62 protein-coding genes (2 of these 62 only partly in view) are annotated in these 55810 nt (G+C 62.7%); 52 read left to right on the forward strand and 10 right to left on the reverse strand.

The features are described from left to right. The 11 genes from NKH29_RS15230 to NKH29_RS15280 all read left to right on the forward strand — a co-directional run. Positions 1-927 carry the 3' portion of a hypothetical protein gene (locus NKH29_RS15230; RefSeq protein ID WP_023718156.1) on the forward strand. Its footprint begins 63 nt before the window's first position, so 927 of the gene's 990 nt are visible here — the last part of the coding sequence; its start codon lies off the left edge, out of view; its stop codon occupies positions 925-927. A 213-nt stretch (positions 928-1140) separates the two neighbouring features. Next, positions 1141-1386 (forward strand): hypothetical protein, encoded by a 246-nt coding sequence (locus NKH29_RS15235; RefSeq protein ID WP_023718157.1) that lies wholly within the window; start codon positions 1141-1143, stop codon positions 1384-1386. 287 nt (positions 1387-1673) lie between these two features. After that, positions 1674-2276, forward strand: coding sequence for a phage connector family protein (locus tag NKH29_RS15240; protein WP_352851174.1), 603 nt, complete (start codon positions 1674-1676; stop codon positions 2274-2276). After that, complete coding sequence (locus NKH29_RS15245; protein ID WP_353000023.1) at positions 2273-2902, forward strand: phage tail protein; 630 nt, start codon at positions 2273-2275, stop codon at positions 2900-2902. The genes NKH29_RS15240 and NKH29_RS15245 overlap by 4 nt, the downstream gene beginning before the upstream one ends. Next, complete coding sequence (locus NKH29_RS15250; RefSeq protein WP_353000024.1) at positions 2893-4728, forward strand: phage tail protein; 1836 nt, start codon at positions 2893-2895, stop codon at positions 4726-4728. The genes NKH29_RS15245 and NKH29_RS15250 overlap by 10 nt, the downstream gene beginning before the upstream one ends. A 244-nt stretch (positions 4729-4972) precedes the next feature. Next, positions 4973-5638, forward strand: a complete 666-nt coding sequence (locus NKH29_RS15255; protein ID WP_353000026.1) for a hypothetical protein — start codon at positions 4973-4975, stop codon at positions 5636-5638. Between the two features lie 2 nt (positions 5639-5640). Next, positions 5641-6132 carry a hypothetical protein gene (locus NKH29_RS15260; protein WP_352589734.1) on the forward strand — a complete coding sequence of 164 codons (492 nt, stop codon included), beginning with the start codon at positions 5641-5643 and terminating at the stop codon, positions 6130-6132. Then, a complete protein-coding gene (locus tag NKH29_RS15265) occupies positions 6132-8468 on the forward strand; it encodes a hypothetical protein (RefSeq protein WP_353000028.1) in 2337 nt (778 codons plus the stop codon). The genes NKH29_RS15260 and NKH29_RS15265 overlap by 1 nt, the downstream gene beginning before the upstream one ends. 789 nt (positions 8469-9257) lie before the next feature. Then, a complete protein-coding gene (locus NKH29_RS15270; RefSeq protein ID WP_353000030.1) occupies positions 9258-9524 on the forward strand; it encodes a hypothetical protein in 267 nt (88 codons plus the stop codon). A 160-nt stretch (positions 9525-9684) separates the two neighbouring features. After that, the gene (locus NKH29_RS15275) at positions 9685-12897 is read left to right on the forward strand and encodes an SGNH/GDSL hydrolase family protein (RefSeq protein WP_353000031.1); all 3213 of its coding nucleotides are present in this window, start codon (positions 9685-9687) and stop codon (positions 12895-12897) included. A gap of 64 nt (positions 12898-12961) precedes the next feature. Further along, entirely contained in the window at positions 12962-13675 is a 714-nt protein-coding gene (locus NKH29_RS15280) for a class I SAM-dependent methyltransferase (RefSeq protein ID WP_352964444.1), read from the forward strand. Here NKH29_RS15280 and NKH29_RS15285 read toward each other — a convergent pair. The 4 genes from NKH29_RS15285 to NKH29_RS15300 form a co-directional block, all read right to left on the reverse strand. Next, on the reverse strand, positions 13658-14212 hold the full coding sequence (locus NKH29_RS15285; protein WP_352788671.1) for an acyltransferase: 555 nt from the start codon (positions 14210-14212) through the stop codon (positions 13658-13660). The genes NKH29_RS15280 and NKH29_RS15285 overlap by 18 nt on opposite strands. 179 nt (positions 14213-14391) lie before the next feature. Beyond that, a complete protein-coding gene (locus NKH29_RS15290; RefSeq protein ID WP_352788670.1) occupies positions 14392-14565 on the reverse strand; it encodes a hypothetical protein in 174 nt (57 codons plus the stop codon). 159 nt (positions 14566-14724) lie between these two features. After that, positions 14725-14892: a hypothetical protein gene (locus tag NKH29_RS15295; RefSeq protein ID WP_352589751.1), complete on the reverse strand. Its 168-nt coding sequence runs from the start codon at positions 14890-14892 to the stop codon at positions 14725-14727. 497 nt (positions 14893-15389) lie between these two features. Beyond that, on the reverse strand, positions 15390-15575 hold the full coding sequence (locus tag NKH29_RS15300) for a hypothetical protein (RefSeq protein WP_023723040.1): 186 nt from the start codon (positions 15573-15575) through the stop codon (positions 15390-15392). 150 nt (positions 15576-15725) lie between these two features. Here NKH29_RS15300 and NKH29_RS15305 point away from each other — a divergent pair, with 150 nt between their 5' ends. The 6 genes from NKH29_RS15305 (at position 15726) to NKH29_RS15330 (ending at position 17988) form a co-directional block, all read left to right on the forward strand. Beyond that, on the forward strand, positions 15726-16523 hold the full coding sequence (locus NKH29_RS15305) for an N-acetylmuramidase family protein (protein WP_352788668.1): 798 nt from the start codon (positions 15726-15728) through the stop codon (positions 16521-16523). Position 16524: 1 nt separating this feature from the next. Next, the gene (locus tag NKH29_RS15310; protein ID WP_352788666.1) at positions 16525-16737 is read left to right on the forward strand and encodes a hypothetical protein; all 213 of its coding nucleotides are present in this window, start codon (positions 16525-16527) and stop codon (positions 16735-16737) included. Continuing rightward, positions 16737-17006, forward strand: a complete 270-nt coding sequence (locus NKH29_RS15315) for a hypothetical protein (protein WP_023723037.1) — start codon at positions 16737-16739, stop codon at positions 17004-17006. Before NKH29_RS15310 ends, NKH29_RS15315 begins: the two co-directional genes overlap by 1 nt. Continuing rightward, positions 16991-17194: a hypothetical protein gene (locus tag NKH29_RS15320; protein WP_352589760.1), complete on the forward strand. Its 204-nt coding sequence runs from the start codon at positions 16991-16993 to the stop codon at positions 17192-17194. The genes NKH29_RS15315 and NKH29_RS15320 overlap by 16 nt, the downstream gene beginning before the upstream one ends. Next, on the forward strand, positions 17194-17517 hold the full coding sequence (locus NKH29_RS15325) for a hypothetical protein (protein ID WP_036245970.1): 324 nt from the start codon (positions 17194-17196) through the stop codon (positions 17515-17517). The genes NKH29_RS15320 and NKH29_RS15325 overlap by 1 nt, the downstream gene beginning before the upstream one ends. Positions 17518-17688: 171 nt before the next feature. Next, positions 17689-17988, forward strand: coding sequence for a hypothetical protein (locus tag NKH29_RS15330; RefSeq protein WP_353000034.1), 300 nt, complete (start codon positions 17689-17691; stop codon positions 17986-17988). Between the two features lie 63 nt (positions 17989-18051). Here the strand turns inward: NKH29_RS15330 and NKH29_RS15335 are convergent, their stop codons facing one another. Further along, positions 18052-18327, reverse strand: coding sequence for a hypothetical protein (locus tag NKH29_RS15335; RefSeq protein ID WP_023723033.1), 276 nt, complete (start codon positions 18325-18327; stop codon positions 18052-18054). A 171-nt stretch (positions 18328-18498) separates the two neighbouring features. Here NKH29_RS15335 and NKH29_RS15340 point away from each other — a divergent pair, with 171 nt between their 5' ends. The 4 genes from NKH29_RS15340 (at position 18499) to NKH29_RS15355 (ending at position 20129) form a co-directional block, all read left to right on the forward strand. Beyond that, positions 18499-18795 carry a hypothetical protein gene (locus tag NKH29_RS15340; protein ID WP_353000036.1) on the forward strand — a complete coding sequence of 99 codons (297 nt, stop codon included), beginning with the start codon at positions 18499-18501 and terminating at the stop codon, positions 18793-18795. 378 nt (positions 18796-19173) lie between these two features. Beyond that, positions 19174-19479, forward strand: coding sequence for a DUF1236 domain-containing protein (locus NKH29_RS15345; RefSeq protein ID WP_031195423.1), 306 nt, complete (start codon positions 19174-19176; stop codon positions 19477-19479). Positions 19480-19602: 123 nt separating this feature from the next. Beyond that, positions 19603-19815, forward strand: a complete 213-nt coding sequence (locus NKH29_RS15350) for a hypothetical protein (protein WP_352524156.1) — start codon at positions 19603-19605, stop codon at positions 19813-19815. A gap of 83 nt (positions 19816-19898) precedes the next feature. After that, positions 19899-20129 (forward strand): DUF2934 domain-containing protein, encoded by a 231-nt coding sequence (locus NKH29_RS15355; RefSeq protein ID WP_352546988.1) that lies wholly within the window; start codon positions 19899-19901, stop codon positions 20127-20129. A 128-nt stretch (positions 20130-20257) separates the two neighbouring features. On the opposite strand, the gene NKH29_RS15360 is transcribed toward NKH29_RS15355, so the two are convergent. Beyond that, positions 20258-20500, reverse strand: a complete 243-nt coding sequence (locus NKH29_RS15360) for a hypothetical protein (protein ID WP_353000038.1) — start codon at positions 20498-20500, stop codon at positions 20258-20260. A gap of 509 nt (positions 20501-21009) precedes the next feature. On the opposite strand from NKH29_RS15360, the gene NKH29_RS15365 reads away from it, so the two are divergent. Then, positions 21010-21711: a hypothetical protein gene (locus tag NKH29_RS15365; RefSeq protein ID WP_353000039.1), complete on the forward strand. Its 702-nt coding sequence runs from the start codon at positions 21010-21012 to the stop codon at positions 21709-21711. 143 nt (positions 21712-21854) lie between these two features. On the opposite strand, the gene NKH29_RS15370 is transcribed toward NKH29_RS15365, so the two are convergent. After that, entirely contained in the window at positions 21855-22256 is a 402-nt protein-coding gene (locus NKH29_RS15370) for a hypothetical protein (protein WP_353000040.1), read from the reverse strand. Positions 22257-22460: 204 nt separating this feature from the next. Between NKH29_RS15370 and NKH29_RS15375 the strand changes: the two genes are divergently transcribed. From NKH29_RS15375 to NKH29_RS15420, 10 genes are all read left to right on the forward strand, one after another. Further along, the gene (locus tag NKH29_RS15375) at positions 22461-22715 is read left to right on the forward strand and encodes a hypothetical protein (RefSeq protein WP_023721298.1); all 255 of its coding nucleotides are present in this window, start codon (positions 22461-22463) and stop codon (positions 22713-22715) included. Between the two features lie 166 nt (positions 22716-22881). Further along, positions 22882-23607 carry a GntR family transcriptional regulator gene (locus NKH29_RS15380; protein WP_023721297.1) on the forward strand — a complete coding sequence of 242 codons (726 nt, stop codon included), beginning with the start codon at positions 22882-22884 and terminating at the stop codon, positions 23605-23607. A 3-nt stretch (positions 23608-23610) separates the two neighbouring features. Continuing rightward, positions 23611-24651 (forward strand): ADP-ribosylglycohydrolase family protein, encoded by a 1041-nt coding sequence (locus NKH29_RS15385; protein ID WP_023721296.1) that lies wholly within the window; start codon positions 23611-23613, stop codon positions 24649-24651. Further along, the gene (locus tag NKH29_RS15390; protein ID WP_352481613.1) at positions 24648-25622 is read left to right on the forward strand and encodes a PfkB family carbohydrate kinase; all 975 of its coding nucleotides are present in this window, start codon (positions 24648-24650) and stop codon (positions 25620-25622) included. Before NKH29_RS15385 ends, NKH29_RS15390 begins: the two co-directional genes overlap by 4 nt. A 53-nt stretch (positions 25623-25675) precedes the next feature. After that, positions 25676-26737, forward strand: coding sequence for an ABC transporter substrate-binding protein (locus NKH29_RS15395; RefSeq protein WP_352481612.1), 1062 nt, complete (start codon positions 25676-25678; stop codon positions 26735-26737). Between the two features lie 66 nt (positions 26738-26803). Further along, the gene (locus NKH29_RS15400) at positions 26804-27673 is read left to right on the forward strand and encodes an ABC transporter permease (protein WP_352481611.1); all 870 of its coding nucleotides are present in this window, start codon (positions 26804-26806) and stop codon (positions 27671-27673) included. Continuing rightward, the gene (locus tag NKH29_RS15405) at positions 27673-28461 is read left to right on the forward strand and encodes an ABC transporter permease (protein WP_031194613.1); all 789 of its coding nucleotides are present in this window, start codon (positions 27673-27675) and stop codon (positions 28459-28461) included. Before NKH29_RS15400 ends, NKH29_RS15405 begins: the two co-directional genes overlap by 1 nt. Continuing rightward, positions 28461-29528, forward strand: coding sequence for an ABC transporter ATP-binding protein (locus NKH29_RS15410; RefSeq protein WP_352481610.1), 1068 nt, complete (start codon positions 28461-28463; stop codon positions 29526-29528). The genes NKH29_RS15405 and NKH29_RS15410 overlap by 1 nt, the downstream gene beginning before the upstream one ends. A gap of 80 nt (positions 29529-29608) precedes the next feature. Next, on the forward strand, positions 29609-30856 hold the full coding sequence (locus tag NKH29_RS15415; RefSeq protein WP_352496039.1) for an aconitase X: 1248 nt from the start codon (positions 29609-29611) through the stop codon (positions 30854-30856). Further along, positions 30853-31275 (forward strand): aconitase X swivel domain-containing protein, encoded by a 423-nt coding sequence (locus tag NKH29_RS15420; RefSeq protein WP_023721289.1) that lies wholly within the window; start codon positions 30853-30855, stop codon positions 31273-31275. Before NKH29_RS15415 ends, NKH29_RS15420 begins: the two co-directional genes overlap by 4 nt. On the opposite strand, the gene NKH29_RS15425 is transcribed toward NKH29_RS15420, so the two are convergent. Together NKH29_RS15425 and NKH29_RS15430 are read right to left on the reverse strand one after the other, a co-directional pair. Continuing rightward, on the reverse strand, positions 31272-32354 hold the full coding sequence (locus NKH29_RS15425; RefSeq protein ID WP_352496041.1) for an SIP domain-containing protein: 1083 nt from the start codon (positions 32352-32354) through the stop codon (positions 31272-31274). The genes NKH29_RS15420 and NKH29_RS15425 overlap by 4 nt on opposite strands. A gap of 2 nt (positions 32355-32356) precedes the next feature. Then, positions 32357-34489 (reverse strand): TonB-dependent hemoglobin/transferrin/lactoferrin family receptor, encoded by a 2133-nt coding sequence (locus tag NKH29_RS15430; RefSeq protein WP_353000043.1) that lies wholly within the window; start codon positions 34487-34489, stop codon positions 32357-32359. A 252-nt stretch (positions 34490-34741) separates the two neighbouring features. Between NKH29_RS15430 and NKH29_RS15435 the strand changes: the two genes are divergently transcribed. Together NKH29_RS15435 and NKH29_RS15440 are read left to right on the forward strand one after the other, a co-directional pair. Then, the gene (locus NKH29_RS15435; protein WP_352589782.1) at positions 34742-35365 is read left to right on the forward strand and encodes a heme/hemin ABC transporter substrate-binding protein; all 624 of its coding nucleotides are present in this window, start codon (positions 34742-34744) and stop codon (positions 35363-35365) included. Then, on the forward strand, positions 35356-35625 hold the full coding sequence (locus NKH29_RS15440) for a hypothetical protein (protein WP_353000045.1): 270 nt from the start codon (positions 35356-35358) through the stop codon (positions 35623-35625). Before NKH29_RS15435 ends, NKH29_RS15440 begins: the two co-directional genes overlap by 10 nt. Positions 35626-35688: 63 nt before the next feature. Here NKH29_RS15440 and NKH29_RS15445 read toward each other — a convergent pair whose 3' ends face one another. Beyond that, on the reverse strand, positions 35689-36720 hold the full coding sequence (locus NKH29_RS15445) for a LacI family DNA-binding transcriptional regulator (RefSeq protein WP_023721287.1): 1032 nt from the start codon (positions 36718-36720) through the stop codon (positions 35689-35691). A gap of 373 nt (positions 36721-37093) precedes the next feature. On the opposite strand from NKH29_RS15445, the gene NKH29_RS15450 reads away from it, so the two are divergent. The 18 genes from NKH29_RS15450 to NKH29_RS15535 all read left to right on the forward strand — a co-directional run. Then, on the forward strand, positions 37094-38707 hold the full coding sequence (locus NKH29_RS15450; RefSeq protein WP_352481602.1) for an extracellular solute-binding protein: 1614 nt from the start codon (positions 37094-37096) through the stop codon (positions 38705-38707). Between the two features lie 77 nt (positions 38708-38784). Then, the gene (locus NKH29_RS15455) at positions 38785-39645 is read left to right on the forward strand and encodes a carbohydrate ABC transporter permease (protein ID WP_023721285.1); all 861 of its coding nucleotides are present in this window, start codon (positions 38785-38787) and stop codon (positions 39643-39645) included. After that, positions 39642-40601, forward strand: coding sequence for a carbohydrate ABC transporter permease (locus tag NKH29_RS15460; RefSeq protein WP_023721284.1), 960 nt, complete (start codon positions 39642-39644; stop codon positions 40599-40601). Before NKH29_RS15455 ends, NKH29_RS15460 begins: the two co-directional genes overlap by 4 nt. Further along, complete coding sequence (locus NKH29_RS15465; RefSeq protein WP_352788637.1) at positions 40598-41689, forward strand: ABC transporter ATP-binding protein; 1092 nt, start codon at positions 40598-40600, stop codon at positions 41687-41689. Before NKH29_RS15460 ends, NKH29_RS15465 begins: the two co-directional genes overlap by 4 nt. A gap of 1 nt (position 41690) precedes the next feature. After that, positions 41691-42764 (forward strand): ABC transporter ATP-binding protein, encoded by a 1074-nt coding sequence (locus NKH29_RS15470; protein WP_353000047.1) that lies wholly within the window; start codon positions 41691-41693, stop codon positions 42762-42764. A gap of 35 nt (positions 42765-42799) precedes the next feature. Continuing rightward, positions 42800-43888: a Gfo/Idh/MocA family protein gene (locus NKH29_RS15475; RefSeq protein WP_353000049.1), complete on the forward strand. Its 1089-nt coding sequence runs from the start codon at positions 42800-42802 to the stop codon at positions 43886-43888. A gap of 26 nt (positions 43889-43914) precedes the next feature. Continuing rightward, positions 43915-44829 (forward strand): sugar phosphate isomerase/epimerase family protein, encoded by a 915-nt coding sequence (locus NKH29_RS15480; RefSeq protein WP_023721280.1) that lies wholly within the window; start codon positions 43915-43917, stop codon positions 44827-44829. Positions 44830-44866: 37 nt separating this feature from the next. Beyond that, on the forward strand, positions 44867-45808 hold the full coding sequence (locus NKH29_RS15485; protein WP_353000051.1) for a sugar ABC transporter substrate-binding protein: 942 nt from the start codon (positions 44867-44869) through the stop codon (positions 45806-45808). 61 nt (positions 45809-45869) lie between these two features. Beyond that, positions 45870-46874 (forward strand): ABC transporter permease, encoded by a 1005-nt coding sequence (locus NKH29_RS15490; protein ID WP_245278679.1) that lies wholly within the window; start codon positions 45870-45872, stop codon positions 46872-46874. Beyond that, positions 46871-47653: an ATP-binding cassette domain-containing protein gene (locus NKH29_RS15495; RefSeq protein ID WP_352481708.1), complete on the forward strand. Its 783-nt coding sequence runs from the start codon at positions 46871-46873 to the stop codon at positions 47651-47653. Before NKH29_RS15490 ends, NKH29_RS15495 begins: the two co-directional genes overlap by 4 nt. A gap of 34 nt (positions 47654-47687) precedes the next feature. Beyond that, positions 47688-48869: an aldose 1-epimerase family protein gene (locus NKH29_RS15500; protein WP_023721276.1), complete on the forward strand. Its 1182-nt coding sequence runs from the start codon at positions 47688-47690 to the stop codon at positions 48867-48869. 91 nt (positions 48870-48960) lie between these two features. Further along, a complete protein-coding gene (locus tag NKH29_RS15505) occupies positions 48961-50049 on the forward strand; it encodes a fatty acid desaturase family protein (protein WP_353000053.1) in 1089 nt (362 codons plus the stop codon). A gap of 42 nt (positions 50050-50091) precedes the next feature. Then, positions 50092-50406, forward strand: coding sequence for a MocE family 2Fe-2S type ferredoxin (locus tag NKH29_RS15510; protein WP_352481591.1), 315 nt, complete (start codon positions 50092-50094; stop codon positions 50404-50406). 37 nt (positions 50407-50443) lie between these two features. Then, positions 50444-51244, forward strand: a complete 801-nt coding sequence (locus tag NKH29_RS15515) for a 3-methyl-2-oxobutanoate hydroxymethyltransferase (protein ID WP_353000055.1) — start codon at positions 50444-50446, stop codon at positions 51242-51244. 228 nt (positions 51245-51472) lie between these two features. Then, complete coding sequence (locus tag NKH29_RS15520; RefSeq protein WP_352547003.1) at positions 51473-52915, forward strand: DHA2 family efflux MFS transporter permease subunit; 1443 nt, start codon at positions 51473-51475, stop codon at positions 52913-52915. 279 nt (positions 52916-53194) lie between these two features. Next, positions 53195-54181 carry an ABC transporter permease gene (locus NKH29_RS15525; RefSeq protein ID WP_023721272.1) on the forward strand — a complete coding sequence of 329 codons (987 nt, stop codon included), beginning with the start codon at positions 53195-53197 and terminating at the stop codon, positions 54179-54181. 59 nt (positions 54182-54240) lie between these two features. Beyond that, complete coding sequence (locus NKH29_RS15530) at positions 54241-55266, forward strand: sugar ABC transporter substrate-binding protein (RefSeq protein ID WP_353000057.1); 1026 nt, start codon at positions 54241-54243, stop codon at positions 55264-55266. Positions 55267-55349: 83 nt separating this feature from the next. Next, on the forward strand, positions 55350-55810 hold the 5' end (the start) of the coding sequence (locus NKH29_RS15535; protein ID WP_353000059.1) for an ABC transporter permease. It continues 1663 nt past the right edge of the window; only the first 461 of its 2124 coding nucleotides appear in the window; the start codon lies at positions 55350-55352; its stop codon lies beyond the right edge, outside the window.

Consider the following 55810-nt stretch of genomic DNA (forward strand, 5'->3'; position numbering starts at 1 on the left):
TTCGAAGAGCATGTCCAGTCGCTCGACATCTACCAGGCCGGGATCCTGTTTTCCGACCCGGCCATCGCCTCGAAGCTCTCCATGGGCGGGCGTTCCGTCGACATGCCCGGCTGGAAGGATCTCGGCAACGATCCCTCGGAGCCGGTCAATGACGACCCGGCCGACTCGATCGAGATGAAGAAGATCGGTGCGCGCCGTGAAGTCGCGGCCCGCAATGTGCGTGCGCAGGCCTGGGGCATCCCGGACCTGACTTCGATCCTTGCCGGCGACGATCCGCAGAAGCTCATCGTGCGTCGCCAGACCGACTACTGGCAGCGCGCCAACAAGCTGACGCTGCTCGGCATCCTGAAAGGCGTGCTGGCCGACAACATCGCCAATGACGGCAGCGATCTGGTGCGCGTTACCGGTGCTTCCATCGTCGACACCGACATCATCGAGGCCGCCTATCTGATGGGCGACCGCGCCGACAAGTTCAAGACGATCTGGATGCATTCGAAACAGATGAAGGCGCTGAAGCTCGCCGACCTCATCGACTATGTGCCGTCGTCCGAGCAGGGCGGGCCGCTGATCCCCTACTACATGGGGCTCAGGGCCGTCGTCGATGACGATATTCCGGTCGCCGGCGGCGTCTACACCGCCTTCATGTTCAAGGACAAGGCGATCCTGTGGAACGAGCTGCCGGTCAACACCGAAGGCGGCCCGCTCGAGTTCGACCGCAAGCCGCGGCAGGGCCATGGCGGCGGCGTCACCGAAATGGTCGGCCGCCGGCATTTCGTGCCGCATGTGCCGGGCACCCGCTTCCTCGACGCTTCCTCGGCCGGCGAATTCGCCACCGATGCCGAGCTGGCACTGGCGGCAAACTGGGACCGCACGGCGTCGAGCGTCAAGCACATGACGTTCATCGCGCTGAAAACGATGGAGGCCTGATCCGGCCGGAAGGGGCGGGCATCAGACGTCCCGCCCCTTCTGGACACCAGGTCGGCCGGTGTGGCGAATCCCAAGTTCACCCGCTGCGCCGCGCCGGAGTGATGCGAATTTTGCGGTTCGCCACAACGTTCATGTTGCTCGTTTGGCCAATCGACGGCACCAAACAGTTACAAGAAAGGGCGATGCTGCCTTGTCTGAGCAAGGGAGGTAACTATGAACGTGAAGTACAAAACAGTTCAGGAAGTGCTCCGAAAAGCGGGCATTGTCATGAGCAAGAAGGGGGAAGTTCATCGCATAAACTTCTTCAGCGGTCTGGAGGACACCGCCTACTACACACCAAGTCTTCAAGATGCCCTGGACAAGGGCTTGGCTATGGCGGGAGGTATCGGAAGGGTGAAAGCAAGCGTCTTTGCCAAGTCAGCCGAAACAGGGATCTCGACCAGCGCACGCATCGGCTGACTCAATCCAGGCAAGACATCGCCGCATTGTGCGGCGGTGTCGTGAAACCGCAATAACCGAAGCATTGCCGTCTTCCTTGCTCGAATGGAAAAAAGACGGATCACGCAGCACGTGCCACCCATTCCCTGACGGGCGGCTGGCATCGTGACGGCTCCCTGCACGAGACGTGCAACGTTCTGCCCAAGCCACAATCACAAGAAATCCCCAGCCGCCTTGAAGCGGCTTTTTGCCGTGGAGGCACCATGCCCCGTTTTCCCCGACCAACCACACAGACAGAGGCCTGAGCCATGGCCATCACCCCGCTCGACATCGCCAACATGGCGCTCGCCGTGCTCGACGAGGCGCCGATCGACAGCCTCGACCAGGACGCCAAGGCGGCGCGTCTGCTCAATCTGCACTTCGACCTGACCCGCGAGGCCGAATTGACCAAGCACGCCTATGTCTTCGCTATCCTGGCGGCCTCGGTCGCCGGCTTCGACACCGGCAGCGGCGCTGGCACGCTGAACTTTGCCTATGAACTTCCCGCCGACTGCCTGCGGCCCTTGCCGCTGACCCATAATGGCGAGCCGGACGGCGTGCCGCTCTCATGGCGGCAGGAGGCCGGGTTGGTCTATTCCGATCAGGCCGGGCCGCGCATCATCCGCTATATCGCCAACCTGACCGACCCCAACGACTGGGACGCGCTGTTCACCGAGGTGCTGATTGCGGCGCTCGCCATCAAGATCGCGCATCCCTTGACCCACAAGTCCGGCATGATCGACGTCGCCCGCAGCGCCTATGACAGGGCGCTGGATGCCGCCTACTCGGCCAATGCCATCCAGCGCGGCGGCAGATTTTCCAATATGTCCTGGGCTTTCCAACGCGGCGACAACAGGTTCGCCGGCCGATGACCACGCTCTATCCGGTCCAGGACGCATTCATCCGCGGCGAGATTTCTCCCCGCTTGCACGCTCGCGCCTCGCTCGAGCTCTACCGGGCGGCGCTGTCCAAATGCACGAACTTCGTCACGCTGCCGCATGGCGGCATCAGAAAGCGTGGCGGAACGTATTTTTGCGCGGAGGTGAACAACTCGTCGAAGGCGACACGGCTGATCCCGTTCATCTTCTCGGCCGATCAGGCCTATGCGCTCGAATTCGGCGATCTTTACATCCGCGTCTACGCCTATGGCGCCCGCGTCGGTACGGTCGAGGTGGCGGCCCCTTATCTCGAGGCCGATCTCTTCGACCTGCAATTCGTCCAGTCGGCAGACCAGATGTGGATCACCCACAAGGATTATCCGGTCAAGGTGCTGACGCGCACCGCGCACACGACTTGGACGCTCGCCGATTTTGTCTTTCTCGACGGTCCATACGACAAGATCAACACCACCGCCACGACCTTGACGCCGGCCGCAACCGGCAACGCCATGCCGGTTATGGCCTCGAATACGCTGCCAAGCGGCACGGTCAGCAACAGCAACGGCTCATCCGACGTGTGGCAGGCTTTCGGCGGCGACAAGCAGGAGGGGTGGACATAGCGGGATTTCCGAGCGGGTATCTGCGCTACCAGTTCGGCGGCGACGAGGCCAGGGCAGTCGACGCCTACTGGATTACCGCGACGAATGATCACTCAGACACTGTCTCGCCGACCCAGTGGCAGTTCCAGGCCTCGCACAACGGCACCGACTGGACGACGCTCGACAGCCGGGACGGAGAGACCGGCTGGTCCAAATCGGAAACCCGCTTCTTCGACGGCTTCAACAACACGGTTGCCTACGAATTTTATCAGCTGCTGTTTTCGGGCGGCGACAGCGACGGAACCGCTATCGCCGAACTGGCCCTGCACGAATACGCGCCGTCGCAAACGCCGTTTGATCTCTCGGCCTCCTCGGCCGTCGGTATCAATGACGGCACTGGTTTCCAGACGAGCGATGTCGGCCGCGCCATTCGTCTGCTTGGCGCGGATGGTTTCTGGCGCTGGGCCAAGGTCACTGCCCGCACCAGCATGACGGTGGTCACGGTCCAGTTGTATGGACATGCTCTGCCCGATCTCAGCCCGATCATCCGCTGGCGTCTCGGCACGTTCGTGCCCGGCAAGTACGTGCAGAGCGGTTCGCTTTACGAGGAGCGCCTGGCGTTCAGCCGAAAATTCTCGGTCTATGCCTCGCAAACCGGCGATTTCGACAACTTCGCCACCGGCGAGAAAGACACCGACGCGCTGGAATTCGTGCAGGCCGGCGGCGGTCAGGCCAATGACATCACGTGGGTGGCGGAATCGGACGGTGCGCTGATCATCGGAACGCTTGGCGGGGTGAGGGCGCTGTCCGGCTCCGGTATCGACGAGGCGCTGACACCGTCCTCGTTCAAGAACCGCCGGTCGCGGACCTTCGGCTGTGCTCCGCTGCGTCCCGTCGATGCGGGGCAGTCGTTCCTCTATGTCACCCGCTCCCGCAAATCGATCGCCGAGCTGACGCAAAACGCCACCGGCCGCTTCACCTCCGACGACGTCGGTCAAATATCGGAGCACATTCCGAAGAAAGGCGTCGTCGAACTCGCCTTTCAGACCGACCCCGACCCGCTGCTCTGGTTCCCGCTCGGGAATGGCGAACTCGGCGGCTACACGCACCAGCCGTCGCAAGACGTGCGCGGCATGCATATCCACCAGATCGCCGGAAGTTTCGCCGGATCGAACTGGGCCGTTGTCGAAAGCGCCGTGGTGACGCCCGGCCAGGACGGCAATGACGACCTGTGGCTGATCGTCAAGCGCACGATCGGCGGCGTGACCAGGCGCTATATCGAAATAAAGACCGTGCCGTTCGAATATGCGGCAATCGAGGACGCTTTCGAGGTCGACTGCGGGCTGACCTATTCGGGTGCTGCCGTCAATGTCGTCTCCGGCCTCGATCATCTCGAAGGCCAGGCGGTCGACGTGCTGGCCGGCGGCAAGGTCTACAAAGGGCTCACGGTCGCTTCCGGCCAGGTGATGCTGCCCGGCGGCGCCACCGCCGCCAAATGGCAGGTCGGGCTCGGCTACCAGTCCGAGGCCAACACGCTGGAGCTCGACGTCGGCGGCCGCGACGGCTCGATCGTCGGTCGGCGCAAGAAGGTCGCTAAGCTCATTCTTTCGCTGCTGGAAACCGACATCGCCGGGCTTCAGGTCCAGTCGTTCATCCGCGGCCGATGGGAGCAGGTTCGCATCCCGTCCGTGGTTGCTCCGGGTGCCATGGCGAAATTGTTCACCGGCAATGTCGAGGTGCCGATCGACGACAGCTGGGAAGGGCAGGGGCGGGTGAAGATCCGCCACGTCAATCCGACGCCCTGCACGATCAGGGCGATGACACCGGTGTTCGACGCCGAGCCTTAGACGCATTGCAGGTTGGCGAAACTCTTGACGACGGCCGATCTCCCCCCTCGTGGGGGAGATGTCCGGCAGGACAGAGAGGGGCGCTGTCCCGCCGACCAATCGTAATTACGTCCTTATCCATTCTGGCCTGACCGCAGTTAGCTAAAGCCGCGATCCTTCGCGCCCCCCTCTGCCCTGCCGCGCATCTCCCCCACAAGGGGGGAGATTGGCAGCTGCGATGTCCTCCCTCAAGAAGGAACCACCCGTGACCCAACTCCCCCATGCCGAAGACCTCGGCAGGGCGCGGACGGCTGCCGATTTTGCCGCCGTCATCGCCTTGCTCGACACCGACCTCAACAATGCGATCGCCCGCAAGGGCGAGCTGGAAACGGAAAAGTTTCACGCGATCTTCGGCGCCGGCAATTTGACGGCGGCGCGTGCCGCATTGGACGACTGCACCGCTGAAATTGCGCTGATCGAGAAAACCATCGAGGACGCGGACGAGCGCCGCGTTGGCGCCCCCCTGGACGAACCCCCCGCCGAACCCTGCGCTGACACGCCGCCGCCGGGCGACGAGGTCAGGACAAACGCCGAGGCGCTCGGCGAGCGCTGGCGCACGGTCCACTGGCTGATCGAGCAACTGCGCCAGGAGCTGTTCGCGGCCGATGCCTTGAGCCGCGCCGTCACCGCCGCCAACGGCGTGTCCGACGGCGCCGCCGGGGTCAAAGTCAACCTGACCACCATCCGGCGCACGGCCATGGCCGGCCCGCGGGCCACAGCACCCACGCGGCTCAGCCGCCCGGCGATCCAGGCCGACCGGCTGCTTTTGTCCTTCCTCAGCCCCGGCGGCGTGCTCGACCGGCGGCCTTCGATCGGCGCGCCGGTCAACGGCATCAAAAGCAAATTCATTCCCGCCGGCGAACGAGGCTGACCATGTGCACACTAGCTCTTATCGGCACGGCGCTTTCCGTCGGCGGCGCGCTGGCGGAAGGCCAGCAGTCCAGGCAGATGGCCGACTACCAGGCCAAAGCCTATGAACAGCAGGCGCGGGCCGACGCTCAAAGCTCGGCCTTCGAGCAGGGCCAGGAGCGCCATAAGCAGGACCTGCTGCAGGCGCAGGCGCGTGCCCAGGCCGGCGCTTCGGGCGTCGCCATGGCGGGATCGCCGACCGAGGTGCTGGCCGCCAATGCCAGGCAGGGCCAGCTCGACCTCAAGGCGATCCAGTACGGCTCGCAGCTGCGCCAGAACGGTCTCGGCACGCAGGCGGCGATCGCGCGCTTTTCCGGCAGGCAGGCGGTGGGCGCCTCGATCTTCAAGGCCGGCGGCAATCTCGTGTCGGGCATCTCCGGCCTCTACGACCCGGCCAAGGCGGTGACGTTCGGCAGAAGCGCCTTCCCGCCGGCGCCTGGCGGAGGCCTCTACTGATGGCCACCATCCCGCTCCAGCTTGCCCAGCGCCGGCTCGATACCGGCACTGTGGCCTCCTATCCCAACGGCTCGCCGGTGGGCGCGGCCATGCAAGGCTTTGGCGACGAGCTCTCGGCGGTGGCCGAGCGCTTTCGGCAGCAGAAGCAGCAGCAGGATGCGTTCGACGCCGACATTATCGGCCGCGAGCTGAACGCACGCATCGCGCACGCCGAGGCCGTGGCGGTGCAGACCGCGCCGGCCGACGGCGGCGGCCTGCACGACTTCATGTATGGCCAGCTCGATCCGCGCAGCGACGGCGTCGTCAAGCCCGGCCTGTTCGACCAGATCTTCGACGACACCGCGGCGAAAGTGCCGGAGGGCGAACGCGCCAATTTCCTCGCACAAAAGCAGGCGTTGCGGCTCGCCGGCTCGGCGCGCATGGCCGCGCAGCAGCACGCGCGGCGCCAGAACTACGAGCAGGCCGAGTGGACCAAGGTCGAGGACGGCTACACAAGCGCCATCGCGCAGGGCGACCCGGACGATAGCGACACGTTCGAGGCGATCAGGCAGAGCGGGCTCGAACTGATCGGCAAGATGGGCAACCCGGCGGCCCGGCAGGCGGCCGAGGCTGCCTGGCGCAGCAACACGGCAAAGGCGCTTGCCCAGGCGATGATCGCCCAGGATCCGAAGCGCGCTGCCGAGATGCTGGGGGCGGTGTTGGCCGCAACGGACGGCAAGACCAAGGACGATACCGTCGAGGCTGTGAGTGGGCCTCCGGCGGATGGAACTGCCGCACCGGCTTCGCTCCGTGACCGGGTAGGCAAGCTTACGCCGGACGAAAGGTCGGCGCAGGCCTTTGGGGACGACATTGCCCCCGAAGAGCGGCCAGGGTTGGTCCAGCAGGCCCGAGCCGCCGACGCGATGCGGCAAGTCGAAAAACGCACAAACATTATCCTGGCCGAGCAGAATGCGCCGGCCGACATCAGGGACAGTGGAACCTATTCCGGCCCGATCCCAACGCCGGAACAATTCGTCGCTCTCTATGGCGCTACCGAAGGCGCCGGGCGCTTCGAGGCGTTCAACAGGACCGTTGAGGTTAATCGCCAATTCCACGGCATGCGCGACCTGTCGAATAACGCCGTGCGGGCCATGGTCAAGGACGCCGACCCCACCGCAGATAGTTCAACGCCGGAAGTGGACAAGGCACGCCATGACGCTATCGCCGCCGCCGCGGACCTGACGTTCAAGGCCAGGCAGGCCGATCCGGGCGGCTATGTCCGCGAGGCATTCGCGAACCTTGATGCGGCCTGGAGCAACCTGTCGAAGCCGGGAGACTATCGGGCGGCGATCATTGGCTCCATCGCCGCCCAGCAACAGTTGGGTTTTGAGACCGCCCAGCCGCTACCCAACTCTGTCGCTGAGGACATTGTCGGCAGACTCAAGGCCCAGCCGCAACACCAGACCGCAGAGCTGCGCAATGTGTTCGCCGCGCTACCGAATCAAGCCGCGCGCGAAGCGGTGCTGAGCCACCTGTTTCAGACCAGCGCGTCCCAAACGGACAACAGCATCGCGGACAGGTCGGTCCGGGCAGCTGTAGTCGACCCGATGATGCTGCTCGATTTAGCCAACACTGTCGAGCCAGGACGATCGGTATCAAACGCGGAACTCACCAACTACTTACCGACGAATCAAGAGTGGCTCGGGAGATTGATAGCCGGCGACAGTGAGCGGGGGAGCCTATGGCGTCTTCTCGCGCAAAAACTCGTGGGCTCCGATGGGCTTGGCGAAGACAGCATCTCGGTGGCCGACTTCACGCCGTTGGGGACGTCATTTGCACTGGAGAAGGCTGGAAATGCAGCGCTGGAAGGCAACTACGACCAAACACTGCTCAATGCCGCGGGCGCAATTCCTGGCGATAGGTTGGCGGTGGTGGCCCTGGAACGCGCCGCGGCGAAGATTGCCAAGCCCTGGGTAGAGAAACTCTCAATATTTTCGAGGCGGCCGACTGACCTAGTCGAAGGCGGCGAGGCACTTGTTCGTGGGGTCGATGCCGAAACCCTTAGGCACCAGCAAGCGCTTGCGCGCTCGGTCTCGCCACCAATCCCACGCCGGAAGACGCGAGCCGGTGAAATGTCCGATAGTGCCTTTGATACCGCGTTACTAGGTGCGATGCTTGCTAGGGATACGTCCAAAGTTAAACATGCCGGGGCGAAGGTTGGGTGGGCTCCATCCAAGGACTATCGAAAAACCTTTTTCGACGCGAATCCTAGTCTCAACAAAAGCGACTATATAGTGCATCATGGCGTCGAGCAGGGAGTTTTTAAAAGGTATCCCGGGCTTTTTGCCGTCGGCTGACAAAAGCACAGGCGATGAAGAGCTTGATGCTGCACGTCTGGAAGCCCGAAAATATCTTGAGTTTTGTGACTGGTTTCAGACATCAAGGGAGAATATCTTGGGTATGGGGCCGACGGCATAATATATATTTTCCTTTTCGAGATTGTACCTGGCAGGCCGGAAGTGGATCCGTGAGTATGGGTGATCGTAGGCGATGTGCCTCCGACATACCTGACTTGTGAGGACGCCAAGACTCCATACGAGGCGCTGGATGGATATGTCGGCGCCATGGAAGAGTGGGTCGAAGCTGCGCGACGGGGGGACCCGGTGGCGGATCTAATCCCGGTCGATGTGCCGGCTAGCCCAGCCAACGCCGAAATGTGGGTAGCCGTCTCAAGTTCCTTGATGAGAATGTGCTTCCGTTACTTCCGAAGTGATGTATCGGCGCTTCTCTGCAAGCGCCGTCAGCTAGCTAAAGGTTCTACCGTGCGGTGATCATCGGCAAGCCCCGAACTCGAGCAGCAAGCAGGCGCATTGCCCAGACTTCGATCGCAAAGAGCCGCGGCAAAGCAGCTTGGTTCAACCAGCTATACTAATCTTTTAGTGCTTTCACGATGCTGGCTTATGGCCCGCTAACCGCCGGGCGGTCAGTTTGGCGGTGCCTTTTGGATCGCCTCCTGTTTCAGATGAAGGATTGACCTGTTGCGCACCGACTCTTTTGCGACCATGGCAAGGATCGCTTTTTTGCTTACCTTGGCCGCTGTTCTCCTGCTCGCGCTTTCGCCGGTGCGGTTCCTGCAGGAGTTGGACATGGGCTTCACCTTCCACCATGACAAGCTCAACCACGCCGCGGCGTTCGCCGCGCTGGCGGCGCTCGGAAGCCTCGGCTGGCCGGAACACAAGACGAGGCTGGTCGTGCTCCTCGCCATTACCGGCGCGGCGATCGAGCTTCTTCAGGGCGCGCAGCTGATCGCGCGCGATATGGATATCCTCGACTGGGTCGCCGACTGCGCCGGCATGGCCTGCGGGCTGGCGGCGATCGGCGGCACAAGAAGGCTCATTGGCGGATCGCTATAGCCCTGGACCGCGTTGCTCGCTGTCCGCAAATTGTCCGTGAATACATCGGCCGCGCCGGATAACGCGGTGTCCGGCCGCGCAGCTTAGATTTCCCACCGCCAGCACCGAACCCCCTTCCAGCCTCGCTCATGCGGGGCTTTTGTTTATGGAGCAAGCCCTCATGTCCCGACCTGCAACTGCCGCCGTTCGTCTCCTGACCGGCGAACGCGAACCCGTGCGCCTCGCAACCACGGCCGACATCCTCCTGCACGGCCTGCAGGCCATCGACGGCGTGCCGGCCGAAATCGGCGACCGCGTGCTGGTCAAGGACCAGGCCGACCCGACGCAGAACGGCATCTACACGGCGAGCGCAGGCGAATGGTTCCGTGCCGCCGACGCCCGCACGACGCGCACCCTGCAGAAGGGCACGACCGTTCACACCCAGATCGGGTCGGTCAATGCCGACCGCGTGTTCGAATTCACGGCCGACGAGCCGGCCGTCGGCGCCGATGCCATCACCATCGCCGCATCCGTTCCGCCCGACATCGCCGACGTGGTCGAAGAGGTCGAAGCGCTGCGCGATGAAACCCAGGCCTTGAAGGATGCTGCGGAAACCAGCGCCGGCCAGGCATCGGCCAGCGCAGCCGCTTCCGCCGCGAATGCCAGCCAAACCACGGCCGACCGGGCTGCCACCAATTCCGATGCAGTCGCCGCGGCGGCCGCAGTCATCAGCGCCCAGGCCGCACGCGACGCTTCGCTCTACGGCAAGGGCATTTTCCCGACGACTGCGGCGGCAATCGGCTTCGGCGTCGTCGGCAATGGCGCAATCACGGCGGGCTCGGGCGGCGCCAATGGCACGTTCGACCTGGCGTTTGCCGGCGGCACAGGTTCGGGCGCGGCCGGCCGCTTCGTGGTGGCGGGCGGGGCGCTGACGCAGATACTGATCACGGCGCCGGGCTCCTACACGGTGGCGCCGACGTTCAGCTTCGGGGCGTCGGCGGGGCTGGCCGGCGCCGCGGCGGTGGCGGTAATGGGCAGGAATGTCGATGTCGGCGAGTATTTCTGGACGGAGGTCAGCGCCGGCATTGTGGGGCTGTACAGCGTCGGGGCAGGCCCGATTGCCGTCGACACCGGCATTCGCGCGTCACCGGCGGAAATTGCCCTGATCAGCTCACGGACTGTGGGGCCAGTCCCAATCACTGGTTCTGTCGGCGGCACGGTCGTTGCCAACGACAACGTCTTTTTCTGGCCAGGGTCGCTGTCGGCTGTCGATGAATATCTGTCGACGCTGGAGCTTGGATTTGGCGCCGTGCCGGGGACAGCACATATCGTCTTAGCCCACGTTGAGGCCGACGGGACGCTTAGCCTGGTTTCCGAGCAGACGATATCCGCTCCAGCCGGCCCGTCGTCAGTTGTTTCGGGGCTCGCGATCCTGAAGCCTGCCGGCAGTGTCATGGGCGTCCAACGCACTGGTGCTGGCAGCTGGTACTACACTGCCGGGGCAATTCCGAACGGCGAAGTCGAGTGGTTCACAGGGGCAATTCCTGGGTCGCACATGGTCAAGACTATAAGCGCGATAAATGGTCCACAATGGAGGGCAACCTTTAGCGGCGAAGTAGCCGGCAAAGCACGCGCGGCTGCGGCGGCACTTGCCGGCATTAATCAGGCGATCGGCACCACGCAGATGATCGGATGGCCAACGCTGGTCAACACGGGGACGGATACACCGGCTAGCTACAGCGTCATCCCTGAAATCCCGTCTTCAGTCAGTGGCTACATCACTGAAGTTAATGTCGGAGCCGCAGCCAACGGCGCTGCCAAGATCCACGTTGTTGATATTGCGGCTGGCCCCACCGTCAATGTGATTAGCACCACGCCCGTCGACTTGTTGAATGGCGTCGCCAAGCTATCGCTCGGCATTCCGATTGCGGTCGGGCAATATCCAGCGATCAGTGGTGGCGGCTACAAATATCAGGCGAACAGTAATCCGCTCGGCATTCGAGCGTGGGTGAAATCGGGAGCACTGTCGAATGGCGCAGCCGTCATCGAGCAAGGGGCGCACCGTTTCGAGGTTTCATTCACGATCAAGACTGGCATCATCGCCGATGTCTCGCGCGCCTTAAATCCGCCAACGACCAATGGGGCGGCGGCCGCCGGCATCGGCTTGTTGAAGGATGCCGATCACACCGGCGTCTCTGACGCCACCGCAATTTTTGCGGCCGCCGCGGCGCAGCATCCGCAACCCTATGTCGATCACGGCAGTTTCGCGCTGACTGCAATGCCCGCAACCGGCGATGGATTTTGGGGACCCGGAAAGCCATCTGTCGGCGGGCGCCGGTTCTTCATCCCAAGTCGGCCGTCGCTGCAGAATCTGTACGATGGCTTTCGGGCGAAGATGGCGGAACACATCGCCAACAATGACGTGCTTTGTCTGATCGCGGACAGCATCGGTCTTTGGGCGCTTGCCAGCGATGGGCCGAAGCACTGGTTCAACCATGTCACCAGTTTCGCCAACATCGGCATCGCTGCCGACGAGCCGGGCATGACCGCTTTGCGGCCCTCTTCCAGCTATACGCCGGCTTTCTATGGCGTCACGGCTGCTGGAACCGTCTCGACCGGAACGCGCGGGCCGATCGGCGAAAGCATCATCTTGGCGGCCGGCGCGTCTCTCACGTTCACCGGCGCCTATGAACAGGTCGACGTGCACTATACTCAGGACGCCGGCCAGGGCTCGCTTGCCTTCGCCTTTAACGGTGGCGCGGCCTACAAGACGGTCAATGCTGCCGGGGCTCTGGTGCTTGACCAGTTTTCTGGACCGTCGCTTACCGGGCAGGCCGCGAGTGGCAATTACACTCTTACAACGGTTGGCGGGCCGGTCGAGATCACCGGGCTTATCCGGCTTGGCATAAAGGCAACTGCTTCGCGCGCACGTTTGCGCACGCTGCGCGCGGCACATGGGAGCTTTACCTTCTCGTCCTACAATACGGCGCGTCTTACCTCTGCCATTGTTCAATGTGGTTATGCCGGTGGCAAGATCGTGCCGGTTCTGGCGCTCGGCATCAACGATAGCTTTGGCACTGCGCCATCGTCCATTTCGTCCACCATCGCGACGATCCTCAACACGCTGGAAGCGGCCTTGGCTCCCCGCATCATCGTGATGCCGCCCACGCGGCCATCGGCGGCATGGGATGCAAGCTACACGTCAGGCCGTACCTACGATGCCGCCCTCGGCGCAATCCGTCAGGCCTATAGGTCCCGCAATGTGCTGAGCATCCCGATTGATGGGTTCGACTATATTAGCTCGGGCAACTACCAAGAGGGTTTGCATTTCAACGATGCCGGCCATGACGGCAACGCGCAGCGCTTCATCGAACACGTCGCGGAAAGGGGATAACTAGTCGACACTGGACGCGGTTCGTGGGTTATGGCAGGGTTTCCCCGAAGGGGAGCCCAGTGCCATGGCCAACGCCGACAGCATTATTGCGATATACGACGACTACTATGCCGGCGACAAGGTGCACGCGAAACGCGAGATTGCTTCTGTTCAGTCAGTCGACCACGTCGAAGACTTTGTCCAAGGCGAAATCTTCGACACGATACTCGATATCGGCGGCGGCGAAGGCGCCGTGCTGGACAAACTCAACAAGCGTGGGATCGGAAAGACCTTGGCGGTGGTCGAGATTTCTTCTTCGGGTATCGAGGCGATCAACTCGCGGAAAATTCCCAATCTCAAAAGCGTCTTGCGTTTTGACGGATATCACATCCCCCATCCCGACAAGTCCTTCGACCTGGGATTGGCAATCCACGTGGTCGAGCATGTCGAGCACGAACGGATGTTTCTGAGGGAGGCGGCTCGGGTTTGCAAGAAGCTCTATATCGAAGTGCCTTTGGAACATACGCGAGATCTTAGCAAAGCCATTCGGATGTCGGGGCCGTTTGGGCATATCAACTTCTACACGATCCAGACGTTTGAAAACCTTCTCAAAACATCCGGGCTAAAGGTCGAACGGCTAAAGGCTTTTGGCCAAAGCTTGCCCTATGAGCAGTATCTGGCGGGCCGCTCAAAAGGTTGGCTAAAGCACCAAATCCGAACGGGGTCGTTGAAAATCGCACCCAAAACCGCGATGCGCAGCATGGCCTACATGGCTGGGGCACTATGCTCGACCAGCTGATGGATTTTTCGCGCCAATAGGTTTTGCTGGATTGCCCCCGACCATAGTCAAGGGGGGCACGTCTTTGGTCACTACAGATCCCGCACCGACGACAGCCCCTCTGCCGATCGTCACACCTTTGAGAATGATAACATTGAAGCCGATGAAGACGTTGTCTTCAATTTTCACCGGCGCCATTGTGATATTCGTCCAGTCCTTCTTGCCCTGATGCCAGTCAGCGACGTCAGCCGTCCGATTTTGCCATGCTGTTGCATGGGCGTTGTGGTCAACAATCGTTGTCCCCCAACTTATGATCACGTCATTCCCGATCTCGATGCGGTCTGCTGCCACTAGATGGCTCTTGCCGATGTAGGTTCCATTTCCGATAACGATCTGCGCGTCAGGCCGGTCGAACGAAAAATACGAGCTTAAGATGCAACGTTCGCCGATGGAGTGACGGCCGCGCCGAGCGGTGTGTACGCTGCGCAGGTCCATCTTCGTGCCGGCACCGGCCTTGATGCCGGCTAAGCGCTGCAAGAACGGTGGCACGAAACGCATTTATTGGTTTTGCCCGAAACGAGATAGCGATGTGCGACCGGTCTGGATTATCTAAATCGCGCTGTCAACCAATGAGCACTGTCAAGCGAGAGTGCAAGCATCCAGCGCAGCGGGAAAGTAGCGAGTTCACAAGGCAAGATCTTCGCCGTCACCGAAACTGCGTCCGCCGCCGCCAGCGGCTAGCGCCTGCTGTCCTGCGGCTTCTCGTGAGATTCCTGGCCTTTCGACCACCAGACAAAATACAGCGAGCCCATCTTCATCACAGGCACGCGGCGGTCGCGTTCCCGGGCCCGCAACTCACGATAGGTCTTCATCTTCAGAGTGCCGCCCGGCAATCTGATACGCACTGCCATCGGTCCAACTCCCGTTGTGCAACGCAGCAATTGTGTGCAATGCGGTAAGTAGAGACCTTCCGTTACGGAAGAGTCAACAGCGGCATCATCAACTTATTTTGCGCGCTGGCCGGCGGAGGCTTCGCGGTGCCGGGCGGGCAGGCCTGGACGAAAGGAGCTTCATCCTGGCGACTGATCGTCAATCAGGCGCTGGCGGTTCGACCACCAGGTGAAATAGACCCGGCCGAGCCTGACGACGGGTATGCGGCGGGCGCGTTCGCGATCGCGCAATTCGCGGTATACTTTCACCTTCAGCGTGCCGCCAGGCATCCTGATACGCACCGCCATCGATTCTGCCGCCCCATTGTGCAAAGCAGCACAAGAGACCTTCCGTCACGGAAGAGTCAACGCCCGCCCGCTGACTATTTTTGGGATTTGGCGAGCGGTCTTCGGAGGTTTGGCGCGCGGCGGTTCCTGATCCCGCACGGAGGCGCCAGTGCCCGGTCGGGGATCGTCGGTGCGCGGGCTATTTCCTGGGCGAGGATTTTCTGGGCGAGGATGGGCGATCGGACATGCCGCTCGGCCACCAGATGACGAAGTAATTGCCGACCTGCCAAACCGGCACCTCGCGATTCTGCTCGCGGCGCCGCAGCTCGTCCCTTTTCTTGATCTTCAAAGTCCCGCCTGGGAGTCTGATTCTTATCGTCACGTGTCCTCCCGCACCCCCTACAGGTACGAACGACATACGCGAACAGTTTCATCCCGGCTAAGCAATTTCATCCAGGCCGAGCAATTTCGGGGCCGATACAGCGCGCCGGACCGGCGCGAGATCGCCGGAACCGGCTCTATTTGAAGAAATCCGCAATGCCGTTGATGGCCAGCACCGCATAGACGATCGGTCCGGCGATAAACGCACAATAAAGGCAGAGGATCGCTGCCAGCACCGCGAGCAGCGGCTTGTCGCGACCGACGGCGCGGAGCTCGGACCTCACCGACCAGCGCGCCGCAGCGGTTTGTTCATCATCAGGCATGTGCACCATCCCGCGCCCATTTCACACGGCGGGTCGAAAACATCAACCTTCCTTGCCACATCGGCACGCGCTGCCGCCCAATTCTGCTTTGCCGCCACGCATCCGTTTTTCAACCTCAAAACCTGCCCACAAGGGCGGAAAGGACTGCCCATGGACCTTTCATTCAAGGGCGCCGCGAGGCGCCTCGATGACATAGACTTGCCGAAACTCGGCGCCCGGATCGGCGTCGGCGAGGACGAGATCCACGCGTTCCTCGATGTTGAAACCAGCGGGCACGGCTTCGACGCCGTTGGCCGGCCGGTCATCCTGTTCGAACCGCACGTCTTCTACCGCAACCTGTCGGGTGCCAAGCGGGCACAAGCGGTAGCCGCCGGTCTCGCCTATCCGAAGTGGGGCGAGAAGCCCTATCCCAGGGATAGCTACCCACGGCTCAGGGCAGCTTGTGCGATCGACGAAACCGCGGCGCTCAAATCGGCCTCATGGGGCTGGGGCCAGGTTCTCGGCGAGAATTTCAAGGCGGCCGGCTTTCTTACCGTGCAGGCGATGGCCGAGGCTATGATGGCGGACGAGGCACTGCAACTCGGCGCGGCGATCGATTTCATCGTCGAGAAGCGGCTCGACGACAATTTGCGCAATCACGACTGGGCGGGATTCGCCAAGGGCTACAACGGCCCTGGCTATCGCAAGAGCTCCTACGATACCAGGCTTGCCGAGGCCTATCGCAAATGGTCGCGCATCAAGGACACGCCGTGGCCGTCTGCCGGTCCGGTGTCATCGGCGGTCGTCCCCGCAGCTCCGCCAGAGTCAGCAAAACCGATTGCCGTTCTACCGCCGGCCGCCGCGCCCTCTGCGCCTCCTGTGGCTGTCGCCAAGCCCGGCTTCTGGGCAGCGCTGATCGCCGCCGTCCTGAAACTATCAGCCATCCTCAAACTGTTTGGAAGGAAATGACATGTGGACCCGGATCAAGAGCTTTTTCTGCGACAGCGAGACAATATTCTGGGCGCGGTTTCAGGCGGCCATCGGCGTCATCGCGAGCATCGTCACCTATGTCGACCCGCAGGTTCTTTCGCCGATCATTCCGGGGGAATGGTTCCCCTGGTTTCTTGTGGTCAACGGCGTTTTGACCGAGTTCCTGCGCCGCCGCCGCGCGGAGGATTTGTGATGGCCGCACTCCTCGCCATTCTCGGCGCCATCATCGGCAACAAGCTCGTCATGACGATATTCGCTGCTGTGGCCGGCGGTATCGGCCTTTATGTTGCCGGTGGCATCAACCGGGCGAAGAAAGAAGCGGCCAAACAGGCCGAGGCAAAAGTCGCGGCCGGAGAAGATCGCCTCGAAATGAACCGCGAGGCCGCCGCAGAAGAGCGCAAGGCCGCCGGCATGACCGATGCGGCAGCACGAGCGGAGGCTGGGAAATGGGCAAAGCGCTGATCCTCTGCCTGGTGCTCGCCGGCTGCACGACAACCGCGCCGGCCGGCAATCCGCGCCAGGTCTGGTGCGACCACAACCAGCCGCGCCGGCCATCGGCGGCCGTCGTCGCCGCCGTGACCCGGCCCGAGCTCGACGAGATGAACGCCTTCAACGGGCAGGGTGCCAGATGGTGCGGGTGGACGCCATGATGCATGAGCTGCTCGACGTTCTGGGCATCAAGGCGCCGGTGTTGGTCGCCGGCCTTTCCGGCGGCATTTTGCGGGCCTTGTCGCGTCACCGCTACAAGGTCCGCGAAATGGTGGCCTCGCCGATCTGCGGCGCGCTGGCGGCGGCCTATCTGACGCTGCCGGTCGTGCATTATTTCCGCGCCGCCGGCCTGCCCATTCCTTCTCCGGACGACGACACCACGACGCTCGCCGCCGCGTTCCTCATCGGCGTCTCGGCGATGTGGATCTCGGATATCGTCTTCGAGGTGATCGTGCGCCGGTTCGGGCCGGTGAAGGAGGAGTAAGCCGCCCAAGCTGACAAAAGAGTGACGTTCAGTTGAAGCCCGCGGCGCCGAAAGGTGCGGCGGGCTTTTGCATTTTCCCTGGCAATCTGTACGATCTTTTCTCTGCGAGGGCGGCTCGATCCGGCGCTTGCGAAACCAAGATACGCTTTAGGCCTCACGGGAGATGGTGTCATGCTTGCCAGAGTCCTGACACAAGCGGCAGTCCTGACAGCCGGGGCGCTTCTGTTTGCCGCGACGGCCCATGCCCGGCCGGACAGCCGCGCGATGACGTGCGAACAGACACAGCTTCTGATCCAGAGGCACCGCTCGGTGGTGCTGACCACCGGACAGAACACCTACGACCGATACGTGCGCCAATTCGGCAATGAATGCGACTGGCCGCAGATGCCGCGCGTCGCTTATATCAAGACGCGTGACGGTCAATGTCTGGTCTATCGCTGCCAGGAGCCGGTCTTCGACCTCCCGAATTGAAAGCAGGGGCTTTTTCATCCGGCCGCCGACGCGGACAGCGAGGGCAGTGCGAAAGGCGGTGGCTCATTCTTCGTCGAAAGGACCACCTTCGCGTGCGAGATCGCGTGAAATAACGCGTTCATCGGTATCGTCCGGCAACGCCTCGTCGCTTTCCTGGTAAGCGTTATCGTCATCCTCCTCCGGCAGTTCGCCGTCTTTCTCGACGTCGTAACGGATGTCGCCGTTTTGCGGCACGCCGTCTGGGAGAATTCTCCCGCTCCGGATGGCGTCCCAGTCCTGCTGCTGGATCGTCGGGCTCTCGGTCTCGTCGTCGGTTCGTTCTTTCCTGCGCGGTTCCATCGCTGGTTCTCCATAATGTCGGTGGCACCTGAACTGGCTCAATGGTTGAACTCATAAGTCTGGTGGCCGGTTCCCGGCCCACTGCGGTCCGGGCGCATTGCCGCACGACGGAACCAATCGCGCCTGCCTGCCTTCACAAGTCAGACGATCCTGGCGCGAAAGGAGCTCGACATGAGACCGCTCATTTTCTTGCCGTACATGCTAGGCGCGCTGGTGCTGGCGGTGCCGGCGTCCGCGCAGCCGGGCGAACAGTCGCAATTCGACCGCTGCAAGGTCGAGCCGCCGGACAAGAACAGCCAGCAGCAGCAGCCGGCCGGCAACAATTTGTCCGATATGCTCGAGCCATGCGGTGGGGTGCTGAAGCCGCCGCCAACGGGCGATCAGGGCATGGCGGCGCCACCGCCGGATGAGGGCAGGACCCCGGTGATCAAGCCCGGCGAGGTGCCGCCACAGCCGCCCAAGCAGTAGCCGCTTCATTTGCTGCCACAGGGGCTGCCCACGGGGCTGCGACGGGGGGTAACGCCGCGCCGTTCGAGCCGGCAGGTTTGTTGCAGTCGCCTAGGAACATTAGCTTGTCCTAAATGTTGTTTTAGACGCAGCCGATATCACCCCCTCCGGTATCGCTGCTGATCGGGAAACCGATCGGCCCGCGTCTTGCGACGCGGGCCACCGCAGTTCATCCGCAGTCCATTCGCCGCACCGCACGGGGCACTTCACCGCTATTCGATTAGCCGCCACTTACGGAACAACAAGGTGGCCTGGGCGTTTGCCCAGAGGGTTCGCCGCTTCGACCGGAATGCCGCGTCGCAACCGTAAAGGCGAGGCCCGTAACAACAGGAGTAGACGATGAAAATCCACCTTGTTCCTGCTGCGGCGGGATTGGTGTTGCTCGCCGGCGTCGGCGTGGCCACCGCAGACCAGGTGATTGTCACGCCCGAACAGCAGACGGTCATCCGCGAATACGTCCACAAGCACCCGTTGGCGTCGATCAATCTTCTGGGGGTGGAGCTCAATATCGGTTCCACGTTGCCCGATACGGTCGAGCTGCAACCGATCGATGTTCCCGACGTGCAATACAGATACGTCGTCGTCGACGGTCGCACCGTGCTCGTCGACCCCGGCACGCGCAGGATCGTGCACGTCATCGAGTGACCGGCGTTCCCAAACCGCGAACCGGATTTGGAAAGGTCACGGTCTAAATTATCAAAAGAGCTCCATCCCGAAGGATCGGGATGGAGCCGCTGTCGTCTCGAAACAAGGAAAGGAGCCATTCCCATGCTGCCGCATGTCGAGCCGACCAACGTGGCCGCAGCCGTCGACAAATTGCTTGCTGAACGAGGCGATGGCCTGCTGTCGATGAAGGCAGCGATTGCGCTGTTGCGCGAACGCACCGGAACGGAGCGCTCGGACGCCGATCTTGAAGGGCTGATCATCAAGAAGGCGGCGCTCCTCGGCGTTGCTGTCCTGTGTGACAGAGAGGCTCAATAACGGTGCCTGCCGCTCAAGACGCGGGTCGAAATTTCAGCTAGAACAAAGTTGCTTACGCATGAACCGAGCCGACGGAGGCAACAGTGACGGACAGGCAGGAACGGATTCGCCAGCGGGCACACGCGATCTGGGAACAGGCAGGCAGGCCCGACGGGTCGCATCAGCAGCATTGGGATCAGGCTACCGCCGAGATCGACGCAGAAACCGCCGCGCAGGAGACCGCCAGCCGGCCGAAGCCGAAAGCACGCCAGCCTAAGCCGACGCCGGCCGCCAAGGAGGGAACTAAACCCAAGGCGCGACCGCGCAAAGCGTGAACTCGAGCCGATTTGATTGCATCGCTGGATCTCGCGGTTCGGTTGGGCCATCGTAAAGCGGGACCAGTCCTAACCGGTCCCGCTGCCGTAAGCCCACCCGCGATGGCAAGCCGGATTGTCGTGGCTTACTACTTACCGCAATTGTTGTCGTTGACAGTCGGGGAAACCGTCCCGGCAGGCTTGTTGGACGCATCGGGTTGGGCACCTTGCGGGGTTGCAGGGCAGTTTTGATCCGCATTGGAGTTCATGGCACCCGTCGTGCCCATCGTGCTGCTGGTCGTGCCAGGGTCGATGCCATTCGGCTTGGGCTGGACGAGGATGCTCTTCTCACTGCCAGGCGCATTGTTGTCCAAGCCGGCATTCTGGGCCACGCCGCGGTCGCCAGACCGGCTGCAAGTATGGAGGCTGTCAGGATTTTCGTAAGCATGTTGATCTCCATTATTCGGTTGTCATCGCATGGCGACTAGAGAGAAAACAACGCGGGCGACGGAAAGGTTCCGGCAACAATGGCACAGCACGGCGAAGCAAACACGCGCATGGCGGACCTTCTCGGCTCGTTTTCTATTGCCTCGGACCGGATTGATGTAGTCGTTTGCAGATTTAAGAATTCGCCTTATTTTGATCGCCGACCGTTGCGGCGACGTTCGTCTATCGCGGCGCCCATCAGTTGACGCTCGCATTGCTTCAACCGGCAGAGGACCTTCCCGAAGTAAAACTTTCGGAAAATTTCACTACAAACTTCACTCGGCTGTTGTGTGAACAGATACCATGAGGCCAGTAAGTTGATCGGCAAAGAAACCGATCATCTTCTTGCAAATTAGTAGGTATGCAACCGGCGATGTCGCGGGCTGTTCAGCGCAACTATAGCAAGGAGAGTGTTATGACCACCATAATCAAAACAATCACCGATGCGGTGGCGGGCAGCGCAGTTGTTTTCATGCTCTCGATGCCCGTGAATGCTGCGGACGGAATTGCCGTTGGTGTTGGAACATCCATCGGCGGCAACGGCGGCATCAAAGCCGGCCTCGGCGCGACGGTTGGTGGCCGCCAGGGCATCAACGCTGGTGCCGGCGCAACGGTTGGGGGCAGCGGCGGCATCAAGGCCGGCCTCGGTGCGTCGCTGGGCGGCAGTCGCGGCATCAACGCCGGCGCCGGCGCAACGGTTGGCGGTTCCAGCGGCATTGCCGCGGGCGCCGGCGCGTCGGTCGGGGGCAGAAGCGGCATCAACGCCGGTGCCGGCGCCACGATCGGCGGTTCCGGTGGCATTGCCGCCGGCGCGGGGGTAGGTGTCGCCAGCGGCGTCAGGGCCGGCGCGGGGGTCGGGATCGGCAGCGGCATCAATGTCGGCGCCGGTGTCGGGATCGGCGGTGGTGCCAATTCGAGCAATCCGTCCAACCCGGGCAGCCCGTCCAATCCCAACAATCCCAACAATCCCAGCAATCCCAACTTACCCCAGGTCGTCGCCGACATGTCGAGCGACAAGTTGGCCAGGATGAAGAGGCGCTGCGTCGACGTGCTCAGCAGCGAAGGCACTTATGACAGCGATTTGCGCCAGTTGTGCCTGCTGATCGCGCGCCGCTAGGGCGAATACATCGGAATGAAATGTCGGACCGGCCGAGAGGCCTTCGTCCACCAAACCTCCATCAGTCCAAAGCCCGCCATTATGGCGGGCTTTTTGCCGAGCACGTGGCGGCAGCATGACGGGGGCTCACAAGAGCACGCGCCTCAATGCGCTTGACGGCCAAAATCCGGCGAAACGGTCACCCCGCCCTCCAAGGCGTCCCGACCCAGCGCGGGACTGCTTTGCATCGGTTCGGGGCACGCGAACTCCGCCAGATCGGTTTCCGCGAAGCCGTCGAACTCGATAGCTGCGCCTTGGAGCTGGGCTGCTTGCATGACGAGCCATTCGATGTCTTCGCGCGCAACATTCTCGGCGAGGTTCTGCAGTCGCACGGCTTCGGCGACGGCAGTCAGATTGATGGCAATCCTGGACCGCAATGTAGCCCGAACTCGGGAATTGACGTCGTCATGCAGACGAACCGAAAATCTGTAGCGCATGGAAAACCTTCCTTTCAGGAGCGGTTTATCCCTCGCTTCCACCATGCGCCCAGGGGCGGCGATTGACAAGCGAAAATCTTGAAAAATCGTGCAGTATCAAATAGTTAGTGTATTTTGTCGATTGTGCAGTTGATGCTTGATCCGCTTCATTGGATTTCTGCACGGATCACGCATCTGGAGGTCTTGACGTACTCTGCCAATATACCTAACTCTACAAAGAATTAGGAACATACTAACTCAGCTACTTTTAGCCTGGTATGGCTGGAGGCAGAGATGTCCGAACTGGAACGCCCGGAACGATTGCAGATCATGCTGACCGTCGATGAACTGGCGGCATTGGAGAACTGGCGCTTCGACAAGCGCATGCCGAGCCGGTCGGCTGCGGTACGCGAACTTTTGAGGCGAGGCCTCACAGCCGATGGCTTCCTGACGGCGGCGCATGGGACCAAGTCGCGCGACTTCGGCATTCTGCCGCATTCTGCCGATGGTGACGGGGCAGCCGAGGGGTCTTCCAGCAGCGAACAGTGAATCTCCAGCGACCCCGTTCGCCCGCCGCACCTCGCTGGCCTTCACGGCCGCTGGGTATCATCAAGCAGCTTGGTTTATCTGTGTGGCCCCTCCGCCGTCGGTTGACAGAGCTGGCGTTGCAGATACATTGCACAGGACTATACAGGTGCAATGAACAGGTATGCCTATGGTCCGCCGCGTGGTCCCATCGTCTCCCGGTACGGGCAAGCCCGAACAGATCGCCACGGTTCTCGAACATGAAATCCGCTCCGGTGTTCTGGGCTTCGGCGACCGGTTGCAAAGCGAGAACGAGCTCGTCCAGCGTTTCTCCGTCAGCCGCAACACCGTTCGCAAGGGCCTCGAGGAACTGTCCAGCCGCGGGCTGATCACCACCAAGGTCGGCATCGGCTCTTTCGTCACCTTCGATGGCAAGCCCGTCGATGACTCAATCGGTTGGTCGCGGGCGCTCGCCAACGCCGGCGCAAATGCCGAGACGCGGACGCTGCGGCTCGAGGTGATCGAGGACCCTGATCTTGCCGCACTGCTTGGTATAGAAAACCCGTTTTTCATCGCTGTCGATCGGGTGCGCACCAATGCCAGCGACGGCCACGCTATCTCCATTGAGCGCAGCCGCCTGCCATTGTCACCCGAACTGGAGGACGTGCCGTTACGCGGTCTGCGCGAAGGCTCGCTCCACCAGACGCTCCGCGGCGCCGGTCTCATTCCAGACCATGGCGAGGAATGGGTCGGCATCGAAATGCTCAACCCAGAGGACGCCGCAATCCTCGGCTGCCCGCAAGGCACGCCGTTCCTGCGCGGTTGCCGCTTGACCCGCGCCGCCGATGACCGGCCGATCGAATATGTGACCAGCCTGCTCAACCCGGCGCATTTTGCGCTGCATATGAGGTTCTGAGTGATGCCGGACGACACCGGGAACATAACCGATCGGGCCATGGGAGCGCTTGTGGGCGGGGCACTGGGAGATGCGCTGGGAATGCCGACGCAGCTTTTGTCGCCGGCGCGGATTGCCGAACTCTACGGTCATGTCGAGGACTTCATTGCTCCTTTCGCCGACCATCCGGTGTCGAAGGGACTCCCGGCCGGGACGATCACCGACGACACAGAACAGGCGCTTCTGCTTGGCCGTATCCTGGTCGAATCCGGTAACCGGTTCGACCATGCGCGGTGGGTCAACGCGCTGCTCGACTGGGAACGCGATGTCAAGGCGCGCGGCAGCTACGATCTGCTGGGACCATCAACCAAACGCGCCATCGACGCCATCAATAACGGTATGCCAGCCGAGGAAGCGGGACGCAGCGGCGACACAAATGGTGCAGCCATGCGCATCGCGCCAGTCGGCATCATGATGCCGCCAGAGCCGCTTGACGCACTGGTCGGCAAAGTGGCCGAAACTTGCAGGGCGACGCACAACACGTCAATCGCAATCGCTTCGGCCGCAGCGGTCGCTGCCGCCATCAGTCGCGGCATCGCTGGCGGTGACTGGCGCGCCGCTTCCGACAGAGCCATCGCCGGGGCGAGGCACGGGGCAACGCTCGGCTATTGGGTGACCGGCGGTGACATCGCCGCGCGCATTGGGTGGGCGCAGAAGCTCGTACGCGGCAAGGAGACGAGCGACGCGATCCGGCTGATCACCGATTTGGTCGGCACCGGCGTCGCCAGTCAGGAGTCCGTTCCGGCTGCATTCGCGGTGCTGGAAGTCGCCGGCGGCGATCCCTGGCAAGCGGCAGTCATCAGCGCCAATCTCGGTGGCGACACCGACACGATCGGCGCCATCGCGGCCGGCATGGCCGGTGCCTGCACCGGCTTTTCCCGATTGCCACAAAAACACATCGCCCGGATCAAAGGCCTAGACATTGGGCGGGTGCGCGCGCTCGCCGCCGACTTGGTCGCCCTGCGGACGGCGAAGAGCAGGTCCGGCAAGGATGCGGCAGCATGAGCGGGCGTCTCGTCCACATCGGCAGCGCGGTAGTCGACTATGTCTACCGCATCGATGCCTTGCCGGCACCGGGCACGGAGAAGACCGCATCGAGCTTTGCACAAGTCGCCGGCGGCGGCTTCAACATGATGGTCGCGGCCAGCCGCACCGGCATGAAGGTGGTGTTCGGCGGCCAGCTCGGCAGCGGACCCAATGGCGACTTCCTGCGCGCGGCCTTAGCCACGGAGGGGATCGAGACACTGACGCGGGCATCGCCGGTTCTGGACAGTGGCAATTGCGTCGCCATGATCTCGAGCGATGCCGAGCGCACCTTTGTCTCGTGGCCTGGTGCAGAGAGTTTGCTCAGCCTTGACATGATGGCGCTCATTTCGGTCGCACCGGGCGACTGGGTGTTCACCTCCGGCTATACGGTTAGCTATCCGGGAAGCCGAGAGGCGCTTGTCGACTGGATCGAGGTGCTGCCGGCGGAAATTCCTTTGGTCTTCGATCCGACGCCGATCATTTCAGACATTCCGCGCACCATTCTCGACCGGGTGCTGGCGCGCACGAGCTGGCTGAGCTGCAACGCCGCCGAAGCGGCTGAGATCGCCGGCACCGGCGATGTCGAGGCTATTGCTGCCCGGCTGCTGGCCAGCCACTGCCCCAACGCGGCAGGCGTGGTCGTCCGCGCTGGCGCAAAAGGCTGCTTCGTGCGGCTGGCCGACGGCACCGCCCAAGATGTGCCCGGGTTCAAGGTCGCGGCGGTAGACACCAACGGCGCCGGCGACACTCATATCGGCGCCTTCGTCAGCGCGCTCTCGCACGGCGTGTCGCCGTTCGAAGCGGCGCGTTACGCCAATGCGGCGGCGGCGCTCTCGGTCACCCGCCATGGCGGGTCGATGGCGCCGAACGACCAGGAGATCCAGCGATTCCTCAGCCATGACGATCGACCGACGACCGTGCATGGCCGGAAACAAGAGGCCCATTTCTGACAGCCTAATGGGATAACAAGCCCGCCAACCGGGCAACAATGAGAGGAACGAACATGCGCATGCCCAAACTGACTGCTTTTCTGACGGCAACCGCTGTCTTCGCTTCGGCGCTTACGCTGGCCGCCAGGGCCGACGAGGTGCACGTACTCAACTGGAAGGGCTATGGCGCCGACGAGCCCTGGGCCATAGCCGCCTTCGAAAAGGCAACCGGCAACAAGGTCGTCAACGACTTTTTCAATTCCGAACAGGAAATGCTGACCAAGCTCAGGACCAATCCCGGCCTTTACGATGTCGTCATGATCAATGCCGCCTTCAACGATCAGGCGATGGCGGAAAAGCTCATTCAGCCGATCGACACGTCCAAGCTGGCGAACTATGCCGACATCAGCAAGGACAAGGCCGGATCATCGATGCTTGTCCATGACGGCAAGGTCTATGGGGTGCCGTGGGTTTGGGGGCTGACGGCGCTCGCCATCAACGACAAGTCATTCGACAAGCCGCCGACCAGCATCGCCGAAATGTGGGATCCCGCCCACAAGGGCCGCGTTACCATCCGTGACGATGCCGTCGAGGCCGTGCAGTTCGGCGCCATCGCTACCGGCCAGAACATCAACGACGTCAAGGACATGGAGGCGGTCAAGGCGAAGCTGACCTCGCTGATGCCGCAGATCAAGACTTTCTGGAGCTCGGAGAACGACTGGAACCAGATGGTTGCCTCCAACCAGATCGACATCGGCACCTATTGGAGCGGCTCGGCCGACCGCGCCAAGACGCATTTCAAGCTGCCGGTCTCGCTGGTCATTCCCCAGGAGGGTGCCGTCGCCTGGCTTGACGCCTTTTCCATTCCGGTCGGTTCCAAGAACGTCGCCGGGGCGCAAGCCTTCATCAACTACATGATCGACCCAAAGTTCTATGTCGAATGGGTTACCAAGGTCGGCGCGCCGGTGTCGGCCAACACCAAGGCGGTCGAAGCGCTGCCAGAGGGTTCCTTCAACCGCAAGGTGATGGGCGACCCGGCAGTCGCCAAGCGCATCCAGTTCCAGGCGCCGATTACTGACGCGCAGCGCGAGACCTATCTGGCGCTCTGGCAGCAGCTCAAGGTCGACGTGAAGTAACAGCAGAAGCCGCGATCAGCCGACCATCAATGTCGGCTGATCCTTCCTATCCTGGGAGGAGATGTCATGGCAGTACAGATCGCAGCCGCGTCGCGCAGCGGGCTGAGATCGGCCTTGCCGCTGTTGGCGCCTGCCTATCTCTGGCTGACGGTTGCAATTTTCCTGCCGCTCTCGGCCATGGTCTTCTTCTCCTTCATGACCGATCTGCCGCTATCGGGAAAGCCGTGGGCATTCACGCTCGAAAACTATGCCGCCTTCTTTTCACAAAGCCTTTACCTGACATTGCTGGTGGCCTCGCTGCGCCTCGGCCTCGAGGTGACGCTGTGGTGCATCGTCATCGGTTATCCCGCCGCTTACGTGCTGGCCAAGGTGCTGAAAGGCCGCAGCCGCGAGGCGATTTTCCTGCTCGTCATCCTGCCGTTCTGGTCGAACGGGCTGGTGCGCATCTTCTCGTGGGCGATGGTGCTGCGTGAAGGGGGCATTCTCGACACAGCGCTCAACGCCGTGCTGCCGTTCAAGATCAACATTGATCTCATGTATTCCTATCCGGCCGTCATCATCGGGCTGGTGCACTCCTACGTGCCTTACATGGTGCTGACCTGCTATCTGACCCTGCAGGCCATCGATGACTCGCTGATCGAGGCTGGGCGCTCGCTCGGCGCCTCGCGGCTGCAGGTGCTGAAGCGGGTCATCATTCCGCTGTCGATGCCGGGGCTAGTGGCGGGCGCAGTACTCATCTTCGTGCCGGTCGTTGGCTCGTTCATGGAACCGCGCATCCTCGGCGGCCGCACCGGCACCTTCTACGGCACTGTCATCGAGGACCAGTTCGTTGCCGTGTTCAACTGGCCGCTGGGTGCCGCACTGTCCTTCATCCTGCTGGCTGTGGTGCTGGTCATCCTGGCGGTTACTTCGCCGGTGCTGCGGAGGGCCGCTTAGTGGCGACGACCCGAATCCTGGAATGGCTCGGCCGGGTCTACATTCTGATGCTGCTCGCCTTCCTGTACCTGCCCATCATCATCATGGCGCTGATGTCATTCAACGTCTCGCCCTTTTACCAACTGCCGTTCGAGTGGACGACGGAATGGTATGCCTCGCTCTGGCAGAACAATCAGCTGATCGCGGCCACGCGAAACAGCGTCGAGATCGCCGTCATCACTACCATCATCTGCACCGCGCTCGGCACCGCGGCGTCGCTAGGGCTCTATCGCTACGACTTCCGCGGTAAGAAATTCCTGCAGGCGCTGCTGTTTCCGCCGATCGCCATACCGTGGCTGATCACTGGCACGGCGATGCTGATTTTCTTTTTCGGCGTTGGCATCGGCCGCGGGCTGCATGCCATCCTGCTCGGCCACGTGGCGTTGGCGCTGCCCTATGTCATCGTCGTCGTCTCGGCCCGGCTGCAGACATTTGCGCCAGAGCTCGAAGAGGCGGCGCGCTCGCTCGGCGCCAATCAATGGCAGGTGACGAACCGCGTCACGCTGCCCTGGATCATGCCGGGCGTCATTGCCGGCGGGCTGTTCGCCTTCGCCGTGTCCTTCGACCAGTTCGTCGTCTCCTACTTTCTGTCGACGCCCGGCCAAACGACGCTGCCGGTCGAAATCTACGCGGCGATCCGCAAGGGTTTCACGCCCGAGATCAATGCTGTCTCGACGATCATCATTGTTGTGTCGATGGCGCTGATGCTGCTGACGGCGCGCTTCTTCAAATTCGGCGGAGAGAAATAATGGCGGGCGTGCAGGTATCGAATGTGTCGCGCAGTTTTGGCGCGCACAAGGCGCTGGACGATGTCTCGATCGATTTCGCCGACGGCGGCTTCTACGCCCTGCTCGGTCCCTCCGGCAGCGGCAAGACCACGCTGCTGCGCCAGATCGCAGGCTTCGACTTTCCCGACTCTGGTCGCATCTCCATAGGCGGCGAAAGTGTTGAGCGGGTGCCGGTGGAGAAGCGGCGCATCGGCATGGTGTTCCAGAACTACGCGCTCTTTCCCAATATGAGCGTCTCCGACAATGTCGCCTTCGGACTGTCGGTGCGCGGCGAGCCCAAGGCAGTGATTGCCAGCGAGGTGCAGCGCGCACTCGACCTCGTGCAACTCGGCACGCTCGGTGGTCGCCGGCCGCACCAGCTCTCCGGCGGCCAGCGCCAACGGGTGGCGCTCGCTCGCGCGATCGTCACCACGCCGCGCGTGCTTCTCCTCGACGAGCCGCTCGGCGCGCTCGACAAGGCGCTGCGCGTGGACATGCAAATCGAATTGAAGCGTATTCAGCGCGAGATCGGCATCACCACGATCTTCGTCACCCACGACCAGGAAGAAGCGCTGACGATGAGCGACCGCATCGGCATTCTGCGCGATGGCAAGCTGGTGCAGGAAGGCCCGCCCGAGGAGATCTACGATCGGCCGAAGAGTGAGTTTGCCGCCACCTTCCTGGGCGACGCCAACATCCTTCGCGGCAACGCCACTGGTACGGGCATCCGGCTGCCTGACGGAACGGGGATTGCCGCAGGCGCGGGGGCTACGCTTGTCGCCGGCATGAAGGCGAGCTGCGCCGTGCGGCCCGAACGAATCCGCATCGCCACCAATGCCGGCGTTCCGGACCGAGCCCATGCCAACATGCTCACGGGGCGGGTCTCCAAGCGTATCTTCGCCGGCAACAACAGCACATATTTTGTCGATCGCGATGGCCAGACAATCAAGGTCATCGTGCAGAACACCGGCATCGAAAAGCTGGCGGAAGGACAACAGGTGGTGCTGCGCTGGTCGTCCGAGAGTACGGTGCTGATCGACGCGAGCTAGCAGATCCAATCCTTCAGTCTTGCCAGGCGGTCGGCAATCGGGGAAAGCATGGTCGGGCAAACTCCGAAGCGGAATGCTCGATGCCCCTTGAATTGAATGCGGGCGACCAGTCGATGCTGCATGGCGAGCAAGGCTCGGCAGCGGCTGCCGCCATGAAGATCCTGGTCGCCTTCGCGAAGGCGGTCGACGCGCGCAAATTGCTGGACATTGCCGGTGCCCATATCGACGGCTGCCTCTATCACGGCCAGGCCAGCCTCGATTTCGTCGAAAGGCTGATCGAGGGCGGCGGCCGCGTTCGAGTGCCAACGACGCTGAATGTCGGCTCGTTCGATCTGATCCATCCTGGACTGGTGAAGATGACAGCCGCGGAAGAAGTGCCGGCGCGCCGTCTGATGAAGGCGCATCTGGAACTCGGCTGCCAGGCGACTTTCACCTGCGCGCCCTATCAGACGCGGTTTCGGCCAGGGTTTGGCGAGCAGATTGCCTGGGGTGAATCCAACGCCATCGTCTTTGCCAATTCGGTGATCGGTGCGCGGACCAACCGCTATGGCGATTTTATCGATTTGTGCTGCGCAATCACCGGGCGCGCGCCAGCCTGGGGGTTGCACCTGATCGAAAACCGGCGTGGCCAGGTACTGTTCGAGCTGACTGGCGGCCTCGAGCCTACCGACGCCCTGTTTGTCGGCGTCGGGCTGATCGTCGGGCAAAGGAGTGGCGACCGCATTCCGGTGATATCGGGCCTGCCGCCGCCGCGCGACGAGGACCAACTGAAGGCGCTGGGGGCGGCGGCGGCAACGACGGGCGCGGTGGCGCTATTTCATGCCGTCGGCATCACACCGGAGGCGAAGACCCGCGATGAGGCGTTGCACGGCCTGGTGCCGGAGCAAAAAATCCGTATCAGCTGCGCCGACATCGACCATGCTCTGGCCAGGCTATCGAGCGTCCCCGACGGTGTGCTGCTTGCCGCCGTCTCGTTAGGCACGCCGCATTTCTCCTACGAGGAATGGATGCGCCTGTTGCCGTTGCTGCGCGAGGTCGCGCCGGGCAGAGGCGTTCCGATCTATGTCAACACAGGGCGTGCCACCCTGGCGCGGCTGCAGGACGAAGGCGCACTGGCCGGCATGGGAGCATTCGGCCTCGTTCCGGTCGCCGACACCTGCACTTACGTCACCACGATCATCGAGCGGCTCGACGGTGTGGTGATGACCAATTCGGGCAAATGGGCGCATTACGCACCTGGCAATATCGGTGTCTCGGTGGCCTTCGGTGACATGGAGGACTGCGTCCGCTCGGCTGCTGCCGGCCGCGTCGTGCGAGGCGCGCCATGAGGGGGCCGGACAGAACAGGTACATTCCACCTTGCCGGCTCGGCACAAGGCCCGGCGCTGGTGCTTTCGCAGGCGCTCAGCTTCTGGGGCGGAATCGACGTCGAAACGGGCGACATCATCGACCATTCGCACCCGAACCTCGGCGGCAACATCGCCGGCAAGATCCTGGTGATGCCGAGCGGGCGGGGGTCGTCGTCCTCGTCTTCGGTTCTGGCCGAAGCGATCCGCAGGGGCACGGCGCCGGCCGGCATTATCCTGGAGCGGCCGGACCCGATCCTTGCCGTCGGCGCCATCGTTGCCGAATTCCTCTATGAAATCAGCATGCCGCTGGTCGTCTGCGAGATATCAGGCATTGTCTCCGGCGACCGGATCGCAATCGATCTGGGCGAAGATGCCCAAGCGATGGTGAGCAAGATCTAGCCGGCCATCAGTCCCGCCGCGCCCCGCCGCCAGTAGGCTGCCGCCAATGTTTCGTTGCGGCCGAGCGTCAGCGTGCCACGCCAGTGTTCGCGCACGGTCCTGGCGGCGGCTGCTTCGGCCGCGAACCAGCCGAATGCCGAACCGGTCGGCCATGCGACCGACCGGATGGCGCGCGCCAGCCTGTCGTCGAGCCCGGCCGGCACGCTATTTCTCGGCAGCCAATGCAGCTCGATACCGGTCTTGTTGTCGATGGCCTGCCGTTCGCCGTCGTCGGCGATCTCTATGAAGGCCACGCCTTTGGTCTCGGCGGGCAGCGTCTCCAGCATGCGGGCCAGCGCCGGCAGGCCGGTTTCGTCGGCGCCCATGAGATACCATGATGCCGGTCGTACCGGACGGCCGACCGGCCCCATGATGCCGATCTTCATGCCAGGCGCCGCCTGCATGGCCCAGCAGGCGCCGACGCTGTCGCCGGGATGGATGAGGAAGTCGACGTCGATGATGCCGTTTTCGACGTCGAGGGCTCGAATGGTATAGACGCGCGCTACCGGGCGCCTGTCGTCCGAGGGCCAGGCCGGCAAGCCATTGCTGCCAAGCACGGGCCAGAGCGGATCGGGGACATCCCTGGTCGGGAACAGCATGCGGATATGCATGCCGCCGAATTTTGCGAAGCGCGTCAAATCCTCGCCGGCGAAGCGGATGCGGCGCATATGCGGGGTCAGGTCGCCGACCTGGGTGACGACCATCTCACGGAACTGCGCAAGTCGGGTTTCTTCGGCGAGATCGCCGGTCCAGACGATCTCGGGTTTTTCTTCCTTGGCATAGACTTCGACAGCGGTAGCCAGCAGGTCCTTGATGCGGGCCAGCCCATCGCGGTCGGCGGCGTTGGCCCGCATCACCAGCCGCTCCATGTCAAGGGACGCGTCGCCGAAGGCGAAGCGGAAGTCGAGCCGCTGCCCCTCGCGCGAGGCATCGGCATCGAAGCTTTGCAGCCTGTCGCTGATGCGGTCGATGTAATGCGGCAGGTTGCGCAGGTTCAAGCGCGCTTCGCAGGCCAGTCCGCTCGCTGATGCTTGCCTCATTCTCAACCTCCGATCCTGCCTGTGAGCGCCACCTTGAAGGTGCGGCCCTTGCCCTGTTCCGTTGCCGCCGTCGTCGACCAGGCGCTTTGCGGGTCGGTGTAGGCGGTGTTGAAGACGTTATCGACGCCGAAATCGAGCTTGGCATGGTCATTGATGCGCCAGTTGGCAAAGACGTTGACCAGGTCGAAGCCTTCATCGACCACGGGCGGCGCGTCGGGGTTGGTGCGGCTTGTCCGGGTGATCTTGCCGACGCTGAGATATTGCGCACCGACGGTGAACTGGTCCTCCAGCATGCGGAAACCGACGGTCGCCGAGAAGCGGTCGAGCGGCGTGTTGTTCAGCGCCTGGCTGGAGTAAACGCCGCTGACGACCTTGGCGTCGATCAGGGCGCCGGCGAGGTTCACGAAACCCCAGCCATAGTCGTAGACGGCCTCGGCCTCGATGCCCTTCAGCCGTGCGTCGCCGATGTTGATCGCCGTGCGCGGCAACACAGTGAGGTCGACGTCGATATAATCTTCGACGGCGGTGTGGAAGACGTTGACCTTGGCACGAAACAGGTCACCCGCGGCCAGCACATCGTCATATCTAAGATTGATCCCGGCTTCCCAGTTCTTCGCCGTTTCGGGCTGCAGAAGCAGGTTGGGCTGGTAGCTGTCGCCGCCGCCATGCGCGCCGCCGCCGCGGTAGACGTCCTGCAGGCCCGGCGCCCGGTAGCCTTCCGAATAGGTGCCGTAAAGCTGGAAACCTTCCAATGGCGTTAACCCGACGGTGAGGCGCGGCGACCAGCGGTCGCCGGAAATCGAGGCTTCCGCCGGCGGCACGGTCTTTGTCTCACCGTCGAGTTGATAGCCGTCATAGCGCATGGCGGCGATGAGCTGCAGCCAGTTCTCATAGTCGCCCTGCCATTGCAGGAAGCCACCATAGCCCTGCTGTTCGCCGGCGCCGAAATGCGCGGCGTCCGACGAAGCCTTCAGATAGTAGTAATCGAGGCCGTAGGTGAGGGTGTGAGCGATCTCCCAGGCATCGAAGCGTGAGGAGTTCTTCAGGTTGAAGCCGCTCGTGGCGACGTCGTAGTAGCGGAAGTTGCCGATCGCCGTTGCCGGCCAGACCTGCGTCTGCTCGGCGCGCGTGCGGTTGTGGTAGGCGTTGACACTGAGGTCGACCAGCTCGTTGTCGTCCGGCCTCCACGTATAGCCAGCCGTATAGGTCTGGTTGGTCGTGTCGGTGTCGTAGCGGCTCAGCGTCGGCGAGGTCGAGCCGCTCGATCCGGTGACCTGGTCGCCGTAGCGCTGCAGGATCGCGCCGAGCTTGAGCTCGTGGCCGTCGGCGGGCCGCAGGGTCGCCTTCATATAGCCGCTGGTGATGCTCTCGCCGGTCCACGGCACGGTGTCGCCATTGCCATCGGTGTAGCTGTCGCGGTCGCGGTAAATGAGGTTGCCGATGATGTCGGCGTCGTCGCTGAAACGGTAGGCGCCGGTGGTGCTGGTGGTGAAGCCGTCGCCATTATCCTCATAGCCCAGCTTCTCGCTCAGCGCCCAGCGTTCCTCCTGCTTGAGGAAATCGCCGGCATCCCTGGTCTCGAAGGAGACGACGCCGCCGATGCCGCCCGAACCATAGGCATTCGAGACCGGGCCGCGAATGACGGTCGCTTCCTTGATCAGTTCCGGCTCGACATAGAACGAGCCCGAGCCGTGTCCGACGCGCCAGTAATCCTGGCGGGCGCCGTCGAGCGTCACCACCACGCGGCCATATTGTTCGAGGCCGCGAATGTTGATGGCGGTCGCCGGATCGTCGCCGTTCATCGAGGCGGCAACGCCGGGCGTGGTGCGGAACATGTCGGCGGCGGTGTCGGGCTGGATGCGTTCGAGCTCTTCCTGATCGACGGCGCTGATGGCGGCCATCGATTCGATGATCGCCGTCTTGATCATCGTCGCCGAGATGGTGATCAGGTCGAGCACGGTCGGCTCGTTCTGCGCAGTTCTAGCCTGCTGGGCGACCTTGACCGGCCGGTCGGCCTTGGCGGCGGCGCCTTTCTTCTCCGGCTCCTGCGCGGCGGCCAGCGGCGCGGCACACAGGCCGAGCGCGAAGGCGACCGCGGTGCTCGCCATCAAGGTTTTGTTGCTTGTCAGTTTCATGCGTGCAGCCCCCGGAAAAAGCAAAGATTGCTGGCGGTGGCCGTTGGCCTTGGCTGGCATGATGGAGAAGCCTCGACACGCGGGCCGGGCAGGGTTACTTATTAAAACATGATGATAATAGTCAACTTAATTTTACAGGCCGCGACCATGACCGAATTATCTCAAATGGAGCAGCGAAACGGCGGGCTCTGCAGCGGTAGACGGTGGAGGCAGACGCGCTGGTTTCAATTGGGCGGGATGGTGACGGTGCTGATGCTGGCGCTTTCTGCTCTTGCGCCGTCTTGCGGCTTCAAGGCGCTGGCCGCCGAGACGGTTGTCGATGCATCGGGGCGCACCGTCGCGACCGGTCCGGGAACCAGGATCCTGACACTCGGTTCCGATGTTACCGAGATCGTCGATGCGCTGGGTGCCGGCGAGCGGATCATCGCCGTCGATCGCGGCAGCAAATATCCCGCTTCCGTCGCGCAAAAGCCCAATGTCGGCTACCGGCGCCAGTTGTCCGCCGAAGGCTTGGTTGCGCTTCGCCCGGACCTGATCCTGGCGGCCGAAGACAGCGGGCCGCCGGAGGCGATCGAAGTGCTCAAATCGCTGGCGATCCCGATTGTCCTTGTCCCGGAAGACAACAGTCCTCAAGGCATCGACCACAAGATTACGTTGATTGCCGCCTCGCTCCACCTCGAGGACAAGGGCAGGAAGGTTTCAAGGCAAGTGCTCGACGCCTTCCAGGCCGCTACCGACCTCGCCGCGAAAATGCCGGCCGAGCGACGCAAGAAGGTGGTGTTCTTCCACGGCCTCGTGCGGCTGAGTGCTGCCGGTGCGGGCACTGCGGCCGACGCGATCATCCGCTATGCCGGCGGCATCAATCGATGGCCGTAATGCAGGGTTACAAGGCAGCGTCGGAGAAGAAGCTGATCGAAATGGCGCCCGACGTCATCCTGATGATGAGCGACGGCAAGGGCGGACCCACCGCCGAGCAGGTGTTCGCCACGCGCGCGCTGAGCGCCACGCCGGCGGCGAAGGCAAAGGCGCTGATCGTATTGGACGGCGCCTATATGGTCGGCTTTGGCCCGCGCACCGCCGATGCAGTCCGCGACCTGGCGCAGGCGCTGTATTCGGAGACAGCAGACGCCGACTAAGTCATGAACTTTATGACGTCATGTTCAGTGGGTACTCGCGCCCCATCTGCCCCAAGCTTCCGTTCAGATCTCCGGGATGCTTTCCCTGAAGATCACCTGCAGCCTTGGCTGGTGCAGTTCGTAAGGCAATCCCCTGACCGCATGGGTCAAGGTGTTGAGCGCTTCGCGGGCTTCGACGCGCGGGTTCTGGTCGATGACCGCGTCGAGCGTGCCGTCGAGCAAAAGCTCCTTGGTGCCTTCCGTTACTTCATGGCCGAGAAAGACCGTCGACAGTGCACGCCCGCGTTCCCGTAGCGCGCGGGCGATGCCGGTGTTGCCGGCGCCGACATTGTAGATGGCGGCCAGGTCCGGGTGCCGATCCAGCAGGGCGGAAGCCTCCGAATAGGCCTTTTCCCGATCGTCGAGCATTTCGCGCATCTCGACGATCTGCAGATTGGGCGATTCTTCCGTCAGTATGTGGCGGAAGCCCATCTCGCGCTCTTCGTGGCCGCGGTAGGAGAGCGAACCGGCGAACAGCGCGACCTTGCCCGGACGCCCTGCACCCATGAAGCGGTTGAGCAGGTAGCCGGCGAGCCGGCCGGCGGCGCGGTTGTCGATGCCGATATAGGCGACCCGCGGCACATGCAGGATGTCGGAAGCGATGGTAACGACCTTGACCCCGCTGGCCGAAAGCGAGCGGATCGCCTCGCGCACCGTCGGATGGTCGAGTGCGATCACACCGACGCCTTGCGTCTGTCCGTGCAATTCCTGCAGCAGCCGGGCAAGCCGGTCCGGATTGAAGCCTTCGATAGTGGCGACGCGGACGTCGAGGTCCGGCCGCGACTGCGCCTGCGCCTCGATCTGGCGGTGCAGCATCTTGATGAAGGAATTGGTGCCGGCGGGCAGGGCGAAATCGAGCCGTATAACCTCACCAGGTATCGCGTTGCGCGAGTTCGGATTATTCGAATTTTCAGCGATATAGCCAAGCCGTTGCGCCGTTTCGAGCACGACCTCGCGGGTGCGCGCCCTGACCCCGGCGCGGTTGTTGAGCACACGGTCGACCGTAGCGGCGGAAACGCCGGCTTCCCGGGCTATGTCTGTCAGGGTGGACCGCACTGTCGATCACCTCATTCCAAAATGCGCCAAGGGCGCATCGAGATTACGCATTTCATGGGTCCGCTGTCGAAGCGGCAGCTTCATCGCCAGCCGCGATTCTGATGGGAAATGATGTAACCAGCCTTGGCCGATACGCAAGCTGCCGCGCTACACCAAAATGCCGAAACGGACCAAAGCGGGGAGGTGGGCAGCCTGGCTCCCTCAAATTCAAGCACCGGCTTCAGTGTGAGTGCCTTGATACACGCCATTCGTCCCCTCCCATGAGATGTTATGAGGTGTCTTGATTATTTATGATGTTGACAGGCTTCGTATAGTGCCGTCAATATCCATCATAAGGGCCGTGGAGGAACAAGGCCCTGAGGGAGGAGTTCCAATGTCGAATTTGATCCGCGTGTCGCGGCGCCGTTTGCTGGCGTCCGGTGGAAAGGCGGCAGTCCTTGTTGCTGCCGCAGGTATCGCACCGAAATTCATTCGCCCAAGCCGTGCCTATGCGGCCGATGCCCTGGCGCCCGGCATGATCGGTGGCCCGACGGGCTTCGACGGCTCGGAGCGCTATCAATATGGCGCCGACACGCCCGAGGGCCGCGCCATTGAGGCGGCCAAGGCGATGAAGGGCGCCGGCAAGGCGCCGGCCAAGATCGTGCTTGGCCTGTCCGATGGTTCGATCGGCCAATTGACACAGCCGTTTCCGGCCGGTGCGCCGTCGATCAAGGATCTCTGGGAGAAGGAAACCGGTATTCCGCTCGAGATCGTCGGTGTGCCGAATGGCCAGGAATTCACCAAGACGATGCAGGACATCTCCACCAAGGGTGGGGCGTATGACATCTACGCGGTCGAATGGAACCGTCTTGGCGACCTCGCCGAAACCGGGGGCATCCTCAAGCTCGACGACTTCGTCGCGCAGTACAAGCCGGAATGGGACGATCCCGAGCGCGGCTATGTCAATGGCGCCAAGGGCGTCTCGCTGCTCAATCAGTATCGCGGCTCGACCTATGGCGTGTCGCTGGATGGCGACTTCCAGACCTGGGTCTACCGCACCGATCTGTTCGGCGACGCAGCCGAGAAGAAGGCCTTCTCCGACAAATACGACTATGAACTGGCGGCGCCGAAGACCTGGAAGCAGCATGACGAGATCGCAGCCTTCTTCCAGCGCCCGGACAAGGGCCTGTTCGGCTCGACCGATCTGCGCAACCAGGGCTGGGGCTATACCAACTGGTATCAGCGTTATGTCTCAATGGCTTCGCCCAATCAGTTCTTGTTCGACGATACCGGCAAGCCGCTGATCAATTCGGAGCAAGGTATTGCGGCGACCAGCGAGTACATCGCGTCGCTTGCGCACCATTCGCCGGATGCGATCTCCTGGGGCTGGCCGGAGCAGTACGGCAATTTCGCAAAGGGCGGTGCGGCCATGACCTGCGCCTTCTCCAATCTGCCGAAATTCCTCGATAATGCCGGCAACAAGGATTCAGCTGTCACCGGCAAGATCGGCTCGATGCTGCCGCCCGGCCGCGAGATCGACGGCAAGCTGGTCAGCCGTTCGGTGCTGTGGCTCAATCTGTCGGCGTCGGTGTCTTCGCAGGCCAAGAACCCGGAGGCCTGCTACCTGTTCCTGCAATGGCTGGGATCTAGTCGCATCTATGCGTGGATGACCGCCAACCCGGGCGGTTACTTCGATCCGTTCCGGCTGTCGGATTTCTCCGATCCGCTGGTCCGCCAGACCTATCATGCTTACCACATGGACGTGGTGCGCGAGACGGTCGCCCGCACCGTGCCCACCATCAACTATCCCGGCGCCACCGCCTTCCACAATGCGCTGGACGAGAACCTCGTCGCCGCGCTGACCAAGGCCAAGACAGCAGAGCAGGCGATGGCCGACACCGAGGCCGAGTGGAAGAAGATTGCCCGCCGCACCGGCGAGGAGAAGCTTCTCGAAGCCATCAAGACCAACAAGGAGGCCTGGCCCACCGTTCTCGATCCGATCGCCTGATCCTCCCGGATCTTACCAAAGAGGGGAGGAGTGATTGCTCTTCCCCTCGATAACGAAGGACCCAGCAAAGCCGCAAGATGAAGCGTTCAGTTCCTTTCGAGATATTCCGCTATGCCGCGATCTTTGCGGCAATGGCGGTGACGCTGGTGCCGATCCTGTGGATGATGTCGATGGCGTTCAAGCCGATCGCCGAATGGTCGGCGACCGGCGCCGACCTGACCTGGTGGCCGAAGAACCCGACACTCAGCAATTTCCGCTTCGTCTTCGGTGAATCGACCAACAATCTTATCGTCGCGCTCGACCGCACAGCTTTGAAGCCGATCCTGTCGTCGCTGCTGTCGGCCACGTTCGGCACGGCGATCGCCATGTCGGCGGGCACAGCGGCGGCCTACGGGCTGTCGCGCTTCAACTCGGGCCAGAACCTGCCGCTGGCGCTGATCCAGCTTCGCCTGTTTCCGCCGATGGCGGTCATGACCCCGGTGATGATCATGTGGGCCTTCCTCAACTTCACCGACAGCTGGTGGGGGCTGTCGCTGATCTACGGCATCGTCACGCTGCCTTTCGCCTTCTGGCTGATGAAGACCTTCTTCGACGACATGCCGCGCGAGATCGAGGAGGCGGCACTGGTCGAGGGCTGTTCGCGGTGGCGCGTCTTCACCCGCATCACGCTGCCGATGATGCGGGCGCCGCTGGCCAGTGCCGCGCTGTTCGTCTTCATCCTCAACTGGTCGGACTATCTGATTGCGCTGCTTCTGACGACGCGCGAATGGGTCACGGTCCCGGTCTACATGGCCTCGCTGTCCTCCTCGATGACCGGACAGCTCTACGGCGCCAAGGCAGCTCTCGGCCTGATCGCCGCGGTGCCGCCGGTGATCATGGGCATCGCCATCCAGCGTCATCTGGTGCGCGGGCTGACCTTCGGGGCGCTCAAGCAATGAGCTCGGTGACAGCCACGATTTCGGAGGGCGACATGCAAGCCTCCAAGGCGGCGTCGGTGTTGCCGGACGAGGGCGCGCGGCTCGGATTCCGGCTGACCCTGCCGGCGCAGATCCTGGTGCTGTTCATCGCCGTCTTCCCGCTGCTGATGCAGCTCTACATCAGCCTGACCGACTGGTCGCCGCTGTCGGGCACCGGCTGGTGGAATGCCTGGTCGATGTGGAACAGTTTCGCCAATTACACCGACCTTGCCGCGGACGCGCGCTTCTGGAGCGCGCTGAAGCGCACGGCCATCGTCATGATCGTCTGCGTGCCGGCGGAGTTCCTGCTCGGCCTCGCGCTGGCGACGCTGTTTGCCGACGAGTTTCCCGGCAAGCGGATCTTCTATTCGATCCTCTTGATGCCGATGATGGTGGTGCCGGCGGTGGCCGGCTACATGTTCTTCATGCTGTTTCAGTCGGGCGGCCCGGTCAACGACATCCTGTCGGCGATGTCAGGCTTTCCCGTCACCATCGCCTGGCTCTCGGATCCGACGCTGGCGCTGATCGCGGTGATGGTCGCCGACATCTGGCAGTGGACGCCGCTAATGTTCCTGATCCTGCTTGCCGGCCTGGTCGGCGTGCCGGAGGACCAGATCAAGGCGGCGACGCTGCTCGGCGCCAACCCCTGGCAGCGCTTCGTCACCATCGTGCTGCCGAAGATGAAGACGATCATCATCATTGCGCTGGCGATCCGGGTGATCGAGAACTTCAAAATATTCGACACCCTCTACATCATGACCGGCGGCGGTCCCGGGGTCGCTACCGAAACCATCTCCGTTTACATCTACAAGCTCACCACGCAGGACCTGATCTGGGGCTATGTGGCGGCAATCGCGCTGGCCATATTGATCGTGCTGTCCATCGCCGCTGTGTTTGCCATGAAACGCATGGCCCGGGTACGCGAGGTGGCGGCATGAGCACGATCCATCTGCAAAACCTTGTCAAGAAATTTGGCGACTTCACTGCGCTGCAGACGATGGATCTGGCCATTGCCGACGGCGAGTTCATGGCGCTGCTCGGGCCGTCCGGCTGCGGCAAGTCGACGACGATGAACATGATCGCCGGCATGGAAGAGCCGACCAGCGGCAAGATCCTGTTCGGCGAACGCGACATGGCCGGCGTGCCGATGGGGCGGCGCGGCGTCGGCTTCGTCTTCCAGAACTATGCGATCTTCACTCATATGAGCGTGCGGCAGAACCTCGCCTACGGCCCGAAAATGCGTGGCGCACCAAAGGCCGAGATCGACCGCCGCGTCGGCGCCATTGCCGAGATGCTGCAGCTGACGCCGCTGCTCGACCGCAAGGCCGACCGGCTTTCGGTCAACATATTGCAGCGGGTGGCGATTGGCCGTTCGGCGATCATGGAGCCGGCGATCTTCCTGCTCGACGAGCCACTGTCCAATGTCGACGCCGCCTTCCGGGCGGTGATGCGGACCGAATTGAAGCAACTGCAGCGGCAGTTCCGGCAGACCATGGTCTACGTCACCCACGATCAGCTCGAAGCGATGACCATGGCCGACCGCATCGCGGTGATGGACCACGGCGTGCTGCAGCAGGTCGGCACGCCACTGGAAGTCTACAACAACCCGGCCAACGTCTTCGTCGCCCGCTTCATCGGTGCGCCGGGCATGAACCTGCTCAAGGGCTGGTTGGCGGAAAGTGACCGTGGCCTGGTCGTCGATCTTGGCCCACTCGGGGCGACGCCGCCGCTGCCGGTCGAGATCGCCAATGCCGCCAGCCGGATGCGCGGCGAGGTGTTTTATGGCTTTCGACCGGAGCAGGTGACGCTGGCCGAAAGCGGCCGTGGCCTCTGCATGCCGGTGAGTTTCGTCGAGCGGATCGGCGCGCGCACCATCATCCATCTTGGCGAGGGAGAGACCGCGGTGAAGGCGGTGTTCGACAATGATGTCGGGCTGGCGATCGGGCAGACAGCCGTCGTCGCGCCTGCGGCGGAGGCGGTGCGCGTCTTCGACGCCGCTACCGGCCTTGCGTTGAGAGCAGGTTGAGATGGCCGATATCGTTTTCCGTAATGTGACAAAACGCTATGGCGGCACGCTGGCTGTCGACGATGCCTCGTTCGCGGTCAACGACAACGAGTTCTTCTGCTTCTTCGGGCCGCCGCTGTCGGGCAAGTCGACGATACTCCGTCTGGTGCTCGGGCTGGAAACCCCGGACACGGGCGAGATCCTGATTGGCGGCAAGCCGGTCAACACGGTGTCGCCGGCGGAGCGCAATGTCGCCATGGTGTTCCAGAATCTGGCGCTGTTCCCGCATATGAGCGCGCGCGACAACATCCGTTTTCCTTTGGTCGAGCGGAAGGTGGCAGAAGCCGAGATCGAAAAACGCGTCGCCGATGTCGCGGCCAAGCTGCATATCGGACATATCCTGCACAAACCGCCGGCGCAGCTTTCCGGCGGTGAGCGGCAGCGGGTCGCGATCGCCCGCGCGCTGGTGCGTGATCCCGCCGCGTATCTGATGGACGATCCGATCTCGGCGCTCGACGCCCGGCTGCGCGAGGAGACGCGCGTCGAGCTCAAGCGCATCCAGCGCGAGCTCGGCAAGACGCTGATCTATGTCACGCACGACCAGGAAGAGGCGATGTCGGTCGCCGACCGCATGGCCATCCTGGAGAGCGGCAAGATCAGGCAGATCGGCGCGCCTGCCGAGATCTATGACCGGCCGGCCAGCACCTATGTGGCGCGGCTGCTCGGCTCGCCGATGATGAACATATTGAAGTCGGTGCACGGCTCGGAAGGCGTGGAGGCGGCCGAAGGCACGATCCGCATCGCGGACAAGGCTGCGCCGGCCGATGCCGTCGAGATCGGACTCAGGCCGGAAGACATCAAGGTCAAGGCCTGGTCGGATGGAATCTCCGAGGGGGGCGCGGGCCGCCCGGCGCGAGTGTTCGAGGTCGAGCCGCTCGGCGGCTACACCGTGGTGACGCTCGCCGCCGGGCAGGCGCGCCTGCGGGCGCTGTTGCGCGGCCAGCCGGACATCAGGCCGGACGCGATGGTGGCGATATCCTGCGAGCCGGGCAGGGTGCATTATTTCGGACAAGGCGGGGGAGCGCTGGCACGATGACGGCGGCTGCAAGGAACGAGCTTCGGGAGGAACATATGGCAAGTAACGGCTTCGAGCCGGACGTTAAAGTCCGCACCAGGGAATACAGGATCGGCTGCGTCGGCGCCGGTATGATCATGGCCGAATGTCACCTTGCCGCCTACAAGGAAGCCGGTTTCCCCGTGGTGGCGATTGCCTCGCGCACCAAGGCCAGCGCCGAGAAGGTCGCCAAACGCTGGGATATCCCGACCATCCACGACACGCCGGAACAGCTCATCGAGGACAAAAACGTCGAGATCATCGATCTTGCCTTTCCGCCGGACCAGCAGCCGGCGCTGATCCGCCATGCGCTGAACCAAGCACATATCAAGGCGATCCTGGCGCAGAAGCCACTGGCGCTGTCGCTCGATGAAGCCGTCAAACTGCGCGACGAGGCGGCCAAGGCCGGCAAGATCCTCTCGGTCAACCAGAACATGCGTTACGACCAGTCGATGCGCGTCTTGAAGCAGATCATCGACAGCGGCGCGCTCGGCGACATCGTCTTCGCCCAGATCGACATGCATGCGATCCCGCACTGGCAGACCTTCCTCGAGGACTATGACCGGCTGACGCTCGCCAATATGAGCGTCCACCATCTCGACGTACTGCGCTTCCTGTTCGGCGATCCCCTGGAGATCACCACCCTGACCCGCAAGGATCCGCGCACCCGCTTTGATCATTCGGACGGCATCATCGTGTCGACGCTGCGGTTCCCGTCCGGCGTGTTCGCCGTATCGCTGGAGGATGTCTGGTCCGGTCCGCGCCAGGAGGGCTACCAGGACGACCAGCACATCAACTGGCGCGTCGACGGCACCAAGGGTGTCGCCAAAGGCACCATCGGCTGGCCGACGGGCGCTGCGTCGACGCTGACCTACGCCTCGACCGAGACCACCGATGGTCAATGGGTGACACCCAGCTGGGACACGATGTGGTTCCCGCATGCTTTCATCGGCGTCATGGAGCAGCTTCAGCACGCGGTTAAGACGGGCGAGCCGCCAGCGCTGTCCGTCGCGGACAATGTCAAGACCATGGCGCTGGTCGAAGCCGGCTACCGCTCGATCGACAAAGGCCGGACGGTCAAGCTTTCCGAAATATCAACTGACTGAATCACTTACAGGGAGGAATTCACACCATGATGCAGGCAGGTATTTTCACGGGTTATTTCCCGTATGGCCTCAAGGAAACCGCGCAGAAGATCCGTGCGCTCGATTTCAACACCGTGCAGCTCGACCTGCATTTCAGGGATATCGACCTGTCGTCCGGGCAGATCACCAAGGACAAGGCCAAGACCGTCCGCGATACGTTCCGCGACCACAATCTGCCGATCTGCTGTGTGTCGGGCTACACCAACATCATCCATCCGGATATGGGCGAGCGCGAGAGGCGCGTCGGCTATTTGAAGGAGATCATCCGCAACGCGCGCCATTTCGGCACCCCTTACGTGATCTCGGAAACGGGTACCTACAACACCGAATCCGACTGGGTGCATCACCCGAAGAACAAGACCGAGGAAGGGTTCGAGGAATGCCGCAAGGTCATCGCCGACCTTGCCCAGACGGCCTATGACCACGGCGCGGTCTTCCTGCTCGAAACCTATGTCAACAATGTCGTCGGCTCGGTCGAGGAGACGGTGAGGATGTTCGCGCAGGTCGACCACCCAGGCCTCGGCCTGTTGATGGACCCGACCAACTATTTCGAAACCCACAATATCGACCGGATGGATCAGATCCTGAACCAGGTGTTCGACACGCTGACCGACAAGATCAAGATCGCCCACGCCAAGGACGTCAAGCGTTCCGGCGGCGACAAGTCGGAGAAGCACGCAGACATTGGCGACGAGGACGCGCTGGAGAGCCACACTTTCCGCGGCGTCGGTGAGATCGAGCTGCCGGCGCCCGGCCTCGGTTCGCTGAACTACGACCTTTATCTCAAGCGGCTGGCCGAAAAGCACCCGAACATCCCGGTCATCATCGAGCATCTTTCGGAAGACGACGTGCCGCGCGCCAAGAAATTCCTCGATGGGAAATTCCGCGCCAACGGACTGTGATGGCGCGGTTCGGCTACGAAACAAGGGAGGAAGAGAAATGTTGAAATTCGGGTTGAAAATCGCGGCTGCCGCGACGGTTCTAGCCGGTGCAACGCTGGGTACTCCGGCGGTGGCGCAGGACGCCCAGAAGACGTTCTACCTGTTGTCGCATGGCGGCCCGTCGGATGCCTTCTGGATCGACTGGAATGCCGGCGCGACCAAGGCCTGCGACCAGCTCAAGGTGACCTGCAAGATCTCGTTCAGCGGCGGCGACATGGCGGCGCAGAAGGAAGCCTTCAACTCGGCACTCGCCGCCAAGCCGGACGGCATCGCCACGACTTCGGCGCAGCCCGGCCTGTGGACCGAGGAGGTCAAGGCAGCGAAGGCGGCCGGCATCCCGATCGTGTTCTTCAACACCGACGATCCGGCAACCGGCCGGCAAGCCTATGTCGGCGCCGACCTTAGGGAAGCCGGTGTCATCTGGGCGAAATATCTGGTCGACCACAAAATGGTGAAGCAGGGCGACAAGGTGTTCCTGCCGGTCGAAGTGCCGGGTGCCAGCTACCAGCAGCTCGAGACCGAAGGCATTGCCAGCGTCTTCGATCCGCTCGGCATCAAATATGACGTGGTCGATTGCGGCACCGATCCGGCCGGCATCATCGCCAAGATGACGGACTACATGGTGGCCAACAATCCGCCGGCAATCATCGCGCTCGGCGATTCCGTCGCGGCCAGCGTCAAGCGGGTGTTCGATGGCGCCGGCGTGCCGGCCGGCAAGATTCCGGTCGTCGGCTGGGGCAATTCGAAGGAAACGGCCGAGTCCGTCAAGGCCGGTTTCGTCAACGCGGCTGCCTGGCAGTTCCCGTCGGCGCAGGGCTTCATGCCGGTGGCGCTGCTCGGGTTGGCCGCCGCCGGCGAACCGATCGGCTACGACATCCACACTTTCAGCCTCTACGACGCCTCGAGCGTCGAACCGATCCTGAAACTCTACAACAAGTGATTGGAACTGACGCTCGCCGCGCAGGCGGCGGGCCTCACCCTGGCGTATGGTTCGAGCTGTCATGACAATTGCCGCAGAAGAGGAAATGCCGCGTGCCAAACGCAGGTCGAGCCTGATCCGCTCGCCGCAGTTCTCGTCGCTCGTCATCCTGATCGTCCTGCTGGCGGTGTTCGCGATCGCCGATGCGAACTTCCTGTCGCCGCTCAACATCTCCAACATGATGGCGTTCCTGCCCGAGCTCGGCATCATCGCGCTCGGCATGACGCTGCTTCTGACGGCGGGCGAGTTCGACCTTTCGGTCGGTGCTGTGTTCGGACTGGCGCCGGTTGTCGTCATGCTGCTGGTGCAGAACGGCGGGGTGGATATTGGCGTGGCGCTGCTGGCCGGCCTGCTGCTCTGCATAGCGATCGGTGCGATCAATGGGCTGATCGTCACCAAGATCGGCATCTCCTCCTTCCTGGTGACGCTGTCGATGCTGCTCGTGGTGCGAGGCGCGGCCCTCTACATCACCCAAGGCTTTCCGCTGAAGTCCTGGGACCAGCCCGGGTTCTTCGTGACGCTGTTGGCCGGCAGCTTCAATATCGGAACGTTCCGTTTCTATACCTCGCTGTGGTGGTTCATCGGCCTGTCGCTACTGGCGATCTATGTGCTGCGCTACGCCAAGCTCGGCAACTGGATCAGCGCCATCGGCTCGAACCGTAACGCCGCCGTGGCGCGTGGTGTGCCGGCCGATGCGGTCAAGATCTGGCTGTTCATCCTGACCTCGGTGCTGGCCGGTCTCGCCGGCATGATCAGCGCCTTCCGCATTTCTGCCGCCTCGCCGGTGGCAGGCACCGGCTACGAGCTCGAAGTGATCGCCATGGTGGTGGTCGGCGGCACCGCGCTGACCGGTGGGCGAGGCACCATTTTCGGCACCATCGTCGGCGCGCTGATGCTGCGCAGCATCCGCAACGGCATCGTGCTGATCGGCGTGCCTGGGCTCGCCTACAACATCTTCGTCGGCGTCATCATCCTTGCCATGCTCATTCTGCACGCTTTGCTGCAGAAGAACGCCGCCAGGAGCTGACCATGGAAGTGCTTCGGCTGCACAACCTGCAAAAGTCCTTCGGCAGCGTCCGCGCCCTGAAGAGCGCCTCCTTCACGCTCAACGAGGGCGAAGTGGTGGCCTTGCTCGGCGACAACGGCGCCGGCAAATCGACGTTGATCAAGGCGATCTCCGGGGTGTTTCCGGTCGACCGCGGCGACATCTATGTGCGCGGCCAGAAGGTCTCCATCCGCTCGACGCGCGATGCGATGGATCTCGGCATCGAGACCATCCACCAGGACACCTCGCTGGCACCGGACCTCAGCATCGCGCGCAATCTTTTCCTCGGCCGCGAGCCGGTCAACCTCAAATGGCTGGGTGTGTTCGCGCCGCTCGATCTCGCGCAATTGCGCGATGCCGCCTCGGCTCTTTTGAAGCGCGTCGGCATCTCGAAGAAGCTCGACGCCGATGCGCTGGTCAGCACGCTGTCGGGCGGCGAACGCCAGTCGATCGCCATCTCGCGCGCCATGCAATTCGCCGCCAAGGTCATCATCCTCGACGAGCCGACCAACAATCTCGGCGTCGAGGAAACGCACGGCGTGCTGCGCTTCGTCAAGGAAGTGCGCGACGCCGGTCACTCGGTGCTTTTGATCACCCACAACATCCATCACGTCTTCCAGGTCGCCGACCGCATCATCGTCATGCGGCGCGGCGAGATCGTCGCCGAGCAGACGGTCGCCGACACCGACCTGCTGACCGTGGAAAGTATCATCACCGGCGCCGACATGTCGGCCCTGCTCAAGGAGACGAGAGCCAAGTGAAGGACGGGAGCAAAGTGAAGGAACTGGCCGTCACATGGTAGAGCTTTACGGCAAGACGCTGTCGCGCCGGCAGGTCTCGGAACGCTCGGGCATGCTGTCGCAGTTCGCCGGCGTGCGACTGATGACGCTTGGCGACGGCGTCGAGCGCGGCATCCGCATGCTCGAATTCCGCACCGGCTCGGGCCTGCGCTTCACCGCGCTGGTCGACCGGGCGCTCGATATCGCCGATTGCGACTTCAAGGGCCAGGCGATCGGCTGGCATTCGCCGAGCGGCTTTCGCAATCCCGGCCTGCACGAGTATGAAGGCGAGGACGGGCTGGCCTGGGCGCGGTCGTTTTCCGGCCTTCTACTGACCTGCGGCCTCGACCATATATTGTTCATGAACGAGGTACCCGCCGACACCTACAACTATCCGCCGAAGAAGACGGTGCGCCATTCGCTGCATGGCCGCATCAGCACCATCCCGGCGCGGCTGAGTGGCTACGGCGAGACCTGGGACGGCGACCGCTGCGTGTTGTGGGCCGAAGGCATCGTCCAGCAATCGACTGTATTCGGCGAGGATCTGCATCTATTGCGGCGGATCGAGGCCGATGTCGGCGGCAACGAGATCCGGCTTTCGGACCGTGTCGTCAATCACGGTTTCAACCGAACACCGCATATGTTCTTCTACCACATCAATGTCAGCCATCCGGTGCTTGACGAGGGCGCGCGCTATCTGGCGCCGATAAGGGATGTCGTTTGGGCCGGGCATGCCGGCGAGCGTTATGAGGCGCAAAAGGTCGGCTATCGCACGGTCCCGGCGCCGCAGCCGCGTTTCAGCGAACAGGTCTGGCAGCACGAGCTCGGCGCTGGCAGCACCGGCGAAGTCCCGGTGGCGGTGGTCAACGATAGGCTCGGCCTCGGGTTCGAGGTGGTCACGCGCAAGGACCAATTGCCCTGCACCTACCAATGGCAGAATTTCCAGGCTGGACAGTACGCGCTTGGCATCGAGCCGTCGACGCATCATGTGCTGGGAAATCTGGCGGCGCGCGAACGCGGCGAGATGATCTGGCTGGAGCACGGCGAGAGCCGCTCGTACGATGCGGTGTTCCGGGTTCTCGACGGCGCCGGCGAGATCGCCGCCGCCGAGAGCCGGATCGCGGCAATCGCCAGGCAGCCGCAGCAGGATTATCCCCAGCCGTCGGGCCGTTTTCCTGTTCTTGGAGGCAGGTCGTGATAATGGCTAGGACGATACGAGACACCAGTTGGGAGGCTGGTCCCGGCCGGAGCGGGGAGGGTTCGCGGCCGAGCTGGAATTGGAGGTCACAATGGCTGGCACGGTAAAGCGCGATTACAGCCTGGTCGGCGAAAGCACGCGCAGGGCGATCGAGACGGGACTGGCCTCGGCGGAGTGGTACCACACCGATGTCCCCCGCAAGGCGATCAAGGAGTTGATGCAGCGCTCAGACGGCCCGGCGATCCGCGACACGATCATCTGGATCATCGCCATCCTCGGCTCCGCCGCCGGCGCCATCTATTTCTGGGGCACCTGGTGGTGCGTGCCGTTCTTCTTCGTCTACGGCGTGCTCTACGGCTCCTCCAGCGACTCGCGTTGGCACGAATGCGGCCATGGCACTGCCTTCCGCACGCGCTGGATGAACGATGTCGTCTACCAGATCGCCAGCTTCATGCTGATGCGCAATCCGGTGACCTGGCGCTGGAGCCATGCCCGGCACCATACAGACACGATCATCGTCGGCCGCGACGCCGAGATCGCCGTGATGCGCCCGCCGGACCTGCTGCGTGCCGCGCTGGCTTTCACCGGCATCCTCGATTTTCGCTATTCGCTTCCGGCGCTGGTACGCCAGGCGTTCGGCAAGCTGACGCCCGACGAGAAAAGCTACGTTCCCGAGATGGAACAGCACAAGGCCGTCATCGCGGCGCGCTGGCATATCGCGATCTACATCGCGACGATCGCGCTCGCCGTGTTCATGCGGTCGTGGATACCGGTGGTGCTCATCGGCGTGCCGCGCCTCTACGGCACCTGGCACATGGTGCTGACCGGCCTGCTGCAGCATGTCGGTCTGGCCGACAACGTCGTCGACCACCGGCTCAACACCAGGACCGTGTACATGAATCCGATCAGCCGGTTCATCTACTGGAACATGAACTACCACGTCGAGCATCACATGTTCCCGATGGTACCGTATCACGCGCTGCCCAGGCTGCATGAACTGATCAAGCACGATCTGCCCGAGGCGAACCCGTCGATATGGCATGCCTATCGCGAGGTCTGGCCGGTCCTGCTCAGGCAGCTCAAATACGAGGATTATTTCCTTAAGCGCGAACTGCCGCCAACGGCACGGCCCTATCGTGGCGAGTTCCACGAAGTGAACATGTCGGCAGCGGCTGAGTAGGCACTGCACGAGCGCAACGCAGAAATTTCAGGAGAAGCAGAGATGGCCGATTGGGTCGAAGCGTGCGCCGTGGACGATGTCGAAGAGGAAGATGTCATCCGCTTCGACCATGGCGGCCGCACCTTCGCGATCTACCGTTCGCCGGACGATGAATTCTTCGCCACCGACGGGTTTTGTACGCATGAACAGGCTCATCTGGCCGACGGGCTTGTCATGGACGACATCATCGAATGCCCCAAGCACAATGGCCGCTTCAATTACAAGACCGGCCAGGCGAAGGGCGCTCCCGTTTGCGTCAATCTCGCGACCTATCCAGTCAAGGTCGAAGCTGGCAAGGTGATGATCCAGATCGCCTGACCGGCCTTCTGTCACGTAGCAAAGGGGACCAAAATCCATGAGCCGGAAAAGACCGACCGTCGCCGACCTGCGCGCCATGAAGGGCAAGCGGCAGCTGACCATGCTGCGCGTGCTGACGATGGACGAGGCCGAGGCCGCCGAACGCGCCCGCGTCGATATCGTCTCGGTGCCGCCGGAGCTGGTGCTCAATCCGCAATACCGCGATGCGGCACCCAGCCTGTTCACCATGCCGGGCGAGAATTTCTTCGAGATCGGCACCGCGGATGATTTTGTCCGCTGGGCGTTCCGGCTCTACAAGGCCAGCGCCGATGCGGTCTATTGCAGCGCCGGCTACGCCACCATCAAACGGATGGCCGACGATGCAATTCCGGTGATCGGGCATGTCGGCCTCATCCCGTCACGCGCCACCTGGACCGGCGGCTTCAAGGCCGTCGGCAAGACCGCCGATACCGCCATGCAGGTGTTCGAGGCGGTGAAGCAACTGGAGGCCGCCGGCGCGATCGGCGCCGAGATCGAGGTGGTGCCAGTCGAGGTGGCCAAGGCGATTTCGGAACGCACTTCGCTGATCATGCTATCGATGGGGGCGGGCACCGGCTGCGATGCGCAATACCTGTTCGCAGACGATATCCTCGGCCAGAACCGTGGCCACATGCCGCGCCATTCCAAGGTCTATCGCAACTTCGCCGCCGAATACGACCGCCTGCAGGCCGAACGCATCGCCGCCTTTTCCGAATATGTCGCTGATGTGAACAGTATGGCGTATCCCGAAGACAGGCACGTCGTGCACATGGATCCGGACCAGCTCAGCCTGTTCCTGGAGAAGATCGAAGCCGCATGAGACACACCGGCAACAGCGCGAAGCGCCATCGCGGATCGTAAAAACTCCGGTTCGGCGGCAGGGCCAGGTCATCGCATAGCCGGCTGCGATGTCACACGAAAGTTTGTTGGTCCATGTCTGGACGGCATCGGCCAAATGCAGTTGAAACCGGTGCGTCATCGGTTTTGCCGGACATTTGTGCGGTTGCCGATGAGGCGGGAGAAGATTCCCCTTCGGACAGTTCTGCGCATGACCGCCATTCCCGAAAACAAAGCCTTACCCGAAACCGCGCCGGCGGCGCGGCAAGCCCGGCGGGTGGCGCTGATCGTCGCCGTCGCCTTCTTCATGCAGCTTCTGGATTCGACCATCATCTCGACATCGCTGCCGCAGATGGGAGAATCCTTCGGCGTGCCGGCGGTGGCGATGAGCATCGGCATCACCGTTTATATGCTGACCATGGCGGTGTTCGTGCCGCTGTCCGGCTGGCTCGCGGACCGGTTCGGCGCGCGCAACATCTTCCTCGTGGCGATCGCCCTGTTCACGCTGGCCTCGCTCGCCTGCGGCATTTCGCAGAACCTGGCCGAATTCGTTGCCGCGCGCGCGGTGCAGGGCGTGGGCAGCGCGCTGATGACGCCGGTCGGCCGCATCCTGGTGCTGCGCAATGCGCCGAAGTCCGAGCTTCTCAATGCTACGGCGCTGATCACCTGGCCGGCGCTGTTTGCGCCGGTGGTCGGGCCGGTGCTTGGCGGCTTCATCACCACCTATGTCTCCTGGCACTGGAATTTCTTCATCAACATTCCCCTTGGGGTCGTCGGTTTGGCGCTGGTCGCCCGCTTCATTCCCGGCGACCGCGAAGCCGGGGCCAAGCCGCTCGACTGGCCGGGCTTCCTGCTGACCTCGGTGGGGCTCGCCGCGATGCTCTATGGCCTCGAGCGCATCGCGCATCCGGAAGAGGGTGCCTTGCCGACCGTGGCACTGCTCGCCACGGGCATTTTGGTCGGCTGGCTGGCGGTGCGGCATCTGCGACGCGCCAACCATCCGCTGCTTGATCTCACAGCTTTCAAGGTGCAGACCTTTGCCATCTCGACGCTGTCGGCCGGCACGATTTTCCGCATCGCCATCAACGCCACGCCGTTCCTGCTGCCGCTTTGGTTCCAGGTTGGCTTCGGCCTGAGCCCGGTCGATGCTGGCATGATGGTCCTGGCCTATTTCCTCGGCAATCTCGGTATGAAGGCGGTGACGACGCCGACGCTGAGGCGGTTCGGCTTCCGTTCGGTGCTGATCGTCAACGGAGTGATCGCCTCTTTGTCGATCATGGCCTGCGCGGCGCTTACGCCGCAGACGCCGAAAGCGTTGGTGGTGGTGCTGATGCTGATCGCCGGACTGTCGCGTTCGATGCAGTTCACCGCGCTCAACACACTGGCCTTCGCCGATGTGGCCTCACCGCAGCGTAGCTCGGCGGCGACGTTGTCCAGCATGCTGCAGCAGGTGGCGATGCTGTTCGGCGTGGCGGTCGCGGCGGCGCTGCTCAACCTGTCGCAGATCGCCAGGGGCGCTGCGGCGCTCGATCTCGTCGACTTCCGACTTGCCTTCCTGGCGATCGGCGCAATCGGGCTCGTCGCCTCGTTCCGCTTTCTGGCGTTGCCGAAGGCCGCCGGCGCCGAGGTCTCGGGCCATGTTTTGCGGATTTGACGCAGAAGCTGCGCGGCGAGCGCGGACATAAATTCTGCCTGCTCCGCTCGTCCGGGAGCAAACCTTTGCCAGCGCTTCGATCGGCACGATCAATTGCAAAAGTGCTTGAGTTCCAGGCATTGCGCCAGCCTCGCAATCGGTGCGTCCAACCGCGGAATTTCCTCGCAAGCCGGCCTGCAATGCGCGGATTCATTTGACGGATTGGTCTTGAGCCGATTAGCTTTCGTTCCGATGGCCGCAGAGGGAGCAGGGCGTAGCCATCGCGGGTGAAAGCGGGCAATGAACGCGACCGGCTGGCTAAACTGGAGAAGCCTGAACCAGGAGGGCATTGTCTTTGCCATCGCGGTCGTGCTGTTCATTGCCGCCGCCATCGGACTGCCTGGTTTTATCAACTCGAACAATCTTGTTGCCATCGTGCGCTCGGTCTCGGTGCTGGGCATATTGGCGCTCGGCATGGCGGTCGTCATTATCGGCAGGGGCATCGATCTGTCGGCGGTGGCGATCATGGCGATGTCGGTCGCTTGGTATCTGCAATTGCTGAGTTCGGGAATGTCCGACGGGCTGGCCTTCGCCTATGTGCTCGCCGGCGTTCTCGCCATCGGGCTTTTGAACGGCATTTTGGTCGCCTACGCCGAGGTTCCGGCGATCTTCGTGACGCTGGCGACCGCGTCCTTCGTCTTCGGCTATGTGCGCTCACAATTGATCACACAGGACGCCGTGCCGGTGCCGCCCGGCCATTGGGTCGAGCTTCTGGGCGGGCTTCGGTTCCTCGACATCCCGGTCGAGGTTTTTGTCTTCGCCGGGCTGGCTTTCGCCTTTTTCCTGTTCCTGCGCTACACCAAATGGGGCCGCTACGTCTATTTCGCCGGCGACAACCCGGTTGCGGCGCGCAATATCGGCATTCCAGTGCGCCCGATGCTGGTGCTGCGCTACGTGTTGTCGGCCTTGGTCTCGCTGATTGCCGGCTTGCTCACCGCCGCCAGCCTGCATTCGATCAACACCCGCATCGTCAATTCCACGCTGCTCTACGACATCGTGCTGGTGGCGGTGATCGGCGGCATCGGTCTGTCGGGCGGGCGGGGCGGGGTGCGCAACGTGCTGGTGGGTGCCGCGCTGATCGGCATCCTGCTCAACGCGATGACCATCATCGACATTCCGCTGCTCTATCAGAACCTGATCAAGGCCGCGATCCTGCTGGCGGCGATCATCGTCGATGGGTTCATCAATCCGCGCGACGAGCAGACCGCGCAGCAAGGCGACATCTAGACTGACGCGTACGGTTGGGGCCGACCGCGAACGACAATAACCAAACCAGAGGATGTGACATGAAAATCATCAGGACATTTATGGCCGCCGCGGCAGCGCTTGCCGTCTCCGCATTCGTGGCGCCAAGCTTTGCCGCCGAAGATCCGGGTCCGGGCGCCTATTCGCAAGCGCTCAAGGGCAAGCGTGTGATGCTGGTGCCGATGGCGATGGGCTTCGATCTGGCACAGGGCTGGGCGCATTACCTGAAGACCGAGGTCGAGGCCTGGGGCGGCGTGTTCGAGACGCGTGACCCGAACTGGGTGGTCGATGCCGGCGCGCAGGCGATAACCGACGCTATTTCGTCTGACACCAGGCCGGACGTGCTGATCATCCATTCGCCGGACCTCAACTCCTATGCCAAGCTGATGAAGAAGGCGCAGGCCGCCGGCACCTATGTCCTGCTGGTCGACAATCCGGCGAACTTCCCGGCCGATGCCTTTGTCGGCAGCGACTGGGATCGGCTCGGCCAGCTGGAAGCCGATGCGGCGATCAAGGGTTGTGGGCCGAACTCCTCCAAGAAGATCGGGCTGGTGCAGGGCGACCAGGCCAACTCGTCGAGCCTCTATCAATATGCCGGCATTATGAAGGTGCTGGACAAGAACCCCGACTTCAAAGTCGTGGCCAAGCCTGACTCGAACTGGGATGCGACGACCTCGCGCAACGTGACGACGACGATGCTGCAGCAGAACCCCGACATCTGCGCCATCATCGATTTCTGGGACGGCGACGCGACGGGCGCATCTGCTGCGATCCGCGATGCCAAGCTCGAGGGCAAAGTCTTTCTGGTCACCACCGGCGGCGGCGAAAAGACTGCCGACTGCGACAAGCTGCAGGACGGCACCTATGGCGCGGTGGTGATGACCGACCTTGCCCGCCAGTCGGGCGACATGAACGCCGTCATCAAGTTCCTGTTGCAGAGTGGCCAGCCAGCCGGCACCTCGCACACCTACATCTACACGCTGGAGAAGGCGACGACCAAGGCCGACCTCAAGCCAGACAGCTGCTGGGACTTGAAAGCACTGCAAGCCCAAGCTGCGGCCAAGTAAACCGCGGGTCCGTTGCAAGCATCGACGAGGTGGCCGGACCTTGTTCGGCCGCCTCTTTCTCTCTTGAGTGGCAGCAGCAACCGATGTCCTTTCGCGAACGCCTTCAATCCTGGCGCTACAATCTCGTGCCCGACCACCTTGTCGGCGAGATCCTAAGCAAACGCTGGACTGATAACGCCATTCCGTTCCTGGCGCTGGTGGCGACGCTCAGCGTGTTCGGTTCGATCATTCCCGGCTTCTTCAAGCCGATGTCGCTGCAGGAATCGACCCGCCAGCTCGGCGAATTTTCGCTGGTCGTCACCGGCATGACGGTGGTCATGCTCGGCGGCGGCATCGACCTTTCGGTCGGCTCGATCTTCGCGCTGTCCTGCTTTTCCGCCGTGTTCGTCTTTTTCATCCTCGAACAATCGGTATGGCTGGCGCTGGCCGCCTCGATCGCCACCGGGCTGCTGTTCGGCGCGATCAATGGTTATCTGATCGGCTATTTCAGGCTGCGCGCTTTCCTGACGACACTGGTCACCTTCATCTTCGGGCGGGCGCTGTT

It is taken from the genome of Mesorhizobium sp. M1295, assembly GCF_040318135.1.
GTDB lineage: Bacteria > Pseudomonadota > Alphaproteobacteria > Rhizobiales > Rhizobiaceae > Mesorhizobium.

Coding starts and splice junctions, on each gene's coding strand:
- NKH29_RS15280 (WP_352964444.1), top strand. CDS start 12,962: ATGGCCAACGCCGACAGCATTATTGCGATATACGACGACTACTATGCC.
- NKH29_RS15290 (WP_352788670.1), bottom strand. CDS start 14,565: ATGGCAGTGCGTATCAGATTGCCGGGCGGCACTCTGAAGATGAAGACC.
- NKH29_RS15335 (WP_023723033.1), bottom strand. CDS start 18,327: ATGGAACCGCGCAGGAAAGAACGAACCGACGACGAGACCGAGAGCCCG.
- NKH29_RS15385 (WP_023721296.1), top strand. CDS start 23,611: ATGCCGGACGACACCGGGAACATAACCGATCGGGCCATGGGAGCGCTT.
- NKH29_RS15420 (WP_023721289.1), top strand. CDS start 30,853: ATGAGGGGGCCGGACAGAACAGGTACATTCCACCTTGCCGGCTCGGCA.
- NKH29_RS15485 (WP_353000051.1), top strand. CDS start 44,867: ATGTTGAAATTCGGGTTGAAAATCGCGGCTGCCGCGACGGTTCTAGCC.
- NKH29_RS15375 (WP_023721298.1), top strand. CDS start 22,461: ATGTCCGAACTGGAACGCCCGGAACGATTGCAGATCATGCTGACCGTC.
- NKH29_RS15270 (WP_353000030.1), top strand. CDS start 9,258: ATGGGCTTCACCTTCCACCATGACAAGCTCAACCACGCCGCGGCGTTC.
- NKH29_RS15460 (WP_023721284.1), top strand. CDS start 39,642: ATGAGCTCGGTGACAGCCACGATTTCGGAGGGCGACATGCAAGCCTCC.
- NKH29_RS15500 (WP_023721276.1), top strand. CDS start 47,688: ATGGTAGAGCTTTACGGCAAGACGCTGTCGCGCCGGCAGGTCTCGGAA.
- NKH29_RS15245 (WP_353000023.1), top strand. CDS start 2,273: ATGACCACGCTCTATCCGGTCCAGGACGCATTCATCCGCGGCGAGATT.
- NKH29_RS15305 (WP_352788668.1), top strand. CDS start 15,726: ATGGACCTTTCATTCAAGGGCGCCGCGAGGCGCCTCGATGACATAGAC.
- NKH29_RS15310 (WP_352788666.1), top strand. CDS start 16,525: ATGTGGACCCGGATCAAGAGCTTTTTCTGCGACAGCGAGACAATATTC.
- NKH29_RS15510 (WP_352481591.1), top strand. CDS start 50,092: ATGGCCGATTGGGTCGAAGCGTGCGCCGTGGACGATGTCGAAGAGGAA.
- NKH29_RS15415 (WP_352496039.1), top strand. CDS start 29,609: ATGCCCCTTGAATTGAATGCGGGCGACCAGTCGATGCTGCATGGCGAG.
- NKH29_RS15320 (WP_352589760.1), top strand. CDS start 16,991: ATGGGCAAAGCGCTGATCCTCTGCCTGGTGCTCGCCGGCTGCACGACA.
- NKH29_RS15530 (WP_353000057.1), top strand. CDS start 54,241: ATGAAAATCATCAGGACATTTATGGCCGCCGCGGCAGCGCTTGCCGTC.
- NKH29_RS15295 (WP_352589751.1), bottom strand. CDS start 14,892: ATGGCGGTGCGTATCAGGATGCCTGGCGGCACGCTGAAGGTGAAAGTA.
- NKH29_RS15260 (WP_352589734.1), top strand. CDS start 5,641: ATGTGCACACTAGCTCTTATCGGCACGGCGCTTTCCGTCGGCGGCGCG.
- NKH29_RS15475 (WP_353000049.1), top strand. CDS start 42,800: ATGGCAAGTAACGGCTTCGAGCCGGACGTTAAAGTCCGCACCAGGGAA.
- NKH29_RS15520 (WP_352547003.1), top strand. CDS start 51,473: ATGACCGCCATTCCCGAAAACAAAGCCTTACCCGAAACCGCGCCGGCG.
- NKH29_RS15480 (WP_023721280.1), top strand. CDS start 43,915: ATGATGCAGGCAGGTATTTTCACGGGTTATTTCCCGTATGGCCTCAAG.
- NKH29_RS15275 (WP_353000031.1), top strand. CDS start 9,685: ATGTCCCGACCTGCAACTGCCGCCGTTCGTCTCCTGACCGGCGAACGC.
- NKH29_RS15235 (WP_023718157.1), top strand. CDS start 1,141: ATGAACGTGAAGTACAAAACAGTTCAGGAAGTGCTCCGAAAAGCGGGC.
- NKH29_RS15350 (WP_352524156.1), top strand. CDS start 19,603: ATGCTGCCGCATGTCGAGCCGACCAACGTGGCCGCAGCCGTCGACAAA.
- NKH29_RS15325 (WP_036245970.1), top strand. CDS start 17,194: ATGCATGAGCTGCTCGACGTTCTGGGCATCAAGGCGCCGGTGTTGGTC.
- NKH29_RS15525 (WP_023721272.1), top strand. CDS start 53,195: ATGAACGCGACCGGCTGGCTAAACTGGAGAAGCCTGAACCAGGAGGGC.
- NKH29_RS15340 (WP_353000036.1), top strand. CDS start 18,499: ATGAGACCGCTCATTTTCTTGCCGTACATGCTAGGCGCGCTGGTGCTG.
- NKH29_RS15440 (WP_353000045.1), top strand. CDS start 35,356: ATGGCCGTAATGCAGGGTTACAAGGCAGCGTCGGAGAAGAAGCTGATC.
- NKH29_RS15465 (WP_352788637.1), top strand. CDS start 40,598: ATGAGCACGATCCATCTGCAAAACCTTGTCAAGAAATTTGGCGACTTC.
- NKH29_RS15435 (WP_352589782.1), top strand. CDS start 34,742: ATGCTGGCGCTTTCTGCTCTTGCGCCGTCTTGCGGCTTCAAGGCGCTG.
- NKH29_RS15300 (WP_023723040.1), bottom strand. CDS start 15,575: ATGCCTGATGATGAACAAACCGCTGCGGCGCGCTGGTCGGTGAGGTCC.
- NKH29_RS15330 (WP_353000034.1), top strand. CDS start 17,689: ATGCTTGCCAGAGTCCTGACACAAGCGGCAGTCCTGACAGCCGGGGCG.
- NKH29_RS15450 (WP_352481602.1), top strand. CDS start 37,094: ATGTCGAATTTGATCCGCGTGTCGCGGCGCCGTTTGCTGGCGTCCGGT.
- NKH29_RS15265 (WP_353000028.1), top strand. CDS start 6,132: ATGGCCACCATCCCGCTCCAGCTTGCCCAGCGCCGGCTCGATACCGGC.
- NKH29_RS15505 (WP_353000053.1), top strand. CDS start 48,961: ATGGCTGGCACGGTAAAGCGCGATTACAGCCTGGTCGGCGAAAGCACG.
- NKH29_RS15455 (WP_023721285.1), top strand. CDS start 38,785: ATGAAGCGTTCAGTTCCTTTCGAGATATTCCGCTATGCCGCGATCTTT.
- NKH29_RS15345 (WP_031195423.1), top strand. CDS start 19,174: ATGAAAATCCACCTTGTTCCTGCTGCGGCGGGATTGGTGTTGCTCGCC.
- NKH29_RS15490 (WP_245278679.1), top strand. CDS start 45,870: ATGACAATTGCCGCAGAAGAGGAAATGCCGCGTGCCAAACGCAGGTCG.
- NKH29_RS15390 (WP_352481613.1), top strand. CDS start 24,648: ATGAGCGGGCGTCTCGTCCACATCGGCAGCGCGGTAGTCGACTATGTC.
- NKH29_RS15430 (WP_353000043.1), bottom strand. CDS start 34,489: ATGAAACTGACAAGCAACAAAACCTTGATGGCGAGCACCGCGGTCGCC.
- NKH29_RS15365 (WP_353000039.1), top strand. CDS start 21,010: ATGACCACCATAATCAAAACAATCACCGATGCGGTGGCGGGCAGCGCA.
- NKH29_RS15515 (WP_353000055.1), top strand. CDS start 50,444: ATGAGCCGGAAAAGACCGACCGTCGCCGACCTGCGCGCCATGAAGGGC.
- NKH29_RS15240 (WP_352851174.1), top strand. CDS start 1,674: ATGGCCATCACCCCGCTCGACATCGCCAACATGGCGCTCGCCGTGCTC.
- NKH29_RS15395 (WP_352481612.1), top strand. CDS start 25,676: ATGCGCATGCCCAAACTGACTGCTTTTCTGACGGCAACCGCTGTCTTC.
- NKH29_RS15400 (WP_352481611.1), top strand. CDS start 26,804: ATGGCAGTACAGATCGCAGCCGCGTCGCGCAGCGGGCTGAGATCGGCC.
- NKH29_RS15425 (WP_352496041.1), bottom strand. CDS start 32,354: ATGAGGCAAGCATCAGCGAGCGGACTGGCCTGCGAAGCGCGCTTGAAC.
- NKH29_RS15380 (WP_023721297.1), top strand. CDS start 22,882: ATGGTCCGCCGCGTGGTCCCATCGTCTCCCGGTACGGGCAAGCCCGAA.
- NKH29_RS15285 (WP_352788671.1), bottom strand. CDS start 14,212: ATGCGTTTCGTGCCACCGTTCTTGCAGCGCTTAGCCGGCATCAAGGCC.
- NKH29_RS15315 (WP_023723037.1), top strand. CDS start 16,737: ATGGCCGCACTCCTCGCCATTCTCGGCGCCATCATCGGCAACAAGCTC.
- NKH29_RS15410 (WP_352481610.1), top strand. CDS start 28,461: ATGGCGGGCGTGCAGGTATCGAATGTGTCGCGCAGTTTTGGCGCGCAC.
- NKH29_RS15470 (WP_353000047.1), top strand. CDS start 41,691: ATGGCCGATATCGTTTTCCGTAATGTGACAAAACGCTATGGCGGCACG.